This is a genomic window from Dethiosulfatibacter aminovorans DSM 17477, from assembly GCF_900142005.1.
Classification (GTDB): Bacteria; Bacillota; Clostridia; order Tissierellales; family Dethiosulfatibacteraceae; genus Dethiosulfatibacter; species Dethiosulfatibacter aminovorans.
In genome coordinates, this window is sequence record NZ_FQZL01000008.1 from 1 (window position 1) to 57,671 (window position 57,671).

Annotated in this window: 48 protein-coding genes (1 of these 48 running past the window's edge); 44 read left to right on the forward strand and 4 right to left on the reverse strand. The window is 38.3% G+C overall.

What is annotated here, in order from left to right:
• The coding region (locus BUB05_RS06330) for a helix-turn-helix domain-containing protein (RefSeq protein WP_139257948.1) at positions 1-264 on the reverse strand (264 nt) is incomplete at its 3' end.
• Positions 265-1,060: 796 nt separating this feature from the next.
• Here BUB05_RS06330 and BUB05_RS06335 point away from each other — a divergent pair.
• The 31 genes from BUB05_RS06335 (at position 1,061) to BUB05_RS06480 (ending at position 43,705) form a co-directional block, all read left to right on the forward strand.
• On the forward strand, positions 1,061-3,355 hold the full coding sequence (locus tag BUB05_RS06335) for a sulfatase-like hydrolase/transferase (protein ID WP_073048756.1): 2,295 nt from the start codon (positions 1,061-1,063) through the stop codon (positions 3,353-3,355).
• Positions 3,356-3,442: 87 nt separating this feature from the next.
• Positions 3,443-4,708 carry an anaerobic sulfatase maturase gene (locus tag BUB05_RS06340; RefSeq protein ID WP_245819766.1) on the forward strand — a complete coding sequence of 422 codons (1,266 nt, stop codon included), beginning with the start codon at positions 3,443-3,445 and terminating at the stop codon, positions 4,706-4,708.
• Between the two features lie 150 nt (positions 4,709-4,858).
• Complete coding sequence (locus tag BUB05_RS06345) at positions 4,859-6,136, forward strand: MFS transporter (protein ID WP_073048757.1); 1,278 nt, start codon at positions 4,859-4,861, stop codon at positions 6,134-6,136.
• Positions 6,137-6,335: 199 nt separating this feature from the next.
• Positions 6,336-6,800, forward strand: a complete 465-nt coding sequence (locus BUB05_RS06350; RefSeq protein WP_073048758.1) for a PaaI family thioesterase — start codon at positions 6,336-6,338, stop codon at positions 6,798-6,800.
• 16 nt (positions 6,801-6,816) lie between these two features.
• Complete coding sequence (locus BUB05_RS06355) at positions 6,817-8,829, forward strand: 3-hydroxyacyl-CoA dehydrogenase NAD-binding domain-containing protein (RefSeq protein WP_073048759.1); 2,013 nt, start codon at positions 6,817-6,819, stop codon at positions 8,827-8,829.
• Between the two features lie 84 nt (positions 8,830-8,913).
• Positions 8,914-10,350 carry a hydroxymethylglutaryl-CoA synthase family protein gene (locus BUB05_RS06360; protein ID WP_073048760.1) on the forward strand — a complete coding sequence of 479 codons (1,437 nt, stop codon included), beginning with the start codon at positions 8,914-8,916 and terminating at the stop codon, positions 10,348-10,350.
• A gap of 25 nt (positions 10,351-10,375) precedes the next feature.
• The gene (locus tag BUB05_RS06365) at positions 10,376-11,578 is read left to right on the forward strand and encodes an acetyl-CoA acetyltransferase (protein WP_073048761.1); all 1,203 of its coding nucleotides are present in this window, start codon (positions 10,376-10,378) and stop codon (positions 11,576-11,578) included.
• A gap of 19 nt (positions 11,579-11,597) precedes the next feature.
• Positions 11,598-12,806: a CaiB/BaiF CoA transferase family protein gene (locus tag BUB05_RS06370; protein ID WP_073048762.1), complete on the forward strand. Its 1,209-nt coding sequence runs from the start codon at positions 11,598-11,600 to the stop codon at positions 12,804-12,806.
• A gap of 12 nt (positions 12,807-12,818) precedes the next feature.
• Complete coding sequence (locus BUB05_RS06375; protein ID WP_073048763.1) at positions 12,819-14,048, forward strand: CaiB/BaiF CoA transferase family protein; 1,230 nt, start codon at positions 12,819-12,821, stop codon at positions 14,046-14,048.
• 113 nt (positions 14,049-14,161) lie between these two features.
• Positions 14,162-15,421: an MFS transporter gene (locus BUB05_RS06380; protein WP_073048764.1), complete on the forward strand. Its 1,260-nt coding sequence runs from the start codon at positions 14,162-14,164 to the stop codon at positions 15,419-15,421.
• Between the two features lie 65 nt (positions 15,422-15,486).
• Positions 15,487-17,055 carry an AMP-binding protein gene (locus BUB05_RS06385; protein WP_073048765.1) on the forward strand — a complete coding sequence of 523 codons (1,569 nt, stop codon included), beginning with the start codon at positions 15,487-15,489 and terminating at the stop codon, positions 17,053-17,055.
• Positions 17,048-18,409: a phytoene desaturase family protein gene (locus BUB05_RS06390; protein ID WP_073048766.1), complete on the forward strand. Its 1,362-nt coding sequence runs from the start codon at positions 17,048-17,050 to the stop codon at positions 18,407-18,409. The genes BUB05_RS06385 and BUB05_RS06390 overlap by 8 nt, the downstream gene beginning before the upstream one ends.
• A 121-nt stretch (positions 18,410-18,530) precedes the next feature.
• Entirely contained in the window at positions 18,531-19,832 is a 1,302-nt protein-coding gene (locus BUB05_RS06395) for a GntP family permease (protein ID WP_073048767.1), read from the forward strand.
• Positions 19,833-20,829: 997 nt separating this feature from the next.
• Positions 20,830-21,453, forward strand: a complete 624-nt coding sequence (locus tag BUB05_RS06400; protein ID WP_073048768.1) for a TetR/AcrR family transcriptional regulator — start codon at positions 20,830-20,832, stop codon at positions 21,451-21,453.
• Between the two features lie 1,264 nt (positions 21,454-22,717).
• Positions 22,718-22,864 carry a hypothetical protein gene (locus BUB05_RS18655; protein WP_175548522.1) on the forward strand — a complete coding sequence of 49 codons (147 nt, stop codon included), beginning with the start codon at positions 22,718-22,720 and terminating at the stop codon, positions 22,862-22,864.
• A gap of 186 nt (positions 22,865-23,050) precedes the next feature.
• A complete protein-coding gene (locus tag BUB05_RS06405; RefSeq protein WP_073048769.1) occupies positions 23,051-23,677 on the forward strand; it encodes a TetR/AcrR family transcriptional regulator in 627 nt (208 codons plus the stop codon).
• A gap of 427 nt (positions 23,678-24,104) precedes the next feature.
• Entirely contained in the window at positions 24,105-24,860 is a 756-nt protein-coding gene (locus tag BUB05_RS06410; protein WP_073048770.1) for an IclR family transcriptional regulator, read from the forward strand.
• A 54-nt stretch (positions 24,861-24,914) separates the two neighbouring features.
• A complete protein-coding gene (locus BUB05_RS06415) occupies positions 24,915-26,342 on the forward strand; it encodes a YfcC family protein (RefSeq protein WP_073048771.1) in 1,428 nt (475 codons plus the stop codon).
• Positions 26,343-26,350: 8 nt separating this feature from the next.
• Positions 26,351-27,535, forward strand: coding sequence for a M20 family metallopeptidase (locus BUB05_RS06420; RefSeq protein ID WP_245819768.1), 1,185 nt, complete (start codon positions 26,351-26,353; stop codon positions 27,533-27,535).
• A 51-nt stretch (positions 27,536-27,586) separates the two neighbouring features.
• Positions 27,587-28,951: an amidohydrolase family protein gene (locus tag BUB05_RS06425; RefSeq protein ID WP_073048772.1), complete on the forward strand. Its 1,365-nt coding sequence runs from the start codon at positions 27,587-27,589 to the stop codon at positions 28,949-28,951.
• Between the two features lie 13 nt (positions 28,952-28,964).
• Positions 28,965-30,131, forward strand: a complete 1,167-nt coding sequence (locus tag BUB05_RS06430) for a M20 family metallopeptidase (protein ID WP_073048773.1) — start codon at positions 28,965-28,967, stop codon at positions 30,129-30,131.
• A 205-nt stretch (positions 30,132-30,336) separates the two neighbouring features.
• Positions 30,337-31,638, forward strand: coding sequence for a cyclic nucleotide-binding domain-containing protein (locus BUB05_RS06435; protein ID WP_073048774.1), 1,302 nt, complete (start codon positions 30,337-30,339; stop codon positions 31,636-31,638).
• Positions 31,639-31,797: 159 nt separating this feature from the next.
• Positions 31,798-33,222, forward strand: coding sequence for a YfcC family protein (locus BUB05_RS06440; protein ID WP_073048775.1), 1,425 nt, complete (start codon positions 31,798-31,800; stop codon positions 33,220-33,222).
• A 22-nt stretch (positions 33,223-33,244) separates the two neighbouring features.
• Positions 33,245-34,414, forward strand: a complete 1,170-nt coding sequence (locus tag BUB05_RS06445; RefSeq protein ID WP_073048776.1) for a M20 family metallopeptidase — start codon at positions 33,245-33,247, stop codon at positions 34,412-34,414.
• Between the two features lie 1,156 nt (positions 34,415-35,570).
• Entirely contained in the window at positions 35,571-37,145 is a 1,575-nt protein-coding gene (locus tag BUB05_RS06450) for a BCCT family transporter (RefSeq protein WP_073048777.1), read from the forward strand.
• A gap of 104 nt (positions 37,146-37,249) precedes the next feature.
• Positions 37,250-38,209 (forward strand): ornithine cyclodeaminase family protein, encoded by a 960-nt coding sequence (locus BUB05_RS06455; protein WP_073048778.1) that lies wholly within the window; start codon positions 37,250-37,252, stop codon positions 38,207-38,209.
• A 315-nt stretch (positions 38,210-38,524) separates the two neighbouring features.
• The gene (locus BUB05_RS06460; protein ID WP_073048923.1) at positions 38,525-39,202 is read left to right on the forward strand and encodes a GntR family transcriptional regulator; all 678 of its coding nucleotides are present in this window, start codon (positions 38,525-38,527) and stop codon (positions 39,200-39,202) included.
• A gap of 125 nt (positions 39,203-39,327) precedes the next feature.
• Complete coding sequence (locus tag BUB05_RS06465; protein WP_073048924.1) at positions 39,328-40,674, forward strand: YjiH family protein; 1,347 nt, start codon at positions 39,328-39,330, stop codon at positions 40,672-40,674.
• 103 nt (positions 40,675-40,777) lie between these two features.
• Entirely contained in the window at positions 40,778-41,983 is a 1,206-nt protein-coding gene (locus BUB05_RS06470) for an aconitase X catalytic domain-containing protein (RefSeq protein ID WP_073048779.1), read from the forward strand.
• A gap of 1 nt (position 41,984) precedes the next feature.
• Positions 41,985-42,392, forward strand: a complete 408-nt coding sequence (locus BUB05_RS06475; RefSeq protein WP_073048780.1) for an aconitase X swivel domain-containing protein — start codon at positions 41,985-41,987, stop codon at positions 42,390-42,392.
• 17 nt (positions 42,393-42,409) lie between these two features.
• Positions 42,410-43,705 (forward strand): nickel-dependent lactate racemase family protein, encoded by a 1,296-nt coding sequence (locus BUB05_RS06480; protein ID WP_073048781.1) that lies wholly within the window; start codon positions 42,410-42,412, stop codon positions 43,703-43,705.
• Positions 43,706-43,750: 45 nt separating this feature from the next.
• Here the strand turns inward: BUB05_RS06480 and BUB05_RS06485 are convergent, their stop codons facing one another.
• On the reverse strand, positions 43,751-44,428 hold the full coding sequence (locus BUB05_RS06485; protein WP_073048782.1) for an SOS response-associated peptidase: 678 nt from the start codon (positions 44,426-44,428) through the stop codon (positions 43,751-43,753).
• 465 nt (positions 44,429-44,893) lie between these two features.
• Between BUB05_RS06485 and BUB05_RS06490 the strand changes: the two genes are divergently transcribed.
• Positions 44,894-45,358 (forward strand): GyrI-like domain-containing protein, encoded by a 465-nt coding sequence (locus BUB05_RS06490; RefSeq protein ID WP_073048783.1) that lies wholly within the window; start codon positions 44,894-44,896, stop codon positions 45,356-45,358.
• A 122-nt stretch (positions 45,359-45,480) separates the two neighbouring features.
• Here the strand turns inward: BUB05_RS06490 and BUB05_RS06495 are convergent, their stop codons facing one another.
• Positions 45,481-46,824: an HD-GYP domain-containing protein gene (locus BUB05_RS06495; RefSeq protein ID WP_175548523.1), complete on the reverse strand. Its 1,344-nt coding sequence runs from the start codon at positions 46,822-46,824 to the stop codon at positions 45,481-45,483.
• Between the two features lie 386 nt (positions 46,825-47,210).
• Between BUB05_RS06495 and BUB05_RS06500 the strand changes: the two genes are divergently transcribed.
• From BUB05_RS06500 to BUB05_RS06510, 3 genes are all read left to right on the forward strand, one after another.
• Complete coding sequence (locus tag BUB05_RS06500) at positions 47,211-47,402, forward strand: hypothetical protein (RefSeq protein WP_073048785.1); 192 nt, start codon at positions 47,211-47,213, stop codon at positions 47,400-47,402.
• Positions 47,403-47,505: 103 nt separating this feature from the next.
• Positions 47,506-47,838: a PadR family transcriptional regulator gene (locus BUB05_RS06505; RefSeq protein ID WP_073048786.1), complete on the forward strand. Its 333-nt coding sequence runs from the start codon at positions 47,506-47,508 to the stop codon at positions 47,836-47,838.
• A gap of 9 nt (positions 47,839-47,847) precedes the next feature.
• Positions 47,848-48,840 carry a hypothetical protein gene (locus tag BUB05_RS06510; RefSeq protein WP_073048787.1) on the forward strand — a complete coding sequence of 331 codons (993 nt, stop codon included), beginning with the start codon at positions 47,848-47,850 and terminating at the stop codon, positions 48,838-48,840.
• A 103-nt stretch (positions 48,841-48,943) separates the two neighbouring features.
• Here the strand turns inward: BUB05_RS06510 and BUB05_RS06515 are convergent, their stop codons facing one another.
• A complete protein-coding gene (locus BUB05_RS06515; RefSeq protein WP_073048788.1) occupies positions 48,944-49,132 on the reverse strand; it encodes a YegP family protein in 189 nt (62 codons plus the stop codon).
• A gap of 145 nt (positions 49,133-49,277) precedes the next feature.
• Between BUB05_RS06515 and rbr the strand changes: the two genes are divergently transcribed.
• From rbr to lpdA, 9 genes are all read left to right on the forward strand, one after another.
• Positions 49,278-49,853: a rubrerythrin gene (gene rbr / locus BUB05_RS06520; RefSeq protein ID WP_073048789.1), complete on the forward strand. Its 576-nt coding sequence runs from the start codon at positions 49,278-49,280 to the stop codon at positions 49,851-49,853.
• A 42-nt stretch (positions 49,854-49,895) separates the two neighbouring features.
• On the forward strand, positions 49,896-51,821 hold the full coding sequence (locus BUB05_RS06525) for a sigma-54-dependent Fis family transcriptional regulator (RefSeq protein WP_073048790.1): 1,926 nt from the start codon (positions 49,896-49,898) through the stop codon (positions 51,819-51,821).
• A gap of 192 nt (positions 51,822-52,013) precedes the next feature.
• Positions 52,014-52,313 (forward strand): DUF6506 family protein, encoded by a 300-nt coding sequence (locus BUB05_RS06530; RefSeq protein WP_175548524.1) that lies wholly within the window; start codon positions 52,014-52,016, stop codon positions 52,311-52,313.
• Between the two features lie 39 nt (positions 52,314-52,352).
• Complete coding sequence (locus BUB05_RS06535) at positions 52,353-52,691, forward strand: Lin0512 family protein (RefSeq protein ID WP_245819770.1); 339 nt, start codon at positions 52,353-52,355, stop codon at positions 52,689-52,691.
• A 42-nt stretch (positions 52,692-52,733) separates the two neighbouring features.
• Positions 52,734-53,690 (forward strand): thiamine pyrophosphate-dependent dehydrogenase E1 component subunit alpha, encoded by a 957-nt coding sequence (locus BUB05_RS06540; RefSeq protein ID WP_073048925.1) that lies wholly within the window; start codon positions 52,734-52,736, stop codon positions 53,688-53,690.
• Entirely contained in the window at positions 53,687-54,676 is a 990-nt protein-coding gene (locus BUB05_RS06545) for an alpha-ketoacid dehydrogenase subunit beta (protein WP_073048792.1), read from the forward strand. The genes BUB05_RS06540 and BUB05_RS06545 overlap by 4 nt, the downstream gene beginning before the upstream one ends.
• Before the next feature lie 96 nt (positions 54,677-54,772).
• On the forward strand, positions 54,773-55,768 hold the full coding sequence (locus BUB05_RS06550) for an NAD(+)/NADH kinase (protein ID WP_073048793.1): 996 nt from the start codon (positions 54,773-54,775) through the stop codon (positions 55,766-55,768).
• Positions 55,769-55,790: 22 nt separating this feature from the next.
• A complete protein-coding gene (locus BUB05_RS06555) occupies positions 55,791-57,092 on the forward strand; it encodes a dihydrolipoamide acetyltransferase family protein (RefSeq protein WP_073048794.1) in 1,302 nt (433 codons plus the stop codon).
• Positions 57,093-57,101: 9 nt separating this feature from the next.
• Positions 57,102-57,671, forward strand: partial view of a dihydrolipoyl dehydrogenase gene (gene lpdA, locus BUB05_RS06560; RefSeq protein ID WP_073048795.1) — the 5' end (the start) only. The gene runs 837 nt beyond the window's last position; only the first 570 of its 1,407 coding nucleotides appear in the window; it begins with the start codon at positions 57,102-57,104; its stop codon lies beyond the right edge, outside the window.

Below are 57,671 nucleotides of genomic sequence, written 5' to 3' on the forward strand. Positions count from 1 at the left end.
TTTACTAATATTACTTAGTGAACCTAAGCCATTCATATAATCCCTAACAGCTGATTCTTTTAAATCCCTAGTATATTTCTTATGCTTTATTTTTGTATTTAAACCTTCAATACCAAAGGTTTCGTATTTTCTGATCCATTGCTGGACTGATGTTTTTGTAACTCCAGCTATCCTTGCACAATCCTCCTGTGAACAAATACCATTCAAATACATTTCTACTATACGAGTCTTTTCCTCAAAAGATACTTTTCCTTTTCTTCCCATAAAAAATATGCCCTCCTAGTGATAACAGTTTTATTATTTAAACTGTCTATTACTAAGGGAGCATATCAATTTGTCGACGATTCCATTTTTATTTTCAACAAAATTCTAGAGAATCAATCCTTTTAATTCTTCTTTTAGAGGTTCAATATACATTTGAGCTTCCAGTCCCAAAAGTCTATTTGTATTATAGAAATAACCAATCTCGGCATAAATATCTGGTATTGGAACCAATACCCAATTAAAGCTTTTGGATACACGAGGGTTTATTCTACATACGATACTATATGTGTATGCGTTGGTTTGGTTAACTATATTTCGCTTGCATACCTTATTTACAAAAGGGATGAGAAAAAATCAGCAATTTACAAACAGTGTAAGAAAGTAAGAGTTGTAAAATTTTAGCAAAACATGGAGTTTAGTTTATTAGAAAAAAACCTTTCTGCAAATTATTGCGGGAAGGTTTTTTACGTACGGTAAAAAAAGTTCGTTTGAATAGTTACGAATAGTTAATTTTGATGATGCTATTAATAATAGCGTCATGTCAATTTGCAATAGAACCAAAAAACTTGACTATTGACAAAATGATTTCTAGTACATATAATTTAATCGATAGATTAAATAAATGGATTAAATACAATGATTGAATAAATTGATTAAAATTTACCAAAAAATGAAAACATAACGCGTGAAAACGTTTTATGTAATCAAGCATTATTCACAATTCAATTTAATACCATTTATTATCTGAAATATTCGTTACAAAACAAGCAAAACATTTTTATTTTAAGGAGGAAATATGAAAAGGAAGAAAAAATCAGTACATTTTGCGAAAACGGTAGCAATTAGCTCTGTTATTGCATTGTCGACTAGCTTTGTTTCGGGATGTTCCAAGGCACCGACTCAAGAACCGGAAAAACCAGACAATAATGCAAGTAAAGCTAACGCTATTACGTCCGTTAGTACGTCAGAAAAATTATCTAATCCCAATATTGTTTATCTAGTGATTGATGACATGGGATTTTCAGACTTGGGATGCTATGGATCTGAAATCAAAACACCAAATATTGATGAACTGGCTGAGAGTGGAATACGTTATAACAACTTCAACGTATGTCCCGTATCATCGCCTACGCGTGCTTCGCTATTGACCGGACGAAATGCCAATGAAGTAGGGATGGGATTTGTAACAAGTGTAAATTTAGAGGGCAGACCTGCCTTCCAAGGACGTGTAGCTGAAAATGCGGGCACTGTCATGGAGGTGCTAAATGAAAACGGATACGGTACTTATGGTATTGGTAAATATCACATGTGTCCGGAATATGAAATGAGTGCTTGCGGTCCTTATAATAGTTGGCCGTTGGCTGAAGGTTATGAAAGATACTATGGATTCTTAGACGGCGAAACGGATCAGTGGCATCCAATGATTGTTAGCGGCAACGAATTAATAGAATCTGCTTATGACGACGATTACACCCTAAACGATGATTTAATACTTCACGCAAAACAGATGATAGGCGATCAAGTTTCAGTTTATCCAGACAAGCCTTTCTTTTTGAATTTTGCTTTTGGAGCTTCCCATTCGCCGTTGCAAGTGCCTCAAAAATATATAGATATGTATGCCGGTGTTTATGACAAAGGCTGGGATGTGTTGCATCAGGAACGTTTTGAACGCATGAAAGAAATGGGCATTATACCTGGTGATGCTAATCTTGCTCCTGCCGATCCAGCGGTACAAGAGTGGGCTAGCTTAGATGTAGATACACAACAGCTGTTTGCACGCATGATGGAAACGTATGCCGGATTCATTACACAGACGGATGAAAAAGTTGGTGAACTCATTGACTATCTAAAGGCTACCGGTGAATATGATAATACGCTATTTGTACTTATGTCAGACAATGGAGCTACAGGCTCGGGACGTGTAAATGGTTCAGACACTTTTACCAGAATATTGGCGCGTAGACTTGCTACAGTTGAAGAAATGCTGCCGGAGTACGACCTTATAGGTAGCGAAGATTTTGCTGCGGTATATCCTATGGGATGGGGTCGTGTAGGAAACACTCCTTTCAAGGGCTATAAAGCCGGCTTGGATGCAGGAGGAGTTCGTGCGCCGCTTATTATCTCGTGTGCCAGTGCTGACTTTGCTGATAAAGGAACGATTCGTCCGCAGTATGTTGATGTATCAGACATAACTCCAACAATTTATGACTTGCTTGGTATAATGCCTCCTGAAGAGTTGAATGGTATTACTCAGATGCCTATCAGTGGTATAAGCATGGCTAATACTTTATATGATGCTGATGCGCCGGAAACAAGAGATACACAATATTACTTCATGTACAATAACAGCTCGATCTACCATGACGGATGGAAAGCTGTCGCTAAACATACTATGGGGACATCATTCGAAGAAGATGTATGGGCGTTATACAATGTCACTGAGGATTATTCTGAAATCACTGACGTTGCCGCTGAGTACCCAGAGAAACTAGAAGAACTGAAAGAATTATTCTTAGCTGAAGCAGAAAAGCATGGTAACAATATGCCTTTACAAGAAATGCCTTTTGGAGCTCCAAGTCCTTTTTCACCCCAAACATTGAACAATACTTTCAAGTATTATCCTGAAATGGGGCACATAAATGCTAGAACTGCTCCATCAGTTGCTCAAAACCACACTATTACAATTTCAGTGGATAGGGCAAACAGCAACGTGGAAGGTACTCTTGTAGCATTGGGTGATAATCACGGTGGATTTACAATGTATATTAAGGACAATAAACTGGTATACGAATTAAACGAATTTGACCTGTCATACAAGATCACATCAAACATTGACGTTCCTACAGGGGAATCTGTTTTAAAGTATGTATATACTAGTACTGCTCCTTTTGCCGGATTTGGGGAATTATACATCAATGATCAAAAAGTAGGTGAATGTCCTGACATAATAACTGTATCTTTGCTTACTCTTGAAGGTCTAGATGTTGGAAGGGATTTACGACAAAAAGTTAATGAAGAATGTCCTGATTTTGAAGGAACTATTCAATATGTACAATTTGATACCCAACCATTTGTTCCGGCTAAAGAATAGTTTGAGGTTTATCGGCTAAGTATTAAAAAAAGCCGGACTCGTAAAAAAAGTTCGGCTTAAAACAAGTAGTTAGAAAGAAGGGATAATATGATAAAGCAGGAACAAATTGGAAAGGGGTTTCATGTTTTAGCAAAACCGATTGGACCTGTTTGTAACTTGGATTGTAGATACTGCTTCTACACGGAGAAAGAAGTTTTTTTTGACGATAATGAAGATTTTCGCATGAATGACAAGGTTCTGGAAACTTTTATTAGAAAATATATTACATCCCAGGATATTCCTGAAATTCAATTTGTTTGGCAAGGTGGAGAACCAACACTTATGGGGTTGAATTTTTTTCGCAAGGTGGTGGCATTTCAAAGGCGGCATGGTGGTGGTAAAAAAATCATCAATTCGCTTCAAACAAATGGGACATTGCTTGATGATGAATGGTGTAAGTTTTTAAAAGAGAACATGTTTCTAGTTGGTTTAAGCCTAGATGGGCCAGATATATTTCATAATCTTTATCGAATAGACAAGATGGGAAACCCGACTCTGGAAAAGGTTATGGATAGTGTTTCATTATTGAAAAAATATGAAGTACCATTTAATGTACTTGTCTGTGTAACAAAAGAATCTTCTAGGCATCCTTTGAAGATTTACAAATTTTTAAAGCAGAATGAATTGGAATACATACAATTCACGCCTATAGTGGAGAGAATCCCTGATGAAAAGGATAGAGCAAGGGGGTTATCCCATTCATCGCCCCGAACATATGGTGATAGTGTACAAAATACTAATGTTACGAACTATAGTGTTGAAGCCACTGAATATGGAGATTTTCTAATCGGAATTTTTGATGAATGGGTAAAAAATGATGTCGGTTCCATCTATATAATGAATTTCGAATGGGCACTTGAATCATGGCTTGGACTACCTTCGACTATGTGCTTATTCTCAGAGGAATGTGGCAAAGCTGTAACAATTGAACACAGTGGTGATGTTTATACATGTGATCATTATGTCTATCCGGAATATAAATTAGGAAATATTCTTGATAAAAATCTTAAGGAAATGATTTATTCAGACAAACAAAAGGATTTTGGCAAGAATAAGATTGATGCACTGCCAAAGAGCTGTAAAGCTTGTGAAGTTTATTTTGCCTGCAAGGGAGAATGCCCGAAGAATCGGTTTATTAAAACATATAATGGCGAAGACGGGCTTAATTATTTGTGTGAAGGTTATAAAAAATACTTTAGACACATACACCCTTATATGAAAGTAATGGTGGAGTTGATTAAAAACAATCTTTCTCCATCTATGGTGATGGATGCTGCAGAAAGGCCCATTGTCATTTTTAAAGATGATAAGTAGCCTATATCAGGCGGTAAAACCGACAAAGGGACTGTCGGGTTAACAGAGGAAAGCTGACACGTAGAATTATTAAATGCTTTTCAAGAAAATGGGAAACTATGAGTCGGCGAGTTAGATGGAAGAAAAAAATAATGTATATGGAGGAATCAAATGGAATCAAAACTAAATATGGAAACTAAAAAGAAATTTTATTATGGTTGGGTTGTTGTATTTGCGTGTTTTCTAATAAATTTCGTAAATACGGGTTTGCTGGTGTACACATTCAGTCTGTTCGTTCTGCCGGTGTCTACAGCGCTTGCAAAGTCTCCTACACAAATAGTATTAGCGGCATCAATGTTTACAGCTGCATTTGCTGTTATTAGTCCACTAATCGGCAAGCAACTGGAAAAAGGTAGAATTAAGCAACTTCTCATTGCAGGTGCAATTTTAAATGGTGGCGGATTCATGCTGCTTAGCAAAGTCAACTCCCTCTCGATGTTCTACATTTGCTATATTATCGTAGGTGTGGGTGCTGCAATTGTTGGTCCGGCTGTACACAGCACACTTCCTGCATACTGGTTTGAGAAGAAGAGAGGACTGGCAGTTGGTATAGCTAATGTAGGAGCAGGTGCTGGTTCTATCATTGCTCCAATGGTAATAACTGCTACAATGACCAGTTATGACTGGCGTATGGGTTTCTTTGTACTAGGTGCAATTTCGGCGATTATTCTTTGTGCGCTTGTATTTATTATTAAGACTAAACCTTCAGAAATCGGACTATATCCAGATGGGCTTACTAAGGAAGAAATTGATGCACAACCAGCAGCAGAACGACCTGTTCTTGAAGGCCTTACCCGTTCACAAGCTTTTAAAACTTCAGCATTCTGGATGATTTGCATATCTTTCTTGTTTATAGGTGTTGCCCAACTTGGAGTTCTTCAAAACCAAGCAGCATTCTTAATGAGCATTAAGTTTGATATGATAGTTGCAGCCAGAGCCCTTGCATACATTGGGAGTATGTCTATACTTGCTAAATTTATTTTCGGTTACCTGGCTGATAAATTCAACTTCAAAGGTGTTTTTCTATTCGGCAACCTGCTACTCATCATAGGTATAGTTATGCTGTCCAGGGTCACACCAGAATCCAATCTAGTGTATATGTCCGCCTATGCAATACTATTTGGCCTGGGTATCGGTTCGTGGTATCCTATCGCTGGGGTTATTGTTGGAAAGACATTTGGCGTTAAATTTTATGCAGCCATATATGGATTCATATTTTCAATCAGGGCTATAGGCGATATATTTGGCGCACCCAGTATTTCTGCAATTGCCAGTACTCGAGGCTATTCTTTTGGATTCCTTTGTGCTGCGGCATGCGCATGTGTCTCTGTTGTATTGATCATGTTGATTCAAACACCTAAAGAGTACACTAAATTACTAGAAAAATAAGGAACTAACAAATATATTCACTGTCTTCTTGGACGTTTGCTTTACATATGCACAGTTTTTATGGAAATATAATCAACTTTTAAGGGTTTGATAAATATCTATTGACAATGAATACACCTTAACGGTATAATTTAATCAAATGATTAAATGAAACGATTAAATAAATCGATTTAACAACTAATTAAGAAGGGAGTTTTGTATGGAACATTTGAATGTGATAAGAGAAGCAATGAAAAACCCTCCAATTAAATGGATGAAGGATGCTGGATTTAGCGCCAGCATTATTGAAAAAGGGCACGTAAAAGTACACCTGGACGTTAAAGAACTGCATCTGAATCATGTTAACATTGTATATGCGGGGTCTATGTATGCATTTGCGGAGATGGCTGGAGGAGCATTAATTCAATCCGTATACGGATTTGACAAGTGGGTTCCAATCTTAAAAAAGGCAGAAATAAAGTATGTTAAAGCTTCTAAAAGCGACTTGGTCTGTGAATTGAAAATGACTGAGGAGGAAGCGAAAGCCAACCTTGAACCAATCGAAGAAAGAGGAAGAGGAGAATATCCATACACAGTTGAAGTTAAAGATATTGAAGGAAATACAGTGGCAATAGTTGATTTTACATACTACTTGCTACCATTTACAAATAATTTGGAAATATAGCATAAGGAGAAAAGATATGAGTAATAAAATGTTTAGTTATGTATTAGATGGGGAAATTGCAGTTATAACTTTTGACGAAGTTGGAAACAAAATGAACACATGGAGCAATGAAGCTTTCGATAGTTTTACAGAAGTGATAGAAGAGGTGAAAGCTTTAGCTGACAAGAAGGAAATAAAAGGTGCAGTGATTATATCGGGAAAACCGTATACCTTCCTAGCCGGTGCAGATCTTAATGTATTAGTACAAGCAACTGAGAGCAGAGAAACCTGTAAAAACGATATCTCCAGCATGCATGAGATATTCAATGCATTAGCTGATGTATCAGTTCCTACATTGGCAGCAATTAATGGACATTGCCTGGGCGGTGGGCTTGAGTTTGCATTAGCATGTGATGCAAGGATTGCCAAAAAATCAAAAACTACAGTCCTTGGGCTTCCTGAAATAGGTGTTGGAGTATTCCCTGCTGGTGGAGGAACATCAAGATTGTTAAGACTGATAGGAACACCTGCAATAGATTTGGTGCTTAAATCTAAAAACTTGGGAGCCGATGAAGCTTTAAAACTTGGTGTTGTAGATAAATGCGTTGAAGAAGATGCTGACTTGTTGGATGAAGCAAAGACATTCTTAAATGAAATATGTGATAAAAAAGTTGTCCTAAACAGGGTAGAGCATGATTTTAGCAATATTGATGAAGTTGTAGAGGAAGCTAGAAAAGGTGTCATGAAAAAAGCTAGAGGAAGACTTTTGCCAGCACCTAAGGGATATTTGCAAGTTGTTCAAGAAGGTGCGAATCTTCCACTTGAGGAGTCACTTGAACTAGAGAAAAAGCAATATGTTGACGTAGCTACAAGCAATGAAACCAAAGGAAGCATTAATACATTTATGTTGACATCTTTTGGAGCTGACGCCAAGAAATTCATAACAAAAGGCTACGAGCCCAGAACTATAAAAAAAGCAGCAGTTTTGGGATTTGGAACTATGGGACGAGGCATTGTTATTGATGTTATAAACAGGGCTAATATTCCAGTGGTAGTCAAAGACAGGGCAGAAGCATTTGAACCAGGCATGGCATTTGTAGAAAAAATATTAACCGGTATGCACAAGAAGGGTCGTCTAAAAGGGGAAGTTGCTGATTACATGAATTTGATAATTCCAGTAACTGAATACACAGATGATTTTAAAGATGTGGACATAGTAGTGGAAGCGGTATTTGAAGACATTAAGGTTAAGGAACAAGTTTATTCAGAACTATGCGAAGTGATATCAGATGACTGTATACTTGCAAGTAATACTTCTTATCTTTCTGTTGATGAGTTGGCAAATATGGTTAAAAATCCAGAAAGATTTGTAGGAATGCATTTTTTCTCTCCAGTTTGGCTTATGAAACTTATTGAAGTAATCAAGAGTAACCAGACTTCGCAGAATATAGTTGATGACACATTGGGATTTGTTGCTACACTCCGCAAGCGTCCGGTAATATGCAATGACGGACCGGGATTTGTAGTCAATGCAGTTCTTGACCCATTTATGTCCGGTGGAATTACATATCTTGACGAGGGGAATAGAATAGAAACAATCGACACAGCTATGGTTAAATTCGGAAATGCAGTTGGACCGATTCGTCTTATGGATGAAGTTGGCATTGATGTCAGTCATCACATTTTCACATCTAGAAATCTTGGGTTTAAGACAGTTGAAAATATGTACAATGCTGGAAGATATGGATTGAAGAAAAATGGCAAGGGATTCTATAAAGTTGATGGAACACCTGATGAAGAAGTCTATGAACTTGTAGATAAGAAAGAGGAAGTAATCAGAACTGAAGAAGAGATTGCAATGGAAATCCTTACTAATCAGGTTAAAGAAGGAAAGAGAATACTTGACGCCAATATTGTAGATGATGTACGTATGATAGACATGGGTATGATTTTTGGAACTGGATATCCTACGGATAAAGGTGGACCTATGAAGTGGTCGGATATTATAGGATTAAGCGAAAAACTTTATGGTGAGAAATTCTATAAATAAGCTTCAGTGACAATGAAGAAGATGCCAAAACTGCTGAATTCCTGTAATTCAGCAGTATAAAAATAAGAAAGGAAAGGAATTCATATGATAGGAATAACTTCTTATGGTGTATATTTACCAAGATACAGAATGGAAAGAAAAATCATCTTGAAAGAAATGGGATGGTTCAATGGAGGATCTCCAAAAGGAGAAAAAGCAACAGTCAACGCGGATGAAGATGCAATAACAATGGCGGTAGAGGCAACTATTAATACAAAAAAGAGTGGAAAAGCAGAAGGTATATATATGGCTTCTACAAGTTTCCCCTATATGGTTAGACAGAATTCAGTTGTGGTCTCAAAAGCGGTTGGTATGTCCGATGGTTCTAGAACTGCTGATTTCACTTCTTCAACTCAAGCCGGAACCAATGCGCTTCTCAATGCAATAGAGACTGTTAAGGCGGGGAATGCAAATGAAATCATTGCATGTGCCTCTGATGCCAGAAGAGCAAAACCAGGCAGTCCGCAAGAATATACTTGGGGAGACGGAGCAGCAGCATTGTCAGTAGGTACAGAAAATGTCATAGCGGAATATCTGGATAGTTATTCAGTATCTAAAGACTTTATTGACAGCAGAAGAACTGATAAAAAAGAATTTGAGAGCGTTTGGGAAGCCAGGTGGGTAAAGGAAGAAGGTTACAATAAGATCATTCCAAGTGCTGTTAAAGGACTCCTTGAAAAAACAAGCACATCTGTTGAAGATTATGCAAAAGTATGCATAGCGGTACCCAATGCTTCAGCAGGCAGGGGAATTGCAAAAAGACTCGGATTATCACCTGAGCAAGCATGTGATAATTTCATAACTGAAATTGGTGATACAGGAACAGCAATGCCCTTGATGATGCTGGCATCAGCATTGGAAAATGCAAAAGCCGGAGATAAAATAATTTTAGTTAGTTATGGATATGGAGCACAAGCTCTATCATTTGAGGTAAAAGAGGAAGTTGCTAACATCCAAGGCTTTGCATGTGGTGTTGCCTATATGTTGGGAAGGAAAAAACCGCTTACCAGTTATTCAAGATATCTTGCTTACAAGGGATTAATAAATCTTGAGTATGGCATTAGAGGAGAACTTGTTGCAGCAACTGTACCATCTTCACTAAACAGAGAGGGAAGAACGGTTACCACCCTTGAAGGAGTCAAGTGTAAAGTATGCGGAACAGCACAATATCCCAAGCATAAAGTATGTGTAAATCCGGAATGCGGGGCAATAGGGCAAATGGAACCATATACATTCATTGATAAACCGGGAAAAATCGTATCATTTACAGCAGACAATCTGTCATTTTCAATGGACCCGCCACAATTATACGGCCTTGTGGATTTTGAAGGCGGAGGAAGGATGTTCATTGACTTCACGGATTGTTCAGTAGAAAATGTTGAAATCGGAGACCCGGTAGAACTGACATTTAGAAGGAAATACACTGATGAACTTAGAGGACATTATGGATACTTCTGGAAAGCTGTCCCGTTTGAGAATTAAAAAATAAGAAGGAGTGAAATAAATAATGGCAGAAGGTATAAAAAATAAAGTTGCTATAATCGGCATGGGTTGCAGCAAATTTGGAGAATTATGGGATAAGGGTACTGAAGACCTTATCATAGAAGCATACACAGAGGCAATGGAAGATGCAGGTATAGAGAAAAGCGACATCGATGCTGTTTGGTATGGAAGTTGCTATGATGAGATTAACGCAGGTAAGAGCGCTATGAAGCTTGCAACTACTCTGAAGCTTCCTCATATTCCTGTTACTAGAGTAGAGAATTTATGTGCAACTGGTTCAGAAGCACTTAGAGGTGCAGTTTATGCGGTTGCTTCAGGAGCAAGTGATATAGCTCTTGCAATTGGTGCAGAAAAACTAAAAGATACTGGATTTGGAGGCCTTACTCCCGGAGATGGAATGTTTGGAACTGAAAACAGAACATATTTTCCTAATGCTTCAGGACCTGGCGGATTTGCTCAGGTAGCCAATGCTTACTTCTCGAAATATGGATTGTCTTATGAAGAAGGTAAGGAAGCTTTGGCGCATATTTCGTGGAAGAGTCATCAAAATGGATCCAAGAATTCCAAGGCTCATCTTAGAAACAAACCATCAATGGAAGAAATAATAAATGCACCTATGATAGCCCATCCCCTTGGTTTGTATGACTGCTGTGGTGTTAGTGACGGAGCTGCCGCTGCAATAGTAGTAAGAGCAGATATGGCAGAAAAGTTTAGAAAAGACCCTATTTATATCAAATCAATGCAAATAGCGGTATCATCAGGCGAAGAGATTTATGATACAGATTGGGATAGTACTTATGTAATATCTACTACAAAAGCAGCAGAAAGAGCTTATGAGGAAGCGGGCATAACCAATCCAAGGGAAGAACTTAGCATGATAGAAGTACACGACTGTTTTTCAATTACAGAGCTTGTAACTTACGAGGATCTTCAGATTTCACCTAGAGGCGGAGCTGTTAAAGATATACTTGATGGTTTTTACGACATTGATGGTGGAGTTCCATGTCAGACCGATGGTGGTCTAAAATGTTTTGGGCATCCAATTGGAGCATCCGGATTGCGTATGATGTATGAGTGTTACAAGCAGCTACAAGGAAATGAAGGCGAAAGACAGATAAAAAGTCCAAAACTTGCGCTTACACATAACCTGGGTGGTTTCCCTGCCATGTGCGTAGTGTCAGTCAATATAGTGGGAAATGAACTCTAATATATAAAGGAGGATAATTATGGCAAAAGCATTGGAAGGTATCAGAGTAATAGAATATGCTAGTGGTGCAGGCGTACCTTACGCATCAAAATTGCTGGCAGATATGGGTGCAGATGTTATAAAAATTGAACCTCTAGAAGGTGATAAAAGCAGACATATAGCTCCATTTGTAGGGAATGAAGCTAATGTAGAAAAAAGTTGTTTATTCTTATATGCCAACTCAAACAAGAGAAGCATAACGCTGGACCTTGAAACGGTTGAGGGTGTAAATATTTTTAAAGATTTAGTCAAGGGTGCAGATGTGCTTGTTAGACAAGGGCCTCCAGAGTATTTCAACTCAAAAGGTTTAAGCTATGAAGAACTTTCTAAAGATAATGAGGGTTTGATTCTATCATCTAATACACTTCTTGGAGAATCAGGGCCCTATAAAGACTATGCTGCAACTAATTTTACAGTTTCGCATATGACAGGCGGCACAGTGCTTTATCCTCATGGAACAGGTGATGGAGACAGGGCACCGGTAATAATGGGTGCCAACATGGAGGCATTTGATGCCGGTCCAATATCCGCAATTGGAATATTGGCTGCCCTTCACTGGAGATTCAGATCTGGAAAGGGTCAGTATATTGAGAATTGTGCACTTGACGCAGGCATTGCTCCACTTACAACAGAAACGGTAATATTCCCCGTATTTGGTCAAAATTTCGATAGATCAGGCGAAACTCAAAGGTTGCAGTCAAGTCTTAATTTTGAATGTAAAGATGGATATCTAGGACCTTTCTTTGCACAGCAAAACGAGTTTGATAATCTTGCAAGGACTGTTGGAAAAGAAGAGTGGATAGGGCAAGAGTGGTTTACTGATATGGCACAGAGAAGAGCGAGATGTGAAGAAATATCAGATGCCATGAAAGAGTTCAGCAGTAAATACTCTAAGGCTGAAGCAGTAGAAATATTCCAATCAAACAAGGTGCCTATTGGTCCTGTTGATACACCTGCTGAAGTTGTAAATTCCCCTCACTATAATGAGAGAGGATTTTTCATAGACATTGAGCATCCTGTTGCTGGAAAAATGAAGTATCCTGGAAGACCCTTCATAATGTCAAAGACACCACATACTTACAACAACCCGGCACCATTACTAGGTGCTGATACTGATGAAATTCTTAAAAACGTTTTGGGATATGACGAAGAGAAAATAGCGGATTTAAGAAAATCCAATATAATTTAGGGAGGTTTGCAAATGAGAGATCAACTATTGAAAGGTATTAGGGTTCTTGATTTTGGTTCCTTTTTGGCAGGTCCTGTTTCAACAATGTTGTTAGCTACATTGGGTGCTGAAGTTATAAAAGTTGAAAATCCTAAAAAACCTGATGGTTCAAGATTTTTTGTTACAGCTAAAGGAGTTGCACCGCCTGATTATAGAATAGGGTCACAGCTTTATGACACAAGCAATTTCAATAAACTGGATTTATCAATTGACCTGTCAACAGATGAAGGAAGAGCAATTTTGATGGACTTGGTTAAGGAAACTGATATAGTTATGGAGAACATGTCGCCAGGAGCTATGGGCAGATTGGGATTTAGCTATGAAGAATGCAAGAAAGTAAATAAGGAAATAGTCTATTGTTCTTCTTCTGCATGTGGACAATTTGGACCGGAGAGGAATTTCAAAGGATATGCTGCAACATTTGCCGTTAAGAGTGGACTAGGGCATATTACCGGATATGAAGATTCGAAGCCAAGTACCTTCGTTGGATCAATAGATAATAGAAGTGCAACTCATGCAATAGTAGCAATGCTGGCAGCTCTTTGTCACGTGGACATGACGGGAGAAGGTCAGTATATCGACATAGCCTCACAAGAGGCAATATCGGCACAACTTGGCGACGTTTATATTGATTACGCGGCCAATGGGAACAATCAGATAAGGCAAGGCAACAAACGTCCAGGATTTGCTCCCCAGGGAGCATACAAGTGTATAGGAGAAGAGAAATACGTTACCATATCTGTTGAAACAGAAGAGCAGTGGGTGAGTTTATGTAATGTAATAGGCAAACCAGAGCTTGCTGCTGATTCAAGATTTGCAACCTATGAAGCCAGGTATGACAAATATGACGAATTAGATGCTATACTCAATGACTGGGCTAAAGACAAGAAGATGTATGATGCAGTTGAGCTGCTACAAGCTGAAGGAGTTCCTTCAGGGCCAGTGCTTAATTCAGAGGGGGTTTTCAGGGATCCACATCTATCAGCAAGAGAAACTTTTGTAGAAATACCGCATAGAGAGATGGGTACAGATTACGCTATTAGATCTCCTTGGATTTTCAGTGAGACGCCGGCAGGAGCAAGTCGTACAGCTCCATTACTTGGAGAGCATACTACTCAGTTGCTTAAAAACATCCTCAATTATGATGATGAAAAAATAAATGATCTTGCATCTAGAAAAATAATCAGAAGAACATTCGATTAATTAAGAAACACTTTTTTATAAATGTTTACAGGGGGATTTTCATACCCCCTGGTCATATAAAGGCAGGAACATATTTTATCAAGTCTATAAAAATTGTGAAAGGAGAATTCAATTTGGAAAATAAGAAGAAATTTTATTATGGCTGGGTTGTTGTTTTTGCGTGTTTTCTAATAAATTTCGTTAATACGGGTTTGTTGGTTTACACATTCAGCCTGTTCGTTTTACCTGTATCCACAGCTCTTGCAAAGTCGCCTACACAAATAGTATTAGCGGCATCACTGTTTACAGCTGCCTTTGCTATTATAAGTCCGATGATCGGCAAGCAACTGGAAAAAGGTAGAATCAAGCAACTTCTCATTGCGGGTGCAATTCTAAATGGTGGCGGATTTATGTTGCTTAGCAAAGTCAATACTCTCTCGATGTTTTACATCTGTTATACTATCGTAGGTGTTGGTGCTGCCATTGTTGGTCCGGCTGTACACAGTACGCTCCCTGCATACTGGTTTGAGAAAAAGAGAGGTCTGGCAGTTGGTATAGCCAATGTGGGAGCAGGCGCGGGTTCTATTATTGCTCCAATGGTAATCACTGCTACAATGACCAGTTATGACTGGCGGATGGGTTTCTTTGTACTAGGTGCAATTTCGGCTGTTATTCTTTGTGCGCTTGTATTTATCATTAAGACAAAACCTTCAGAAATTGGACTATATCCGGACGGGCTTACCAAGGAAGAATTTGATGCACAACCGGCAGCAGAAAGACCTGTTCTTGAAGGCCTTACTCGTCCACAAGCTTTTAAAACTTCAGCATTCTGGATGATTTGCATATCTTTCCTGTTTATTGGTGTTGCACAACTTGGCGTTCTTCAAAACCAGGCGGCATTCCTGATAGGCATTCAGTTTGACATGAGCGTTGCTGCCAGAGCACTCGCATACATTGGCAGTATGTCTATACTATCTAAGTTCATTTTTGGGTGGCTAGCCGATAAATTTCATTATAAATTGGTCTTCCTATTTGGAAATATTCTGCTCGTTAGTGGTATAATTATGTTGGCTAATGTTACATCGGAATCTAATTTTGTATATATGGCTGTCTATGCAATACTGTTTGGCCTGGGCATCGGTTCATGGTATCCTATTGCGGGTGTTATTGTAGGAAAGACATTCGGCGTTAAATTTTATGCAGCAATATATGGATTCATATTTTCAATCAGGGCTATAGGTGATATATTTGGCGCACCAAGTATTTCTGCAATTGCCGGTACTCGTGGATATTCTTTTGGATTCCTTTGTGCTGCGGCATGTGCATGTGTCTCTGTTGTATTGATTATGTTGATTCAGACCCCTAAAGCCTATACTGATTTAATAAAAAAATAAAAGTCCTGATGTAACAGTATCAGAATATAATAAAAAAACTAGAATCAAAGAAAGGAAGACAGTACATGAATTTAAATCAATATTTAGATAGCACAGTTTTTAGATATCCAAATAAAATAGCTGTTAAATACAATGATAAAAGTTACACCTATACTATTTTCCATCAAAGAGTAGGTATGCTTGCCAATGCAATGAAATCATACGGCTTAAAAAAAGGTGATTCAGTTGGTCTGATTTGTAAAAATTCAAACAACTATTTGGAGACAATTTTTGCCTGTGCAAAACTGGGCATCATAGCTGTGAATTATAATTGGCGAATTGTTCCTAAAAAACTGCTTGTTTTGGTAAAAGAGTCTAACGTAAAGATGCTTTTTATTTCAAGTGGTAATATAGAAGTTTTGTACTGCATTAAAAATCACCCGGAATGTGAAGCTTCCATAGTTTCAATTGGAGAGGAAACTTTGGAAGGCGTCTTGAATTATGAAAATTTGATCAACGGGAAATCACCAATTTGCCCTAGTATTGATTCGGATCCAGATGATACTATCTTCCATTTTTACACCAGCGGAACGACTGGCAAGGCAAAATCTGTTATGTTAACCAATAAAAACATTATTACACATTTTCTCATTAATATTTTTGAAACGAATTGGGATGTGGATGATAGATTTCTATATGCATTGCCACTTTTCCATGCATCGTCTTCAGGTGCTCTCAATTCAATTTTAAGCGGCAGTACCCTTGTGATATTGGATAGGTTTGAAGTGGACGAATATTTGCAAACAATTGAGAAAGAAAAAATCACAAGACTAGGGCTTGTGCCTAACCTGATTGATTGGATTTTAAAAAGTGGAAACTTCAATAAGTATGACCTTAGTTCACTAAAGAGCATTATATATGCCGGCGCACCTATATCCTTAAATACACTCAAGGAGGCTGTCAATAGATTTGATTGTGACTTCTATCAGTTATATGGCATGACAGAAATGTCACCGGTTGTGAGTGTTTTAAAGCCGGATGAACATATTAAGATTGCAAATTCTTCAAATGCCAAGCATGTACCTGTTGGAAAACCGACACTAGGGACAAATGTAAAAATGATAAAACAGGATGGGGAAGCATGCCAAACTAGAGAAGTAGGAGAGCTTATTGTTTCAAGTGACACAATGATGAAGGGATATCATAATGATGAGGCTCAGACAAAAAAAGCCATCATTGAAGGGTGGTATCACACTGGGGACATAGGTTTCATCGATAAGGATGGATACATATACATACTTGACAGGAAAAAAAATATGATTATCACCGGTGGGGAAAACGTATATTCCAGCGAGGTTGAAAATTGTATTAGAGGTATGGGGACGGATATAATTGATGTAGCTGTAGTAGGTTTGCCAGATGATAGGTGGGGCGAAATTGTTGCAGCAATAATTATAAAAGATAAAAACAGTCATATTAGTAGAGAATTGATAATAGACCACTGTATGATGAATATGGCATCTTACAAAAAACCAAAGCTGATTGAATTTTGGGAAGAGATGCCTAGAAACAGGACAGGAAAACTCAATAAAGAAAAAATAAAGAAAATCTGTATTGAAAATCAATTGAGGAAAGAGAGGATTTTAAATGAATAAATTTGACAGTATCATTATAGGATCAGGTGTTGGAGGTTTATCTACTGCACTCCTTCTTGCAAATGAAGGTAAAAAAGTATTGGTTTTAGAGAAAAATGAATTGCTTGGCGGGCGACTGACCTCATATACGAGAGATGGGTTTACAGTTGACCTGGGGGTACATGTTATTTCAAGAAGCAATAAAGGGCCATTGGGTGAAGTTTTTGACAGAGTAGGTTTAGAAACCGGCTTGGAATTCCAAAAACTTAGACCTGTTACATCCTATAACGGAAAAATATTTGTTTTCCCACATGATTTAAAAGATATGATGCCGGAAGAAGAATTTAATGCACTTATGAAATTCATGGTTGATATTAGAGAAATGACTGACGAAGAAGTCTCAAGCTATGACGATATAAGTATTGATGAATTTCTCAAAAAGTATACGGACAACGATATGGCTAGTTCTTGTGTATTCAATATGGCACAGATATATACATGTCTTAGTTCATGGCTTGTCAGTGCCGGTGAATTTATGCGCTGCATGCGTTATGAAGCTGCTGCCAGAGCATCAGGTTATCCAATAGGTGGATGTGGCGCGATTACCAATGCATACGTTAAAGCTATTGAATCAAAGGGTGGAGAAATAAAGAACAACGCAAAAGTAGACAGTATTGTTATAGAAGACAACAGGGCAGTTGGGGTCAAGGTAGGCGATATAATTTACGAAGCTGATACTGTTATTTCCAACGCTGATATCAAAGCAACGGTTTTTAATCTAGTTGGGCAAGACTATTTTGATTCTGACTATATAAAATATGTCAAAGATTTAGAATACTCATGGACAGGTCCTGTTGTAAGAGTTGCTCTTGATGAGAAAATTTCAGATATAAAAATGCTTACACAATTTGGTTCACTTAAACAAAAAGAATATTACGGTAACATGGAGAAGGGCATCATGCCAGATGAACTTAATCTATTTTTAGTTTGCCCATCTAATTTTTCACCAACTGTAGCACCAGAGGGTAAGCAGCTCATAAACTTTGCAACACCAATACCGCTTGGCTTGCCAAAAAACATTGTAGACAATCTACAAGAAGCAATGATAAAAACTGTTGAAAAATACATACCTGATCTCAGAGAACACATCTTGTGGATGGAATATACAACTACGAATGAACTTTGCGCGAGCCTGGGAGAGATGGGTGCCGGTATCGGTATCGGGCAGAGGGTCGGACAGGTAGGCAAAAAACGTCCGTCCAATAAAACCAGTATCGACGGTTTATATCTTGTGGGAGCGGAAGCAGGAGGCAGTGGTGTTGGAATAGAACTTGCCATAAATAGTGCTCTTGAGCTTTTTGACAATTATCTCTAAAGATAGGATGTCTAACTGAAACTTCATACTAAAATAAGTTGATATAAGCATATATTGTGTGAAGTTTCAGCAATTCACTTTCGTTTTCTGTTAGAATATTAATTTAAGGAAGGGGAAAAATATGTCAGTACTTTACCTTTTAACGGGTATAGCTCTTCTTATAGTTCTATGCTATCAAGGAGTTAAACCTTTTACAGCTGTATTAATAGTTTCAATAGTTGTTTTGCTGCTTAATGGTATGAATGTATATGCAGGTTTATCTCAAATTTTTGTAGGAGGTTTTATAAAATTTTTATCCGCGTATTTCTTCATATTGATATTAGGCTCTTTATATGGACGGCTCATGAGCAAAAGTAATTTTGCAAAATCTTTTGCCTTCTGGATGATCAAGGTGTTTGGTGAAAAAAATGTACTGTTTGTAATTATTGCAACATCAGTTGTGTTTTCAATAGTAGGTATAAATGCATTTATTATATTCTATGTAGTTTATCCAATTGGTCTTGTATTTTGCCAGGAACAAAACATTTCTAAAGAAGTGCTGGTCTCGGCCATATGGTGTTTTGCTTTTACTATGGGGCTTCCTGGGGCATTGTCCATAAACAATATAATCTGCAGTGGATATTTGGGGACAAATATTCTGACTGCCGGATGGCTGATAGGTGTTATAGGCAGCTTGGTGACCTTTGCCCTATGTATCTTGTATACCACAAGGCTGAATAAAAAATATAAGGAAAATGGTGTAGAGTTTGTAATGGGTCCGATGGATCATCTGTATCTTAGTAAACTTGAAGAAGATGAAGTTCTTCCTGGTGTCGGCAAATCAGTAATTCCACTTATTTCAGTAGCTGCACTAAGTATTGGTATATCGCAGTTTTATGACAGCGTTTTTGGTGTTATAATGGGTATGTCAATATCATGTGTTATTATCATAATGCTTGATTGGAAACATATTAAAAAAAGTATTTTTCATACGATAAATGAGGGTCTGTGGGAGGGCTTTACTCCGCTAATTACTATTAGTGCACTAGTAGGTTTTGGTGCCATCATGCAATCTACTGTAGGATTCCAAGAAATTATTGAGTACGCCTTGAGTCTTAAAATAAACAATTATCTAAAGGTATTTGTATCGACTAATATACTGGTGGGTATAACAGGCTCGCTTTCTGGAGGTCTTACTATATTCATGGAAGCATTGGCTCAACCGCTTATGGATCTTGGTGTATCGCCTGAATTGTTCCATAGAATTGCCGCAATGAGCTGTATAGGTATGGACTCACTGCCACATAGCGCCGGTATAATAGGGCAGCTTGCAATTGTTCAACTGTCCTTGAAACAAGCATATAAACATGCATTTTTTCTTACTGTTATAAGTACACTAATAGGTGCTTTGGTTGCAACCAGTTTAGCAATATTGCTATATTGAAATAGAAAGCAAAAAATGGTTTATAATATGCTTGAAATATGATGATTTACGTGAAATGCTTGGATTTCTCAAATAAAATAGCCATATCAACTTTGAGAATTCAATGATTTAGCTTTTGTTTTTCACATGAATCCGAAAGTTTTTTCTATTGTTTCAGAAGCAAGCTGGCAGATGCAATCTACTTTTTAGTATACTAGAAGTCTGCTGGCTAATGGCTGGAAAATTCTGTATTATCTCCATCCTAATCTAAGAAGTCTGAAGCCTTTTAAACTGACAACGATTCGATCTTTAGAATTTGGGTACTTAAACAGAGTATCATCAATGATTAGAACATTTTTACTAGAAGCATTTGTAAGAGGTATTATTGACCTGTTTGATATCTTTGTATCATGAGTGGATGGTAACCAGTTGATTTTCTTGGATTTGTGAATATATATAACGGTATTGGATGCTTTTTTAAAGGTTTCATCATGATTTTTTGTCAGAAAATTCATATGCATGAATCTGTTGGCAGAAGCTAAACTAAAAAATATGTATAAATACTATGGGCATACTGAATCGTTTGGTTTTATGTGAATTACTGATTTTAATATCTTAGCAATATAGTATTATGTAGAAAATCTAGCAATGGAGTCGTTTATCCTTTTATCAATAGGGTAGTCTTGTGTTAAATTCTTCATATTTATAAGACTCCGGTTGTTATGAGTTCTAGGGCTAATTACGAGGATTGATGGGTGAATTTATCCAAATCCATATACTGATAGAGTAGGACAAAGAAAGAAGTATTGTTGGAAATGTATAGATTTTATTGTTCAAAGGTTTAAAAAAGTGTACTCTTATGAAGTTTTTAATTAAAAAATTTTCTTTGCTTATTGTTTTTTTATTGCCTATATCATTAAATGGATAGAATTTATATGTTATAAAAAAGATAATCCTCTAAAACAATGGGGTAGACATTTGAAAGTGTCAAAAATTTAACAAGATAGGGAGAAAAGTAATGTTACCAGAAGACAAAGAGAAAAAAACAATTAATGTGAAAGATAATATACTTGAAAAAGCGATAGAAGTATTTTCCAAACACGGTTATGAAGGCACGAGTACAAGAATGATTTCAGAGGCAGCTAAAGTCAATATTTCAGCATTACATTATTATTGGGGTGATAAGTGGAATTTGTATCAAGCTTCTCTGATTAGAGTTAATAAGAGAATACACAAAATGCATTTAAAAATTGGAGAAAAAATTAGATTTTGCAGTATTGAAGAAAAAATAGACATAGCAGTTAAAGACATGACAGATTTTTTCCTTGACAATCCCGAAGGTTCTTCTTTGATTTTAGAGGTTTTGCATGTTAATCAAAATAGTAAAAACGAAATAGATGATGAAGTTAAAAAGAGTATATATAAAAACCTTTCAGAAGTTTTTAATATTTTATATTCTGAAACGGAGCCCTCGAAAGAACGAATGTTTGAAGCATTTGCTATCACTTATTTGTTTTATAATCTAATAAAGGGTAAAGCTTATTTTCAGCAGGTTTTGTCAATTACTGATGAAGAGTATAAAAATTATATTAATAATGTTATTAAGAAAAGATTTGCATGCATTTTAAATGAAGGAAATTGAATATAGACATTTAAAATATGAAAATCAATAAAAAGTGGTATTCAAGATAGATGCTGAGATTTTGAATAAGTAACTGGTATTAAGGAAAGTTCAGCAGATTATAAAAGTATATTTAATTACGATATCAAAATTCTCTTCCAGATACTAATAACTAAATAATAGGGATGCTAATTGATGAATAGTACGATTGTAGAGGCTCCAATTTATGAGATTGCATTAAGTTATTTGGTTATGTTTTTTAAACTCCTTCCGCAACGATATTGCTCTAATCAAGCAAAATTGTAATCCAATAACAAGGTGTTATGAAAACGCCTCAATCCTAGTTTGTGCAAGCAATTTAGCATTAATCTTTACATTGTATAAAAATTCAATTGATTATGGCAAGAAAATTATAGCTTTGTACTAAAAACTCATATTAAGTATTATGCCCAGATTATTCATGTACACTAATAACCCAAATTCATATTTAATAAGTATCAGAAGTGTTTTTTACAAAAATATTTTTATTTAATATTTGAAAGTACTGCATTGTCGTGGTTTTAGTGATTTTATGAATAAAGCAGTTAAAGAAATTATTATAGAATAGCAATTGAAAAACTCCATGTATACAAGATAAATTAGACAATCAACTTTCCTATAAAATAACATTATAAATTCTACTGCTATTTCTTTGAATATCTTATCACAAGCTATTATAGTTTTACTATGTCTGGGTTTAAATATAGAAAGGAGGCAATTTATATTTATTCGAGTCTATCAAATACAATCTGAATTTATCTGATAGACTCACATTTTCCACTGAGTCAGATAATTTTTCTTTGTATGATTAGTGGCTAATCTGGGTCCTAGTGCCGAAATGATTTATAATAAGAAAAAATTTTTATAGAATGGATCATAAACAATATAATCTGCAGTGGATATTTGGGAACAAATACTCTCATTGATGGATGGTTGATGGGTGTTATAGGTGGCCTGGTAATTTTTACTCTCTGTGCCTTGTATACTACAAGGCTAAATAAAAAATATAGGAAAATGGCGTAGAATTTGTAACGGGTCCAATGGATCATTTGTATCTTAGCAAACTTGATGAAGATGAAGTTCTTCCTGGTGTCGGTAAATTAGTAATCCAACTAATTTCAGTAGTGGCACTAAATATTGGTATATAGCAGTTTTATGACAGCGTTTTTGGTGTTATAATGGGTATGTAAATATCATGTGTTATTATTATAATGCAGGCTCACTTTCTGGAGGTCTTACAATATTTATGGAAGCATTATCTCAACCGCTTATGGATCTTGGTGTATCGCCTGAATTGTTCCATAGGATTGCTGCAATGAGCTGTGTAGATATGGACTCACTGCCACATAGTGCGGGTATAATTGGACAGCTGGCAATTGAAACAAGCATATAAACATGCGATTTTTCTTACAGTCATTAGTACCCTGATAGGTGCTCTAATTGCGACAATTTTAGCTGTGTTGATTTATTGAAATAAAATTAAAATAGTTTGACAATATACCCATAATGATGATAATTTAATATCATTATAATTTTACTTTACTTGGACAGAGTATAGAAAGGAATGGAGAGAAAGTTTATGATGCCAGAAAACAATAAGAAAAAACCAACTAGTAATGTGAAAGATAATATACTTGAAGAAGCACTCAAAATATTTTCCAAATTTGGCTATCAAGGCACTAGTACAAGAATGATTGCAACGGCAGCCGAAGTTAATATTTCAGCGTTACATTACTATTGGGGTGATAAGTTGAGTTTATATCAAGCCTCTCTTATTAAAGCTAACAAGAGAATACACGAAATGCATAAAAAAGTCGGAGAGAAAATCAAATCTTACAGTCTTGAAGAAAAAATAGACATATCTGTTAAGCTTATGACAGATTTCTTTCTGGAAAATCCCGAATATTGTTCGTTGATTTTAAATGCTTTGCTTATCGACCAAACTAGTGAAAGTGAAATTAATGATGAAGTCAATGAGAGTGTATACAAGAATCTTTCAGAAGTGGTTAATATTTTACATTTTGAAATACAAACTTCAAAAGAACAGATGCTCGAATTACTAGCTACTACTTATTTGTTTTATAACTTAGTAACCGGGAAAACTTATTTCCAACGTGTTCTATCATTAAATGATGCAGAGTACAAAGACTATATAAATGATATTACTAAGAAAAGATTTATGAGTATTTTTGGAAAAGAAGATTAAATTTGAGATGATTTAATAGCTTTAATATAAAAAACTGAAACTTCGCACTTGAATAAGTAAATATGAGTATTTTAATGTCCGAAATTCTAGCAAGTAATTACAGAAGTATTATTGAAATGATGAAGGGTCGGTCTCTAGGTTGTTGTTAGACGATCCTTTTTTTATTGTTATTGTAGATATGGTTAAGTCAAATATTTAGCATTATCGTGAAGGTTGCCAGAATATTTGTGGTTGTAAAACTTAATACTTAGTTCGTAGTTGAAAACCCTTGAAGCGTATTTAAACGAGTCAGGGGTTATTATTTTGCCGTTTTCTTTAGCTTCGCCAACTGGAAAACGCTAACATTGACAATGATGCAGATATATGGTATAATTTGGATATGTTCATAATATGAACAAAAGTTCACAATGTGAACAGGGAGGGTTTTATGGAAAAGAAATTAACATCATTCGGAAAGATGATTGAAATAATGAAAGCTTTTGGAGAAGAACCGTTTTCGTATTCAGCAATGGAATTGAGCGAAAAATTAGGTTTGAACAGGACGACAGTACATAGAATAATAGCCGAACTTGAGGCTGAAATGCTGGTTGTACAAAATCTAACAGACAAAAAATATTCAATAGGTCCGGCAATGTATCATATTGGGTCTCGATACATGTATAGAAATAGTAATTTTCTTGAAATAAGAACTATAATTGATAAAATTGCCATGGAAACAAAACAAAACATAGGATATACGGTGATTGACAACGGAAAGATTATCAACCTCTATGAATCGGAGATTACGATGCCTATGAGAATAACATACAGGCACGGTTCATATTTTCCGATAAATTGCGGAGCGTACGGTAAAACCATAACTGCATATCATGAACCGATGGAAGAGCTTGAAAAGGTAGTAAGGGAGGCGGATTTGGAAAAAAGAACTCCAAACACTATTGTGGATCCGGATAAGTTGCTGGAAGAATATGAAAAGATCAGAAAAAATGGATTTGCAATAAGTGACGAGGAAAACATGATAGGGGCATTTGGAATAGGAGCTCCGATTTTCAATTCAAGCGGAAAGATACACGGTTGTGTCGGTCTTGCTGCTGTCAAAACATCAATAAATGAAGAGGATATAAGCAGGCTTATTGAAATCATAAAAAAAGGTGCTAAAGATATTAGTAAATTTGTTGTATGAGGAGGGTTGAGAAGGCATCTTTAAATAAATATATTATGTGAATAGGAGGATTTTATGTCTCAAAAAGAAACAAATGTTTCGAGTGAAAAGAAGAAATTGTTTAAAATGCCGCACACCTATGTAATTCTTTGTATGGTGATTCTGGTAATGGCTGTCCTTACTTATGTTATTCCTGCAGGGGAATTCATCAGGGTTGAAGATCCCAATACGGGAAGGACAGTGGTCGATCCGGCATCATTTCATACAGTAGAGCAAAACCCAGCACATTTTTTTGATTTGTTTAAAGCAGTTCCAAATGGCATGAAAGCAGCATCGAGCATTATATTCTTCATTTTTATTGTTGGAGGAGCTTTTCAGATCATTACTGCAACAGGAGCTATTGAAGCGAGTATCAGCAGGGTGGCACTTTCCTTGAAGGGCAATGACAAGCTCATGATACCGCTGTTCCTCATAATTTTTTCGATTTTTGGTGGAACCATAGGTATGGCCGAGGAGGCTATTGTATTTGTGCCGATTGGCATTGCCTTGGCAAGAGCACTTGGATATGATGCAATAGTAGGAACTGCAATGGTTTCACTTGGTGCGGCATGCGGATTTACATCAGGATTTATGAATCCTTTTACTGTAGGGGTGGCGCAAGGAATAGCGGAACTGCCTCCGTTTTCAGGAATAGAATACAGATTGGTGATACTGGTTACAATGATTGTCATAACAAGTCTTTATTTGATAAGATATGGTTCAAAAGTGAAGTCGGATCCTTCCAAGAGCATAGTTAGAGAGCTTGAAATTGAAGAAAAGGATAAGGTGATAGATCTTTCGAATATACCGGCAATGGAAAGTCAGCATTATCTGGTTCTTTTGAACATGATTGTAGGTTTCGGATTCATAGTTTACGGTGTTTTCAACTGGGGATGGTACATAACTGAAATTGGAGCAACATTCCTTGCTATGGGAGTAATTGGAGGTATGTTGGGCAAACTTGGTCCTTCTAAAGTGTCTCAGGAATTTGTGGCAGGAGCAAGAGGAATAGTATTTGGAGCATTGGTCGTAGGTATCGCAAGAGGAATACTTGTCATCATGCAAGACGGTTTTATAATTGACTCTATGATAAACGGACTGGCAAATGCAATTCAGAACCTGCCTAATGCAATAGCTGTATTAGGAATGTATATTGTTCAAGTCATAATAAACTTCTTTATCCCGTCAGGCAGCGGACAGGCTGCAGCAACAATGCCTATCATGGTTCCTCTTTCGGATGTATTGACAATCAACAGGCAAGTGGCCGTTACAGCATATCAATTTGGCGACGGATTTACGAATTCAATTATACCGACATCTGCGGCGCTAATGGGAGTTCTATCTGTTGCTAGAATATCATATGAAAAATGGGTTAAGTTCCTTTGGCCTTTAATGCTGATCTGGCTGGGAACAGGTGCGGTGTTCCTGATTGTTGCAAATGCAATGAACTATGGTCCCTTCTAGGAAAAATCATGAATATCAGTGATTTCTACAGCAAGAAGGAAGTTGTCGAACTGACGCAAAATCTAGTTAGAATACCAAGCCACAAAGATGTGAAGAACAGGGAAAAGGATGTTGCAAAATACATTTACAGGTTTTGCAAAGAGAACGGACTTGAAGCAGAATTGGCAAGTGTGGAAGGTGAAAGAAAAAACGTATACGTTTATGTCAGAGGGAGCGGGTCTGGTCGAACATTAATGTTCAACGGGCATACAGACACCGTCCCCCCTTACAAGATGATTATAGATCCTTTCAAGGCAGAAATCAAGGATGGTTTCATTTGGGGCAGAGGATCCAATGATATGAAAGGAGCTATTGCATGCATGGTTATGTCTGCAATAGCCATTAAGAGAAGCGGTATTAAACTACCAGGCGACATTATTATTGCAGCAGTTGCAGGAGAAGAAGAGAAAAGCGATGGAACGGAAGTTCTTGTGAAATCGGGCATCAAGGCAGATGGAGCCATAGTTGGAGAGCCTTCCAATTTTGAGTATGCCATAGGGCACAGAGGTCTGGAATGGCTGGAATTCATTTTCAGAGGAAAAGGGGCTCACGGTGGTGTTCCTGACGAAGGTGTCAATGCGATATCGAAGGCTTCCAAATTCATACAGAAGGTGGAGGAACAGCTCTATCCGGAACTGAAAAAAAGATACAACGAGTATATGGGTCCTTCGGTCATGAATATTGGCAGAATAGAAGGTGGTACCCAACCGTCAACAGTTGCTGATTACTGTTCATTAAAGGTTGACAGACGATATGTTTTGGGAGAGACAGTGGATTCCGTAATAAATGAATATCAGCAGATAATTGATGAAATAAAGAATACGGATGATGGGCTTGATGTTGACATAGTTCGAATGGAATCAAATCTCATGAATGAATTTGACCATATGTACCATTATACGGATCCTGATGAAGAAATTGTCAAGGTTGTCAAGAATGCATTGGGAAGTCATATTGGAAAGGTACCAAACATAACCAGGAAAAGAGGTTGGACCGATGCTGCAACATTGTCGTACTATGGAAACATCCCTACTGTCATCACCGGGCCTGGAGATTTGAGTTACTCTCATACCAAGGATGAGCGGATTCCTATAAATGACCTGGTGGATTACGTAAAAATATATGCAGATATTGCGCTAGGATTTTGCAGATGATTATGCCAGGCAGATTTTTCTGCCTGGTAAATTTTAGAAAGGGAGGACGCTTTGGAGACTATAAAAATTGTTAATGGATGTATTCCGGATTTCAGTAAGAAAGAGTTTGTGAACAAGGATATCTATATAGAAGATGGCAAGATAGTTGATGTCGGAACTGTATGTAAGGAAGCAGATGTAGTCATAGATGCTGAGGATAGAATTGTATCACCTGGATTCATAGATATTCACATGCATGAAGAAACTTTGGACAAGAAGAAAAAGGATCCATATTATTCTGCAAATTGTGAATTATTGATGGGAGTTACAACATGTGTTGCCGGAAATTGCGGAAACAACAGACAAAGCTTGTCGGAATTTATTGGATATGTTGAAGAAAACGGCTCGCCTGTTAATTACATGTCGTTCATAGGGCACAATTTTCTAAGGAAGCTGGTTGGAGTTGATGACAGGTACAGGGCATCCAGCAGCATTGAGATAGATAGGATGAAACGAGTAATCAACTGTGAGATGACAAAAGGAATAGTCGGCATTTCATATGGTATAGAGTATTCTCCCGGCATCAGCAGTGAAGAGATTATCGGCATTACAGAAGGACTGGAGTCAGGAGATTATTTGCTGTCTGCACATTTCAGAGAAGACGGTGAAAAAAGTGTCGAGTCGATTAAGGAGCTTATACAGGTCAATAAGGAGACCGGTCTTCCTATGCAGGTTTCCCATATAGGAAGCTGCTCTGCATATGGATTCATGGGTGAGTCGCTGGAGATGATTGACAGTGCCAGAAAAGAGGGATGTGATATCACTGCCGATTGTTACCCTTATGATGCTTTCGCTACATATCTCGGTTCGGCAGTATTTGATGAGGGCTGTTTTGAAAGATGGCATAAGGGATACGAAGACATACTGCTTACAGAAGAACCATACTTGAATACCAGATGCAATAAGGAGCTTTTTGAGAAGGTGCGAAAGGAATATCCCAATATGATTGTTGCTGCTTTTGTGATGAGGGAAGATGAAGTGATTGAGGCTTTCAAGGCCCCATATGTTTACGTAGGCAGTGATTCCTTGTTCAGAGGAGGCATGGGACATCCTAGAGGTGCAGGAAGCTTTCCGAGGGTCATATCAAGATATGTGAGAGACAGGAAGGAGCTGGATATCATTGATGCATTGTGGAAGATGACCGCCGGCCCTGCTGGGCGCTTGAAGCTTAACACGAAAGGTAATATAGAAGTTGGAATGGATGCCGATATTACAATATTTGACTTGAATACAATGGAAGATATGGCTGATTTTGAAAAACCGACACTTTCTCCAAAAGGAATCGATTATGTGATTTTGGACGGTAAGGTGGTTGTAGAAAACAACAGGATATTATATGGCCGAGAGGGAAAATTTATTAGATACAGAGCAGATTAGGAGGCCTGGAAAAGTGGAAACAAGAATATTGAAAAGTATCAACAATTTGGAAAAGGAATTCATTGAATTAAGCGATAAAATACTGGAAAAACCGGAACTGGGAAATGAAGAATTTTATGCATGCAAACTGCACACGGATTTGCTGAAAAAACATGGATTCGAAGTGGAAGAGAGCTTTATGGAACAGGAGACGGGGTTCAAAGCTACTTATGATTCAAAAAAGAAAGGTCCTGCAGTTGCATTTTTATCTGAATATGATGCCTTGCCTGGAATCGGCCATGGATGTGGACACAATATGCTGGGAACAGTAAGCACTGGCTCCGGAATTGTTCTTAAGCAGATAATCGATGACATAGGAGGCAAGGTTGTGGTGTTTGGCACTCCAGCCGAAGAGACGAGTGGCGCAAAGGTTATCTATGCTGACAAGGGTGCCTTTGATGATATTGATATTGCTTTAGTGGCTCACCCGAACAGTGAATACAATGAAAGTGGAACATCTCTTGCTATGGAAGCGATTCAGTTTGAGTTCATAGGAAAGACATCCCATGCAGCGTCTGCACCGGAGAAAGGCATTAATGCCCTTGATGCTACAATAAACACCTTTAACAACATCAATGCATTGAGACAGCAAACAAAGTCTGATGCAAGAATCCACGGCATCATTAAGGAAGGCGGCAAGGCAGCCAATGTCATACCTGATAAATGCATTGCCCAGTTTTACGTAAGGGCGGCTTCAAAGCTTTACCTGGAGGAACTCGTTGAAAAAGTGAAGAATTGTGCAAGAGGAGCTTCTGCGGCAGCGGGAACAAAACTTGAGATTTCAAATTTTGAGTTCAGCTATGATAATCTTGTCACTAATAGAACGCTTTCGGATCTTTTTACCGAAAATTTAAGAAAAGCTGGAGTGGACAAGATCTCTAAAGCGAGAAAAGCGTACGGCTCGCTGGATGCAGGAAATGTAAGCCACAAGTGCCCTACCATACATCCCTACTTTGACATAACAAACAATAGGGAGATTGCTGCACATACCGTAGAGTTCAGGGATAGTACAAAAACGGATTATGCATACGACAACATGAAAAAGACGATTAATGCCCTTGTTTCAACTGCAGTTGACGTAATCAATGATGAAGAACTGCAGCACAGAATCAGGGAAGAGTTTGAAAGAACAGAAAAATAGTAAAGAAGGAACCATCTCATTACTGGATTGTTTGCAGGTATATGAGGTGGTTTTGTTTTTTGCTGAAGTTGCAAGATATAAAAATTAGAGTATTCCAGATGGTATTCACTAAAAAATTGAGTAATATATTTGTTCAATAATTGCACAACAAATATGATATAATCTTTACACTGGATGAAATAACTAGAGTAGCACGGAGGGACATATGAAGACGAGGATTTGTGCAATTGGAGTACTTGATTCTATAGAACTGATTAAAAAAATATCCGTTGAATTCAGTGATACCGCTGATTTTTCTTTCTATACATATGATAATGTAGATGACATAATGGAATACATGAAGGAAAACAGTCAAAATGTTGATGTCGCAATGTTTACTGGGCAGTATCCATATCAATATTTTAAAAAGAATTCATTGCTGGACATACCGTTCTTTGCAATATCCAAAACGAATGAAACCTTGATTGAAACATTCTGGAAAATGAAATGTGAAGGCATTGATATTAACAGAGTTAGTATTGACAGATCACCAAGGAAGGAAATAATTGAAATACTAGACACATTAGAAATCCCAGTGAAAAACATAAAGCTTATTGGAGATTCATCGGAAGTACCACTTGATAAAATTTATGAATTTCATAAACAGCTTTATAACAATGGAGAAACGGAAGCGATAATATCTTCAAATTACAAATTATATAGAAGATTTAAAGAGGATGGATACAAGGCTTATAGAATCCTGCCATCCAGGTTTCTAATAAGAGAAAGCATAAAAAAGGCCATTTCAATAGCCAGGACAGAAAAAATCAAAAGTTCACAGGTAGCTGTTCAAATAATAAGAATAAGAGATGTAGATACAGATACGAAAACGAGATATAAACAGCTAAAGCTTGCAAATAAATTCGACGATATGCTGATAGATTATACTCAGGAAAACCAAGGTTCTTTCTTCAAATTTGGGCGTAATGACTATATGATTTTTACGACAAGAGGATATGCTGGTATCAGTGATATGGAAGGGAAATTTGGATTCCTGGCAGAAAATGCAGAGAAAATGGATATTTCTTTTTCCATGGGTATAGGTTATGGAGAGACTGTCACAAAGTCTGAAAGCAATTCAAAAACTGCATTGATGCATGCCTTGGAGGAAGAAAAGAACAGTTGTTACATTGTTGATGATGATTCGACTATGACTGGACCAATATTTGGGAAAAACAGCTATAGTTTAAGTTATGAACTTGTTAGTTCTGATGAAAGAATTGTAGAGATGTCCAAAAAAACAGGAGTGAGCGAAAAGTATCTTTCCAAGCTTAGAGCGATATCCAGACAGAGAGGAAGCAATATTTTTGATACAGAAGAACTTTCTGAATATCTTAATGTAACCCAGAGAAGCGCATCGAGGATAATCAATAAACTTGAAGCTGGCAAAATGGCTGAAACTGTTGGAAAGAAAAGCGATAAGACGAAGGGGAGGCCCAAGAAACTTTACAAAATAGAATTTGAATAATACAAAAAACTGTGCAATTTAATTAGAAAGATTGCACGGTTTTTTTAATAATAAACGATATATATTAATAAAACATTTGATTTCATGGAAAGACCATGCTATGATGAATATAAAGACATGTCTTAATTAGGTCCGAAATAAAATCGAATGGAGGTTTTTATGAGTCAAACGAATAAAGAAATAAAGGGGAAAAAATTGAAGAAATTTTCTTTTCCACATACCTACGTAATAATAATCTGCATAATATTGCTTGCCACGTTTCTAACTTATGTTATACCTGCAGGGCAGTATGAGAGAGTAAAGGATGAAGCTGTTGGAAAGACAATAGTAATTGCTGATCAGTTCCAATATATCGACAATACACCTGTCAGTTTTCTGGATGTACCCAGCAAGATTGTGGATTCCTTCAATAGTTCCAGCAGCATAATATTTATAATACTGATAGTTGGCGGAGCTTTCCAGGTAATTATATCAACAGGAGTTTTTCAAGTATTCACGACGAAGCTAACAAAGAAGTTTGCCGGTAATGAAAACATTATAATTCCTGCATTTACCACGATATTTGCACTGGCATGTACAACAATGGGAGTTAATACATTTATTGGATTTGCACCAATTGCAATTATTCTTGCCAGGAGTATGGGATTTGATGCCATTGTAGGAGTATCAATGGTAATGCTTGGTGGAGCCATAGGATTCAGTACCGGAACACTCAACCCATATTCTACAGGTGTCGCTCAGACAATTGCAGAATTGCCGTTGTTTTCAGGGATTGGATTCAGATTTGCCAGTCTGGTGATTTATTTAATCATAACAAATATCTACATTATCAGATACGCTAGAAAGGTCAGGAATAATCCGGAATCTAGTATTGTATACAATCTTGAGCAAAAGGAAAAGTCTGAAGATGCTAATATGGAGGAGTTTCCAGATGTTGAATCTAGACATTATGTGGTGCTTGCTGTAGTTGTGGCGTGTTTTGGACTAATAATGTATGGTGGAGCCAAATGGGGTTGGAAAACCAATGATAATTCAGCCATGTTCATATGGATGGCAGTATTGGGTGGATTTGCAGGAGGCATGGGTCCTAGCAGGATAGCTACTGAATTTGTAAAAGGAGCCAAGAAACTTGTATTTGGTGCTATGATAATCGGTATAGCAAGATCTGCTTCAATAATATTGACTGATGGCAATATCCTTGATACCGTAGTTAAATCTTTGGCAGGAGCACTTATGAACATGCCAGCAGCGTTAAGGGCGGTAGGAATGTTCTTGTCTCAAATAATTGTAAACTGTTTCATTGTATCTGGTAGCGGACAGGCTGCAGTAACAATGCCGATAATGATTCCTGTAGCGGATCTTGTTGGAGTTACAAGACAGACTGCGGTACTTGCGTTCAACTTCGGAGATGGATTTTCAAACTATGTATTGCCTACCTCTTCTGCATTGATGGGAATGCTTGCGATTTCAAACATTCCTTATGACAGGTGGATGAAATATATGGGTAAACTGTTTGGATTATGGGTTGCAACAGGAGTTGTAATTCTACTTGCAGCATACGTGGTAGGATATGGACCTTTCTAATATAACTTAAATGGAGAAGGATATGAAACTGAAAATTGGAGATTATATAGACATTAACAGAAAAGAAATAACAGATATGGCTGATTATATTTTTGACAATCCTGAAACGGGAGGAAATGAATATAAAGCTTCAGAAATGTTGACTGATTATTTGGGAAGAAACGGATTCATAATCAATAAAGGCATAGCCGGACTGGAGACGGCATTCAAAGCGGTTCATGAAAATGGAATAGGCGGACCTTCTATTGGTTTGTTGTGTGAATATGATGCACTGGAAGGAATTGGGCATGCTTGTGGACACCATATGCAGGGTCCGGCCATAGTTTATGCTGCATCTGCAATAAAGGAAATGATGAAAGAATCAAATTATCGACTAGTTATATATGGGACTCCTGCCGAAGAGACATTTGGAGGGAAGTTGAATATGCTTAAGTATGGATGTTTTCAGGATATTGATGTAGCATTGATGATGCATGCTGGTCCTACTACTACTACAGATATTCGTTCACTTGCCATGGACAGGTTTTTAGTTGAATTTAAGGGGATAAGTTCACATGCAGCACTTAAGGCTGAGGATGGAAGGAGTGCCCTTGACGGTATATTAATGCTTGCAAACGGTATCGAGTATTTGAGGGAACATGTAAGAGATGATGTACGAATACATTACTCAATAATCAATGGTGGAGGACCTCCAAATGTAGTTCCTAAATATGCTTCAGCGGAATTTGTTTTGAGATCCTATAATAGAGAATACCTCGATACAGTAGTTGAAAGGTTTAAGAAAATAGTTAAAGGTGCTGCTTTGATGACGGAAACCGAGTGTGAATTGACAATTAAGAAAACACTGGATAATAAGGTGCCTGTCATTGGTCTTAATGATTTGCTTATTGATAATGCGAAAGAATTCGATGCTCCATGCATAAGGCCACCTAGAGAAAAAACTGGATCAACAGATTTTGGCAATGTGATGCATGTTATGCCTGGATCGTGCATTAGAGTGGCTTTTGTGCCGGAAGGGACATCTTCTCATTCGGAGGAATATATCAAGGCCGGAAAAACTGAAAAGGCTCATGATGCAACTGTTTTGGCTTCGAAAATTCTTGCTGGATCAGTTACTGACATGATAATCAAGCCTGAATTGCTGGCTGAATTCAAGAGAGAATTTGAGATCAATAAAGGGCAAAAGAGCTAAAGGAATAAGAAGACATCCTATATTCCAATGTATATATGATGTTTTTTCTTAATACCATCATATATTAATTGTATTTCCAATGACACAATTGATGAATGTCTTAGCTGTAGGATTATTAAGTATTTGTTTATTGTAAACTATAGATGTTTTTCTAACTATGGGAGTTTTATACTAGCTTCAATTGAGTTGACAGTGAATATATTTTCAGGATATGGGTCAGAAAATATTGAATCCCACCATTTCTATCAAATATATTTGTAATAAATTCAACAAGAAAAACGTAATTGGCATGTCTATAAAAGTGCTTGATATTTATAGATAGAGTTTTCAGTATAGAATGAAAAAAACATGGGATAAGCCAGTAAAAGGTAAATTAAAGGGCATATGCGTGTTAATGCAATGACTAAATGCGTGTAAGATAAATATTTTTTTAACGAAATAATTATAGTATGGGAGTTATCAATGTTATGTAACAGGCTATAGTTAGTTATTTAACATATTTCATAAGGCAAATATGGGCATATATTGTTAATGAAATAACATACAAAATGAGATTAATAAAAAAAAACAAAAAATGCAATAAAACAATGCACCTTAGGCTTGAACGGTGCATTGTTTTATTGCATTTTTTGTTTTGTCAAGTGTTCAAACAGAGTTTGAAAAAATTTTCGAATATTATCATGCTGAATTTTGGCTATATTGCATTAACTTCAATAAATAGTCTCAAATAATTATTAAATTAAAGTATTGGTATAAATATTGCATCAGTAATATTCAAAAGATAAATACTTGTTTCAATACATGGAAATAAGGGTTAAGCCAATATTTATCCCGGTTATTTTTATTGACAGTAAAAGAGTCGGTAAAAATACTAAACCTGAAATGAGTGTTTGGTCATGATAATTACTTAAACTTTACAAATTAAATAGGCATAGGTACATTGAAAATTCAATATTTGATAATGATTAAATACCATCAAAAGTATAGCATGAGATTCCGGTGGCAATGGTTATTTATGGTGATAGAATTATATCAAAGCCAAGGGTTCATGCTTTTGTTTTGTCAAATATTATTGGATTTTTAAAGTTCATATGTACTTATTTAAGTGCGAAGTTTCAGTTAATTATAAAAATATATTATGTTAGGAGTAGGTTATATGAGTAAACAAGTTAAAAAAAGTGAATGGAAAACACAATTGAACTGGACTATCTTCTGGATTTCCAGTGGATTTCTTTTAGCGTTTATCACCGCCTGTTTGATAAACAAGGATCTAACCTATAGTGCTGTAGGCATCGGATTCAATTTCGTCGGCAAATATTTCGGCGGATTGGTTCAAACAATGATGGTTGTATTTTGGATCATGGCCATTGTCATTGCATTCTCGAAATGGGGTAATATACGAATAGGGGGTAAGGATGCCAAGAGAGAAGTTAAAAGCATTAGTTTTTATGCAATCATTATTACGACAATGCTGGCTGCTGGTGGTGTATTCTTTGCGGCAGCGGAACCTTTATCACATTATTTATCGATTCCTAAGCATTTCTTGGGAATTCAGTCTGGTACAAAAGAAGCTGTAAGTTATGCATTGGCACAGAGCTATGTGCATTGGGGCTTCTTGGTATGGGGTGCAACTGCATTCTGTATTCCTTTGATGGTTTATGTCAAGGAAATTAAGAATTTGCCAATGCGTCCAAGCTCAATGCTATATCCTGTTTTGGGGCAAGACAGTGTCAATGGATTGGCTGGAAAGCTACTGGATGGTATATCACTTATTGGAGTTGCGGCAGGTACCATAGGACCGATCGGCTTTCTCGGATTACAGTTGGCATTTGCGCTCAATAATCTTTGGGGCGTAGCAAACACTGTTCCTATACAAATGACCATTATCGCTGTGGCTACTTTAATCTTTATTGTTTCTGTTTCTACCGGACTAATGAAAGGTATGGACTTTCTAGCAAGATCAACGATTTATCTTAGTGGTGTAATGGTTGTGGCTATGTTAGTGTTTGGAGATGGCTTGTTTGTAATAGATTCTTTCGTAGACAGTTATGGTGTTTTCACCAAGGAATTCTTCCATATGGCTTTGTCTCGAAGTGATGTCGCATGGTCGGGTGGATGGACTATTTTTTATGAGCTATGGTTCCTTGGCTTTGGACCTTCTATGGCTGTGCTTACCATAAATCTCTCTAAAGGGCGAACCTTAAGAGAAGTGCTTATTAGCATAGCGCTCATTTGTCCGATTATTTCAAATTTCTGGTTCTCCATTTTTGGGAGTACTACTATCGGACTTGAATTAAATACTCCAGGCATCATCTCAAATGCATACAGTCAATTTGGAATGCCTTCGGTACTGATTACAGTACTACAACAGTTGCCGCTGTCAGCTATATGGTTGCCATTGGCTCTCATTCTTGTGGTTCTTTACCTAGTTACTACCGGTGCCGGTGTAGCTTATAGTATGTCCGTTCAGGTTAGCGGCATGGATGTTCCATATCTCTGGGTTAGAATACTTTACAGTGTGTTACTTGGAACTGTAGCGATTCTATTGGTGTGGATAGGCGGAAACAGTGCCATGAGTACTTTGCAAAGCTTCATAGTGATAGCCGGAATTCCTCTACTATTCTATTATATTATATTGATGCCTGGCTTAATTAAGTCTTTAAATGGTCTTTATAGAAGCAGAAAGCATAGGATAGATATTGTGGAGAGCTTAGAGGAGGAAGAAGCATAAACTGTATACGTATATTTGCTGTAGCAAAAGCTATGGAAATGCCTGAAGAACGCAACATCAGAATTGAAAATATAATGCATAATAAAATATTAGGAGGAAGAGTGATGTTACAGATTACAGAAAAACAAGTTCAAGATTCAATTACAATGGATATGGCTTTGCCAGTACTTAGGAATGCATATAAAGATTGTATGAAGGGTGAAATTTATGCTGGTGATAGAATTTTCATGCCTTTGCGCGGGCAAGAAAATGTTGGACAATGGTTAGTTGCAAATTGTACAAATAAACCATATTTTGGTTCCAAATTTTCTTCAGTTTTCCCAGAAAATGTAAAAAAAGGTTTGCCGAGTGTCATTTCGAAGGTTAGTTTATACTCTGCAGTAACAGGTGAAATTCAAGGTTTAATTGATGCGAATTTTTTAACTGCAATTAAAACTGGAGGAAGTGCGGCTATAGCTACTGATTTAATGGCAAAAAAAGATGCAAATAAATTGGGAATTATTGGTTCTGGACTTCAGGCATTTTCTCAGGTTCTAGCTATTCAAGAAGTGAGAAATATAACAGAATTATATGTTTATGATATAATACCTGAAAGAGTAGATAGCTTTATTAAGCAAATTGAGGCGATCAAGAATAATCCTTATAAAATCATTGCGGCAATGACTGCAGAAGAATGTGTTACCCAATCTGATATTGTATGCACTTGTACTACTTCACTCACTCCTGTATTTAAGGGGAGTTCCGTTAAGCCCGGTACTCATATCAATGCAATTGGATCATTTACTCCTTTTATGCAAGAAATTGATGAAGAGACCGTACTTAAATCTGATAAGGTAATTACGGAACACTTGGAAGGTTTATGGGATGCAGCAGGAGATGTACTTATTCCTTATGAGAAGGATTTAATAACAAAAGACAAAGTCAATGGAACAGTTGGAGATGTTTTGACAGGCATGATTTCAGGACGCGAAAATGATCAAGAGATAACTCTTTATGAAAGTGTAGGTTCATGTGTCTTGGATATTGCTCTTTCAATTGCAATTTACGAAAAATTCAAGAAATAGTAATCTAAACTTCGTGGTAATCAAGCATAGGGCATAAAATTTGTCAGATTAAAACATTAAACTCCCAGCGTGTTTCCGATGATGAAAACACGCTGGGAGTTTTTATATTATTTGCCCAGCATGGGCACAATCTTAAGGGTGAAAGTCAATGAGAGTAACCAAAATCGGGACGAAGAAATGACGGGTTGTTCTGTGTATGATATGTAGATTATATAATTTAAAGTAACAGTTGACAAAGTTATTTACGAGCAGTATAATACCTGTATACAGCTTAGGATTTGTTGTAGTAGAATAATTGAGAAGGGAATGTTTACTATGGATTTGACTGACGTAGGAAACAAAAGAAAAAGAGTCAACAGGGCGCAAATAGCATATGAAGCAATTAAGAACAGTATACTCAATCAGGTAATAAAGCCCGGGGACTGTCTAAGTGAAACCAGCATAGCAGAGAAGCTTAACATGAGCAGGACGCCTGTAAGGGAAGCACTTAAAATGCTTGCCAATGAGGATCTCATAGAAATCAGGAACGGAGTGGGTGCATATGTCAAGACTCTGTCTTTCAAGGATATACTGGATATATTTGAAGTGAGGAAGAACCTTGAAACTTTGGCTGTTGAAACATCAATCAACAATATAACCATTCAAGAACTGGAAAGACTTGAAGAGCAATTAAAGGAATTGCAGGAAGAATATTGTAAAGGTGAAGCAATCGACTTTGAAAACTTCAACAAAATAGACATTGAAATTCACAGACTCTTTATTAGCAAATGCGACAATAAATATGTAAAAAGCATCATGGAAGAAATTCAACTTAGAATCGCAGCTTATCAATTCATATCCCTTTCGGAACTGGGCAACATGGAAGAGAGCATAAATCAGCATCTGAAGCTTATTGAGCTTGCAAAATCAGGCGATGTAGATGAATTGAAGAAAGAGCTGGCTAGGCACATAGAGTGGTCTCTGAACAGCATAATAAAAAGAAAAAATATTTAATATTTTTTTACCACAACCTGCATACAGGTGGTTTATAGATTAAGGGAGGTGATTTTATTTAAAGGATAAACAGCAACTTGAAGAGCAGAAACAAATACCATATAATTACAAAAGAGGAGTTTGAAATGGAATTAAAAAACAGTAGAAGTTCTTACAATTCAGCAACAATCATTAAAGCAATATTATTGAGTGCAATAGGCGTAATCTTCTTTTTCGTACCGGTCATAGACAATACCATTCCCATGGTTTATTTGTCCGGTCTACTTATTGGAATACTCAAACCTTTTGAATACCAGATTGCTACGTATTATTCGGTGTTGTTGTTTGCAACCAGCATGGTATACAAGGTTATGGGTGATAATGCACCGGCATTGATCAAAAAGCATCACGAGAAGGACAACCCCGTTACCGTTGGACTTTATTTTCTGGCAGCACTTTTTGGACTAATGGTCACTTATAATTTTGGACCGTCACAAATACTGGATGGAGATGTAGGTGGTCTGTCTGTACATGTTGCATTTACAACTATATTCAGGCTTATAGTAGCAGGTGCATTTGTAATCTTCCTGACGGAATTCGGATTCATCGACTTCCTTGGTACACTGCTTGAGCCCATAATGAGAAGAGCATATAAGATACCCGGGTATTCGGCGATAGACGCCCTTGCATCATTTGTATCCGTACCTGCAGTTGGTGTTTATATAACAAATTCTCTTTACAAAGACGGAAAATATACGGCAAAAGAGGCTTGTTCAATTACGACAAATTTCAGCGTCTGCAGTATTGCCTTTTTTGCATTGATGGTGTCTGTTGGTGAGGTTGATGAACTGTTTCCACATGTTCTCATTACATCGCTCATAGTTACTTTCCTTATAGCCATAATCACAATAAGGATACCACCTCTTTCAAAGAAGAAGAATGAATTCTTTGATGGTAGGGTACAGACTGAAGAACAAAGATCATCAAGCAGATATTCCTGGGGAATTTTCAAAAAAGCTACTGATGCAGGAATCAGCAAGGCTGAAAACACTGATTTGGGCATGTTCAAGTCAAATCTCATAGATTCGGTAATGTTCTCGCAGAAAATCTGTTCATATGTAATATCAGTTGCAGTGCTGGCATTATTGCTTGCGGAATATACTCCAATATTCGATTACATGGGAATGCCTTTCGTCCCTTTGCTTAACCTGGTTCAACTTCCAAATGTAGATATCATAGCGCCTGCAGCAGTGATAGGAATATCGGAAATCTTGCTGCCTGTATTGATAATCACAGGAAAGGGCGTAGCTACAATAAGCATGTTCTTCATCATAGTTCTCAGCTCTGTACAGATTATATTCTTCACAGAGAGTGCAAATGCAATGCTTGAATCCGACATGCCCTTGAGTCTTATTGATCTGGTTGCAATTTTCTTTGTCAGAACAATAATAGCGATACCATTGGTAGCTATTGCAGCACATATACTTTTTTAACAGAATCAGAAAAGCAAAATTTTAGACAATCAATATGATTTGAATTTTTTTAACCATGATGTATGCAGGTGGTTTAAAGCAATGACAATAAAAGGAGAAAACGATGGAATTAACAAAAGATCAACAAGATATGCTTGATGGGAAATACGGCAAGGGTACTCAGTATGCAATGAAGATACAAGTTGCAATTGGTGAGTCCTTCAAGGCTAAACGCATGGTTCCTATTACCAGGGCTCATGTAGCATTGAGCAATCAAGAGGCAGACTTATGGTTTGCCGAAAAGTTACTGAGTGAAGGGGCAGTGTGCAGGGTTGCACCGACTGTAAATCCAGGATTCTGCTTGTCTTATTTCAAGGAAAAGAATCTGGTGAATGATGAAGATGCAAGTCTTATGCAAAGAACTCACAATGCATATAAGGGATTGGGAGCAATATTAAGCTACAACTGTACTCCCTACATTGATACCAATGTTCCAAATTACGGAGAAATTATTGCTTATTCTGAGTCCAGTGCAACGCCCTATGCAAATGCAGTCTGGGGTGCAAGAAGCAACAGAGAAGGTGCCAACAGTGCATTGTGTGCAGCAATAACGGGTTATGTTCCTGAGTATGGTTTGCTGTTTGATGAGAACAGGAAAGGAACCATTCTGGTTGAAGTTCAAGCCGATATGAATAATTCCCATGACTATCACCTGCTTGGTATGATGGGCAAGAAAATCGGGAAAGGAATTCCTGTCTTTACTGGACTTCCAAAACATATCAGTAAAGAAGACTTGAGAAACCTGGGAGCTGAGCTTAATACCTCTGGAGCCTATGACATGTATCATATTGTTGGGTTCACACCTGAAGCGGAAACCCTTGAGCAGGCATTTGGAGGTAAAGAGCCTAAGAGAAAGGTTGTTATAACAAATGAAGATTTACAGAATATTCTGGAAGAGATTTCCGAAGAAGGAAACAGAAAGATAGAATTCGCAATGTTTGGATGTCCTCATTTTACCTTGGAAGAGACAAAATATATTGCTGAAAAAATCAAGGGCAAGAAACTGAAGAAAGACCTGTTTATCCTGACTTCAAGCCATGTGAAGCAAATGGCAGACAGAATGGGTATTACCGATATAATTGAAGAGGCAGGTGGAGCAATAGTACCTGATACATGTCCGGATCAGCCTTGCTGGCACCATCTCAGTGGAAAGGTTGGTATAACAGAATCGCCTAAATGTGCCTATTATCCACAAAAAAGAGGAATAAATTTTGTGATAAGGGATTTGGATACGTGTATTGAAGCAGCATTAACTGGAGAGGTAAAATAGTATGGAAAAGAAAACATTTAACTGTCATAAAATATCAGAAGGAGTAGCTGAATGTGAAGCTGTAGTATCAAAAGATGATATTATGTTCTATTTGGTTGATCCACCTACTGGAAATGTATTGGAGAAGGCACATGACCTGGAAGGCAGATCGATAGCAAGTAAGGGTCTTATATTTCCAAGCGGTAAGGGAAGTTCAGTTGTTCAGGCTGATGGACTTTATCAGCTTAATCAAAAAGGAAATGCACCAAAGGCAATGATAATAAAATATCCGGAGACGGTTCTTGTATCAAGTGCAATAATCATGGAAATCCCGATGGTGGATGATGTTGATGAGGATTTTTATGAAATTGTAAACGATGGTGATATAATAAGAGTTGATGCAGATAAGGGTTTGATTACCATACTTTAAATGAAGGATTTGAAAATATGAGCACTAAAATCTATGTTCCTTATGGAAAAACAATACAGGAAGCATCGATTCCGGAAGGATCATTATTGTTCAACGGCAAGATGGGCCAGTTCCCGGGAATTGAAAATTTGGAAGAAGCCATCCTGGAGGGTCTGAACAATCCTATTGGATGCTTGCCGCTTAAAGATCAAATACAGGAAGACGACAGGATACTTATACTAATAGAGGACAATACCCGGACAACTCCGGTGGATAGGATTTTGCCCGTACTTGTTGACTATTTGGTTGAAAACGGCATAAAAGAAGATAATATGGAAATATTGACAGCTCCCGGAACCCACAGAATAATGACGGAAGAGGAAATTATTGAAAAGGTTGGAAAATCAATCTATGGAAGAATCAAGATAAGTCAGCATGACTACAATGACCAGGATTCCATGATAGACCTGGGGACTGTCGAAGCAGGATCTCTAAGAATACCTGTACATATAAACAGAAAAGTACGAGAAGTAGACTATATAATCGGGCTCGGGAATATCATACCTCATTCCGATGCTGGCTTTTCAGGCGGTGGAAAGATTGTCCAGCCTGGGATATGCGGATCTGCCACTACTTCAGCAACGCATATTGCAGGAGCCTTGATGGAGGAGATTCCACTGGGAAGGAATGAAGGCAATGGATGCAGGGCAGGAATAGAAGAAGTTGCCAGGATTGCCGGCTTGAAATTCATTGTGAATGTAGTCAAGAATATAGAGGAAGAAGTGGTAGGCATATTTGCAGGTGATTTTGTCAAAGCTCACAGGGAAGGTTCTAAGTTGTCAAAGAAGGTCTTTGGAGTTGAAATTCCTGAAGAGGCTGAGGTTGTAGTGGTGAGCTCAAATCCATGCGACATAGATTACTGGCAGGGAGAAAAAGGATTGGTTTCAGCATATTTCAGTGTCAAAAAGGACGGATACATAGTGTTTTTGGCTCCATGCTACGAGGGCATGGAGCACAATCATCCCAAACTGAGGGAATGGTCCAATATGACATATGACGATGCAAAGAAATGTGTAAAGGGAATATCTTTCCATGACAGGGAGGCAGACCTTGTTGCAGCAGATATTGCAATGGCAAACTCAAGAGTCAGGGAAAAGGCCAACATAATCATAGTGACCGACGGATTGACCGATGAAGAAATCAAGGTGTTGGGCTACGATAGGGCAGCAGATTTACAGTCTGCTATAGACTATGTACTAAAAGAAAATCCAAATGCAAGTATTGGCTTGTTGCCAAGAGGTGGAGATTGCCTTCCTTATAAACTGAATTCCTGATTCAAATATTTTATACCCTGCTTCTTTGAAGTGGGGTTTATATTTTCAAAAACTAATCTGTTCGTTGACAACAGGTTCAATGCATTTTTTGGAATTGTTGCTCCATTTGTTTACGTATGACGATACTTCGTGGATGTGGAGAAGGCTGGAGTCCATGGGGTTTAGAAGATCTTGATCCTTGTAGTTTTCAGAAAGCCAGATTTTTTCCTGGCTGGCATTAAGAATCACAGGCATCCTGTTGTGGATTTTACTCATGGAGCCATTGGATTCCATAGTCAGTATTGAACATGCCTTTTTCATAATTCCATTGTCGTTGTAGTAATCCCACAGACCTGCATAGGAGAATAACCCTGCTTCATTCAGTGTTATATAGTAAGGTGTCTTTCCACCGTTCCTTTTCCATTCATAAAAGCCGTTTGTAAGAATAAGGCATCTTCTGTTGCTGTACGAATCTCTGAAAGTGGATTTTTCTTCTACTGTTTCACTTCGAGCATTGATGAGAAGCCTGGACTTGTTTTTTGACCAGGAGGGTTCAATCCCCCATCTGAAAGATCCGGCTGCGACCTCATTGTTTTCTTTGTAAAGCGCAATGATTTTTTGTCCCGGAGCGATATTGTAGCTTGGCTCGTAATAGTCTATATTGGGTTGTCTGATATTCCATCTTTCCTCCAGAATCTTGATAAGGTCCTCAAGGTCATATGACAATAGGTATCTGCCGCACATGATTTCACATCCTTTTTATTTATAACTTAAGAAGGTTAAAAATGCATAATCCCTTCTGAATATCCGCCTTGGGCACGTGAAATGTGACATGGATAACGCAACGTAGCCGCTTTCTGGCCTTATATGCGTATTAAGAATAACCCTCTAAGGTAATTTTACTATAAAAACAAGCAAAACAACAATGAAGGGTAAAACTTTATTAAAAAAGTTCAAATTTTTTAGCAAAAATAGGTTAAGTATTTAACATAATAAAAATAGACAACAATTTAACTATCAAGTATTTTGAATACATAAATGAATCGCGTTAAATAATTAACATTATTGCCATGACAACTATGTTAATTATTTAACCAATCGTTGAAATTCCAACAAAGAAAACGTTTGCAAAAACTTGCAAAGTAAATTGAAATGGGCTATTATAATAAATAATTAAGAACAAAATATATTATTCGAGGGGAGACCAGTATGAATTACCAATGCAAAATAATTGATGAAAAAGTGGGTCACAATGTCCTTACAATCAGAAGGAACACTACAGTTGAACAAATGCCAAAGGTATTGAGTGAATGCTACAGCAGAATCAAGGGCTATTTGAATGGAATGGGTGAAATACCTGCAGGTGCACCATTTGTTGCATTCCACAACGATGATATGGACAATATGGAAATTGAAGTTGGATTGACAGTGAGAAAGGGAATAGCGGGAAATAAGAAGGATATTGTTTCCAGAGAGATTCCGGGAGGAAAGAAGGTGTCCTGTGTACATGTGGGGCCTTATGGAGAGATGAAGCCAAACCACGATACCATCAAAAGATGGATGGAGGAGAACAACTACAAGCCTATGGGTGTATCATACGAGTTTTATGTTGATGATCCATTGGAAATAGCTGGAGGAAAACTTCAAACAAAGGTTGTTTTTCCGCTTGCCTAGGTCAAAGGCTATGATAAAACAAGCACTATCAATAGTGTAGAATAAATTTATATGCAAACAAAAAGAAACGAGTGCCATGGCATTCGTTTCTTTTTGTTTATATGAATTGATTTTTTCAAGTTTTAGTTCATGATATTTGGCAGCTTTCTTTCCATGGTGTTTTTTCTTCTCTCCATGATATTGTTTGATTTTGAAATGATGTTGAAGGCATATTCGACTTCCTTGAATATCTTCATAAGGTCAGGGTCGAAATGGGATCCTGTATCCTTTATCATTATTTCCATTGCTTCAGAATGGGTGAATATTTCCTTGTACGGTCTCTTTGTAGTTAGAGCATCGTAAACGTCGGCTATGGCAAGTATTCTTGCCGACAATGGTATGTCGTGACCTGCAAGGCCATCCGGATAGCCGGACCCGTCGAATTTCTCATGATGGTGTCTGGTTATTTCAAGTCCCATGTTGACAAATACATTGTTGGGATATTTCTTTTTCAAAGTGACCAGTGTGTCACTGCCTATGATTGTATGCATTTTGATTCTGGCAAATTCCTCTTTGGTAAGGGGTCCCGGTTTCAAGAGAATTCTATCTTCGATTCCAACCTTTCCTATGTCGTGGAGGGCACTTGCCATTTCAATGGTGTCTACAAACTTGTTCTTTTGTATGTCCAGTTTGGAATAAACTGTCCAGTCTATCTTTTCCGCCAAGAGCCGGCAGTATTTTCCCACTCGTTCTATGTGAACTCCTGTTTCCCTGTCTCTTGATTCAGCCAGTTTTGCCAGTGCATATATGGTTGCCGACTGCTGGTCTGTTATCTCCTTTACCTGCAGTGAGACTCTTTCTTCAAGATTATGATTGTCGCTTTCGATTCTTATACTTTGAAGGTAATTCTTTCTGGAATAGTATTCGAGGAAATATCCTCCCATCATGCCTATTATGTTGGAACCCATCATGAAGATGAATACTATGAATGTTTCAAGGTCTATACTGGCCCCGTGGGACACGGATATGAAAAGGTAAAAGAACAGGATGGTCCAGCCTATGGCTGTTGAATACTTGTACCTGAGATTGAGTACAAAATATGCCGAATATGTAATTAGGAATATGGCGCCATAGTATCCAAGGTTTCCTCTTGATTCCAGGAGCATTATTGAAAAGCCGCTTCCTGCAATTATAAGTGCGATTGATATAATAAAATGGTTATAGCTCTTAAACCATTTTGTAAAAGACATGGCAAAGGCTGCGAGGAATATGGGCAACACCATAAACAGCTTGACTCTAATTATCAAACCGTTTGGATCATTGAAAAGTTTTGCATCATAAAATGAAAAAATGCCAAACAATACAACCATGAGACCCAGAACTATTCTTACCTGTTTCAGGTTTTCATTGTATTTAAAATCACAGTATTCCTTTTCCAGTATCGTATCAAATTTCAAATTGATGTTCATGGAGTTTGAAGAGTTCAAGATATCACCTCTCTCAAATGAGAATTCATAATACTTATACCAAAAATATGATGAATTATTCATGTTATTTTATCATACTGCTTTATAGTTGTGTATATAAAAGTCTCCAACAGCTTTCTAAACATATTTTTTTCATAGTGATATAGTGAATATGGTTATGTTGTTGTGATATAATTAAACAACCAGGACGCTGAAGCCTTCTAATTGAAAAAGATCCTGGGAAGCCGAGTAAATCAGGAAATTGGTGAACATATATGAAAAAGATAGCAATTATGAGTGAATTAGATGAATTTCTGGAGAAGAACGAAGCAGTTCTTCTTGTAATATCATCAGGTGCTTGAAGCGTCTGTGACTCTGTAGTTGACAGAATAGACAGGGAAATGGACATGGATAGTCTGGAAACGGCATTGGTGAAGGTTGAAGACCTCCCACAGGTTAAAGGACGGTTTCTGGCTTTTTCTGCACCGTTGGTCGTGCTTCTTATGAATGGAAGGGAAGTTTCAAGACAGGCAAGATTTATTGACTTTGACCTTTTAGAAAAAGATGTTGTATACATGCTCGATGCCTTGGAAAGTTGATTGAGACTGGAGCATTTGAAAGGGGATGGTTGTACACGGACAATATACTGCGCTTGACAATATTGTGCGATATACAGTATAATATAGGTAAGGAAGTGATAATATGACCGAAGATAAAATAATGGAGTCGCTGATCCAGGAACTAAGGAGGGGCATGCTTGTTCTGAGTGTAATGAGTCAGCTTAAGGATTACGAATATGGTTATACCCTTGCAGTCAAGCTTAAGGAGAAGGGACTTGCCATTGAGCAGAACACCCTCTATCCCCTTTTGAGAAGACTGGAAGGGAAGGGTGTCCTGGAAAGCACCTGGAAGTTGGAGGATTCACGACAGAGAAGATACTACAGGCTCAATGAAAGAGGAGCAGTCATACTGAAAAGGCTTACGGACGAATGGATGAAGATGGTTGAAACAACCAACGGTTTATTGGATTTATAGGAGGTAGTCATGGATTTAATAGAAAGGTACATATATGCCGTAGGACAGAAGATCTGGAGCAAGAACAGAAAGGATATAGAAGAGGAACTCAGGTCCATACTTTACGACAATCTTGAGGAAATATCGGATTCGGGAGAAGCTGATGAGGAAAAAGTGAAGGAAATGCTGAAAAACTATGGATCGCCGTCACAGGTGGCTTCAAGATATGGAACCAGTGACAAGTATATTATTGGTCCAAGGGTTTATGATGCATATGTTTTTGTACTAAAGATTGTGCTGATAGTATTGTTCATTTTGACAACAGCAGGAGTGATTATATCAATAGTAACCCAAAGTAGTGATGTTCATCTTGGAATAAGGATACTTGAACTTATTCCAAGATATATAACGGCTTTTGCAACAGGACTTGGTTTTGTAACTATAGTATTTTTCCTTATTGATCGTTTCGACAAGGGAGAAGAATCTGAATTGGCAAAGGAATGGAATCCTGACAAGCTTCCAAAGCTTGTGAAGGATAACGACAAGGTAAGAAGAACGGGACAGATTGTAAGTATAATGTTTGTGGTCCTGGCAATAATCCTGTTCAATGCATATCCTGAGAGAGTAGCAGTATTCTACAGCGACGGCAGCGGATGGATGTCATATCCTTCACTTTCGAAGAAGGCTCTTGAAGCATACCTGCCGTTTTGGAATGTTTTCTGGGGAATTTCACTGATCAACAGTGCAATCCTTGTCAGGACTGGAAAATGGAACACTGTTACTAGAACAGTGAAGTGGGCTAATTCATTGTTTGTAATTGGAATTTTGATTTATATGATAGCGGGACCGGGAATATTCAATACTGACAGCGTGGCCGCAGTAAGCGACGCTACAGGTCAGGAACTCAAGGAAGTATTCAAGGTTTTGTCGACAATAATGAGATTTGTCTACGGAATAGTTGCACTTGTAGTGGCAGGAGACATAGGATATTCAGTTTACAAATACATCAAGGACAGGCATTAAAAAGAAAACAAATCAATATTAAAAGTGGCTGGATCATTCTTTAAGTCACAAAAGAAAGTTTTTAAACTATAAAAAAGTCCGTTTGAGCGGACTTTTTTGAGTTCTATCTAACTTCTTCCAATTCTACAATTTTAGCATCAGCAGCATTTTTTCTAACTGATTCTATTCCATGAAGGCAACTCTCCTTTGTCTTGTATCCCTGACCTGATGCAATAACCTGTCCGTTTGATGCTTTGAGTCTGAATCTGAATTCGCCTGCCTTGTCCCTGTACACTTCGAATTTTCCCGACATATGGTGTTCCTCCTTTGATTTGTATTCACTTATATTATATCAACTTTAGGTGTGATTTCCAATGGTGATTCCCGTGGAATTCTATTTATTGACATTGCCATCGGTATTTGATAACCTTTTCGTAAGAAAACATTGGAGGTAGTTTATGGGATGCAAAGGAACAAAAACTGAACAAAACTTATTGAAGGCATTTGCAGGTGAATCACAGGCAAGAATGAGATACACTTTCTTCGCTGAAAAAGCAAAGGAAGAAGGGTTTGAACAGATAGCGGCTTTGTTTTTGGAAACCGCAGAAAATGAAAAGGAGCATGCACAAAGGTTTTTCAATTTCCTTGATAGAGGTGAAGGATTGGAAATCACTGCTGCATATCCTGCAGGTCTTGTAGGAACGACTGCAGAGAACCTCAAGGCTGCAGCTGCCGGTGAAAATGAGGAATGGTCGGAACTCTACCCTGAATTTGCCAAGGTGGCAGAAGATGAAGGTTTCAAGGATGTGGCAACGGCATTCAGGCTCATATCAAAGGTTGAAGTTGAGCATGAAAAAAGATACCTTAAGCTTCTCGAGAATGTAGAGAAGGACCAGGTATTTAAAAAGGAAGGAAAGTCCAGATGGAAGTGCAGAGCCTGCGGTTACGTACATGAAGGGACTTCATCCCTTAAGAAGTGCCCCGTATGCCTTAAGTCGGAAGCATATTTCGAACTGAAGGAAGGCAACTATTAAATATTCATAAATGCATAACCAAATATTGGAGGGATGCATAATATGAAGCAGGAATTGGAGAAACTGAAGAAAAACTGGAAATCACACATCCTCTTTAACAATCCTGTTGATGAGACAAGGGGGTTTGTAAGCGAGGCGTGGGACAGGTGCATTTTCATGAATGTAGACTACAATGACGGCTACGGTCACAGAATTTCAGATGGAGAGTTGAAGAAACTTCTTGAGAAAAAGAAAAATCTGATAGACATTGCAAGACCCGTCATGGAAAACATATTTGAGATAATAAAGCAGACGAGCTTCAGTCTGGTCCTTACGGATGAAAATGGAGTGATAATACACCTTGTTGAAAATGAAAACATACATCTAAAGCACAATTCGATGAATTTCGTCACTGGGACAAGATGGGACGAGAAGAGTGTAGGAGCCAATGCCATAGGTACGGCCCTTGCCAGGAAGAAGGATACCTATATGAAGGGGGCCGAACATTTTTGCATTTCCCACCATGCCTGGACCTGCAGTGCCGCCCTCATACGAGACGGCAGTGGGGAGGTCATAGGATGTCTTGATATTTCAGGAAGTGTCGAGGATGACCATATCCACACCTTTGGAGTAGTGACTACAGCAGCCAGGATCATAGAGAAGCAGCTTGACCTGATGGGTTCATGCGAGCTTATGGATATTGCCTTCAATGCCGTATTGGAAGGACTCTTTGTATTGAGCAGGGATTATGAGCCTACCCATATGAACGACCGGATTGTAAATATGTTTGAAATGGACAGGGAGGAGTTTCAAGACCTTGATTTTAGAAAGATATTCAAGGACCTTGACCTGGAAAACACGGTGTTTTTTGAAGGAAGCAATATTCGTATTGGAGACTATTCCATAAATCTTGGAAAACGCAAGATTGACTGTCTTATCAATGTGTCGCCAATCAAGGTTTCCGGGCGAATTACCGGTGCCGTAATACTGGTGAAGGAGGCGGAACAGGTAAGAAAGGTCATATCCAGCATCATGGGTTTCAGACCAAATTATACTTTCGATGATATAATCACTGATGATCCTAAAGTAAAGAAGCTGATTGAATTTGCAAAAAAAATATCCAGGACAAACCGTACGGTTTTAATTCAGGGAGAAAGCGGTACAGGCAAGGAGATATTTGCACATTCAATCCATTCTGCCAGTTCCAGGAGCAATGGACCTTTCATAGTGGTTAACTGCGCCGCCCTGCCAAAGGAACTTGTGGAAAGCGAGCTTTTCGGATATGAGAAGGGAGCATTTACAGGAGCATCTTCGGAAGGGAAACCGGGCAAGTTCGAACTTGCAGACAAGGGAACCATTTTTCTGGATGAAATAGGAGAGCTTCCTGTGGAAATACAGTCCAAACTTCTTAGGATACTGGAAAACCAGAAAGTCTCCAGGATAGGAGGCAGATATGAACGAAATCTTGATGTAAGGATAATAGCTGCCACCAACAGAAATCTCAGGGAAGAAGTTGAAATGAGAAGCTTCAGGGAGGATCTGTTTTTCCGCCTAAACGTAATCAACATAACCCTGATACCATTGAGGGATAGAAAGGGTGACATATTGCTGTTTGCAGACCATTTTCTCAAGGAACTCAACGGTGAGAATTCAGGAGTCAGCAAGTATTTTTCTGAAGAATTCAAGGATTTGCTGGCAAACGGCAAGTGGAGAGGAAATGTCAGGGAGCTGAAGCATTTTATTCAGCGCGAGTATTATTTAAGCGACGGAGAAAAGATTGAGAGATTCTATTCTTTCAAGGATTCGGCAAATGTCAAGGAAGCATTTCATAATGAAAACATGAAGCATGTAGAGAAAATGTGTATTATTGAAGCGTTGAAGGCTACGAAAGGTAATGTTTTGGATGCTGCAGAAAGACTGAAAATAGGCAAATCTACAGTATATAGAAAAGTCAAGACATACAATATCAATGTGAAAAGCTTTAAGTGAAAATGAATATATAAACAAAATTCCCAATCCGGGAATCCTATAATGGGAATTCCCGGATTGGGAATTTTTTATTGCCATTATACAAGTTGTAAATCAGCTATATTGCCGATTTTATGGATCTATGCACGTGGCACGACAATTGCATATTCAATGGTTATATGGAAACATAAAAATATTGAAAGGAGGGAGATCATGTTAAAGGCGGCATTCATTTTTGTTGCTCCAAAAGCTGATCCGGCTGTTCATAGATCGGAAATTGAAACTGAAACATTACATTTGATCACTGTTGGAGTAGAGTCTTATAATGAGGCAGCAAAGGCAGTAGAAAAATTATTGGAGGAGGGTGTAACAGCATTTGAACTCTGCGGAGGATTCGGACATGTCGGTACTGCTATAGTAACTGAAGCTGTTGGAGACCGGGGAACTGTTGGTGTTGTAAGATTTGATATTCATCCCGGACTCGACAACAGGAGTGGCGATGAATTGTTTTAAAGAGGTGATCCTATCAAAAGATTTATTATTGAATTCGGAATGGGAATAGACATTCACGGACAGTCCGTTACCAAGGCTGCACAAAAGGCTGTGAAGGATGCTGTGTCCAAAAGCTGTCTATGTGGACTTGAGGAGATTTTAGGCTATTCATTTAAAGAAATGAATGAAAAGGTGGTTCTTAAGATCACCGTGGCGGTCACCCGTCCCGAGGATGTAGACACTAAAGAGCTTGAACAGTTATTACCGGTAGGAGAAAAGGAATTCACTGTGGTGAAGGGCGGTTTGACAATCAGCGGGCTGAATATTTCGGAATTCGGAGACATGGACGATTCCATAGAAGCGTCAATCGTCTGTATCGAGGTTTGTATCAAAGAATAAGGAGGAGTAGTTTTGAAGCTGAATAATGAGAAAATTTTGAGTATGTATGAAAACATGTTGAGAATCAGAAAATTCGAAGAAAAAGCAATGGGACTTTTTGCAGAAGGACTAATTCCAGGTTTTGTCCATCTGTATATAGGAGAAGAAGCTGTGGCAACAGGAGCATGTGCAAATCTTAATGACGATGACTTTATTACAAGTACTCACAGAGGTCACGGGCATATAGTATCAAAAGGTGGAGACCTTAAACTTATGATGGCGGAGCTTTTTGGCAAGGAATCAGGCTATTGTAAGGGAAAGGGCGGATCAATGCACATAGCTGATGCTACAAGGGGAATACTTGGAGCCAACGGAATAGTAGGTGCAGGCCACAACATTGCAACAGGTGCAGGTCTAAGCTGCAAGTACAGGGGAACAGAACAGGTTTGCATATGTTTCTTCGGAGATGGATCAACAAACCAGAGCACCTTCCACGAAGCACTGAACCTGTCAAGTATCTGGAAGCTTCCTGTGATATTCATATGTGAAAACAACGGCTATGCAATTTCCTTAAGCCAGGAAAGACATCAGGCTATCAAGGACATTTCCGACAGAGCTGTTGCATATAACATGCCGGGAGTCACTGTAGACGGCAATGATGTATTCGCCGTTTACGAAGCAGTCGGTGAAGCTGTGAAGCGTGCAAGGAAGAATCAGGGACCTACACTCATAGAGTGCAAGACTTATCGACAAAGGGGACATTTCGAAGGTGATCCCGCAGTATACAGGACAGACGAAGAGGTTCAGGAATGGATGGAAAAGGATCCCGTCAAAAGGATGGAAGCATTTATCCTTGAAAACAGCATTCTGAATCAGAAAGAAATTGACGAAATGCATAAAAAAGTCGAGGCGGTCATAGACGAGGCTGTTGATTTTGCACGGAACTCCAAGGATCCTGCTGTGGAGTCTGCAGTAGAAGATGTCTATTCCGATATAGTCGAGGAGGTAAGGGTAAGATGAAAGTGATGACATATGCTGAAGGAATCCGAGAAGGAATTAGAATTAGAATGAAGGAAGATCCGAATGTTCTTGTTTTCGGTGAGGACGTGGGACAGTTCGGAGGATGTTTTGGTGTCACAGCTGAACTGTATGAAGAGTTCAGCGGAAAGCGAATAAGAGATACCCCAATATCAGAAGGAGCAATCATAGGTACGGCAGTCGGTGCAGCGGCTACAGGACTGAAGCCCATTGCTGAGCTTATGTTCATCGATTTCATTACAGTTGGAATGGACCAGCTAGTCAACCAGGCAGCGAAGATGAGATACATGTTCGGTGGAAAGATTTCATTGCCAATGGTTGTAAGGCTTCCTGGAGGAGCAGGAATCAGGGCGGCAGCACAGCATTCACAGTCTCTTGAAGCATGGGTTGCACATGTTCCGGGCCTCAAGGTCGTATATCCAAGCAATGCTGCAGACGCTGCAGGAATGATGCTTACTGCCATAGATGACGACAATCCTGTTATCTTCCTGGAGCACAAGGCCATTTACACTGTGGAAGGAGAAGTTCCTGATGTCATCGAGCCTATTCCTTTCGGCAAGGCCAGGATAGCAAAGGAAGGTTCTGACGTAACAATCATAACTTATGGAAAACAGGTTTATGACGCCCTGGCAGCGGCCGAGGCCCTGGCAGCAGATGGGATAAATGCGGAAGTCATGGACCTGAGATCCCTTTATCCACTGGACAAGGATGCAATTCTTGAGTCTGTGAAGAAGACAAACAAGGTTGTGCTGGTATCCGAGGAAGCCAAGAGGGGAAGCTTTATAGGAGAAGTGGCTGCTACAATAGCAGAGGACTTTTTCTATGAGCTGGATGCTCCAATAGTTCGTGTAGGAGCACTCAATACTCCCGTTCCTTTCTCTCCAGGACTTGAAGACTATGTTGTTCCAAATGACAAGGATATAGTACAGGCTGTGAAGAAGCTTTTTCTAAAGTTTCAAGAAATATAAGCATGTATAAAATACTTCCCTTGACAGTTTAAGCTGCAGGGAATTGATATGGGTCGGGAAGTGACATGTACTTCCCGGTCCGGAAAGGAGACGGCCATGTCTACTATAGGAATTATTGCCAATCCTGCATCAGGCAAGGATATTAGAAGACTGGTATCACATGCCACAGTTATAGACAACAATGAAAAAGTCAATATCATTGAAAGAATAATACTTGGATCACAAAAATTTGGAGTGGACAAGATTTATATAATGCCGGATTCTTTTGTTATGGGCTACAAGGTCAAGGAAAAACTAATGCTTACAGATGAACTTCAAGTGGATATAGAAATCCTTGACATGAAAATCAAGGCGTCTCCCAAAGACACGGAAAAAGCGGCGGAAATCCTTGAAGAACTGGGAGTAGGCTGTGTGGTTGTCATAGGAGGAGATGGAACTAACAGGCTTGCAGCAAAACATCTAAAGACCGTTCCCCTCATTGGAGTTTCAACCGGGACAAATAATGCATATCCTGAAATGCTTGAAGGTACGGTTGTAGGAATGGCTGCTGCTGCCGTTGCATCGGGGAGGTTCAGTTTCGAACAGTCCTGCTATAGGGACAAGATTATTGAAATTTACAGGAATGATGAATTCGAAGATATTGCATTGATTGATGCAGTGATTTCTGATGAAATATATGTGGGTGCAAAGGCAATATGGGACATGAAGCACATAAAGCATATTGTTGTATCCAAGTGCCATCCTGCTTCCATAGGTTTCTCAACCCTTGTTGGAGCAATACGAAGAATCGACGACCTGGATGATTTCGGAGGAAGCTTGAGGATAAATGGTGGAGGCAGGAAGTTTTATGCACCTGTGGCGGCAGGGACAATAGTTGAAGTGTCCACGGACGAGTTGGAGATTGTTGAAGTGGATAAGCCTTTCCGGTGGAAAGCGGACTTCAAGGGCATAATTGCAGTTGACGGCGAAAGGGAGGTGCGCTTTCATCAGGGTGATGTGATTACATTCAGGATAACCAGAAAGGGTCCCATTCATGTGAATGTGAAAAAAGCACTGGAGGTGGCACAGTCAGGAGGTTTTTTTCTAGCTTAATAAAATTGATAGGGAGGAGCTTATGGCGCAATTCATAGTTATGCCCAAGTTGGGTCTTACAATGACCGAGGGTAAAATTTGCAAGTGGTACAAGAAAGAAGGAGACCAGGTTGAAAAAGGGGACCTGCTCTTTAGTGTTGAAACGGACAAGCTTACAAATGATGCTGAAGCGACGAGGGGAGGAATATTGAGGAAAATCCTTCTTGAGGAAGGAAGCATCGGCGTGCTGAAACCTGTAGCTATCATTGGAACTGCAGATGAAGATATTGAAGAAATGCTTTCACAGGCAGGCGCTGTGGTAAAGGAAGAAAAGGCGGATACCCAGGTTGAGATTGAAGAAAAGGTTTCAGAAGAAAAGCAGGCAGGCGCCAAAAGAGTGAAGGCATCACCAAAGGCAAGAAGACTGGCAAAGGATCTTGGTGTTGATTTGGCCCTCATTGAGGGGACAGGACCCGGAGGGACTGTTTCCGAGAAGGATGTAAAAGATTTCAGTGAAAGCGGCCAGGTGAAGGTTAAATCATCTCCTGCGGCAGTGAAGACTGCAGAAAATCTTGGAGTGGATATCAATAGTATTCAACAGGAAGGCAGGGTCATGAAGGGCGATGTCATTGAATACTGGAATTTCGAGAAGCTTCAGGAAATGGCTGCGCCTGAGGAAAAAAGGCAGGAAATGAGTGCCATGAGAAGGGTCATATCTGAAAGGATGTCGGAAAGCCAGAAGACGGCTGCATTTGTAAACTACAATCTCAGTATCGATGTAAGAGAACTCAAGAGATTTAAGGACAAGCTTAAACCTGTAGTGAAGGTATCCTATACCGATCTTATAGTGAAGATAGTATCCAGGGTTCTTCTCGAATTCCCTCTGGTGAATTCATCCATTGACGATAATGAAATAATAACCCGCAACTATGTGAATATGGGAGTTGCGGTGGCCCTTGATGAAGGGCTCATTGTACCCGTAGTCAAGTACGCAAATGTGAAAGGTCTTGCAGCAATATCAAGGGAAATAAAAGAGCTTGCAGGAAAGGCAAGGACAAACTCCTTGAAGCCTGATGAAATGAGCGGAGGAACCTTCACTGTTACAAATCTTGGAATGTTCAACATGGAATCATTCACTCCCATAATCAATCAGCCTGAATCGGCAATACTGGGAATTAATTCAATCAGGGATGTTGCTACCAATGTGGATGGAGAACTTGTATTCATACCTATGATGACGCTGAGTCTTACAGCTGACCACAGGGTTGTAGATGGTGCAGTGGGAGCAAGGTTCCTAAACAGGGTCAAGGAATACATGGAAAATCCGAGCATTCTGGTACTTTAGGAGGTAATTATGAAACTGGTAATATTGGGAGGAGGTCCTGGTGGATATGTAGCCGCAATAAAGGCGGCACAGGCAGGCTTGGATGTGACCATAGTGGAGAAGGAGTACTTTGGTGGGACATGCCTCAACGTAGGATGCATACCTACGAAGGTTCTACTGAATACTGTGGATATTTACCACATGCTTCTTAAGGATGGGGATGAATTCGGCATAAAATGCGAAAATCTATCAGTGGATTGGAATGCTCTCCAGGCCAGGAAATCCAAGGTTGTGAAAACACTGGTGAGAGGAGTACAGTCATTGTTGTGTGCAAACAAGGTTGAAATATTGTGTGGGAAAGGTACCTTCATTACAAGGAACAGCATGGAGGTGGAAGATTCAGAAGGGAAAAAAGATGTGATCACCTTTGATAAGGCAATAATCGCTACCGGATCAGTACCTGTAATCCTTCCTATTCCAGGAATAGAAGGAGAAAACATTTTGACGAGCAGCGAGATGCTTTCTCTTGAATCACTTCCTGAAAGTATATGTATAGTAGGTGGTGGAGTAATAGGCTCTGAATTTGCCAGCATATATGCA

What these genes read in the sequence shown, in the direction of transcription:
- BUB05_RS06485 (WP_073048782.1), bottom strand. Translation starts at nt 44,428, where the DNA reads ATGTGCGGCAGATACCTATTGTCATATGACCTTGAGGACCTTATCAAG.
- BUB05_RS06385 (WP_073048765.1), top strand. Translation starts at nt 15,487, where the DNA reads ATGAATTTAAATCAATATTTAGATAGCACAGTTTTTAGATATCCAAAT.
- BUB05_RS06415 (WP_073048771.1), top strand. Translation starts at nt 24,915, where the DNA reads ATGTCTCAAAAAGAAACAAATGTTTCGAGTGAAAAGAAGAAATTGTTT.
- BUB05_RS06375 (WP_073048763.1), top strand. Translation starts at nt 12,819, where the DNA reads ATGAGAGATCAACTATTGAAAGGTATTAGGGTTCTTGATTTTGGTTCC.
- rbr (WP_073048789.1), top strand. Translation starts at nt 49,278, where the DNA reads ATGGGATGCAAAGGAACAAAAACTGAACAAAACTTATTGAAGGCATTT.
- BUB05_RS06350 (WP_073048758.1), top strand. Translation starts at nt 6,336, where the DNA reads ATGGAACATTTGAATGTGATAAGAGAAGCAATGAAAAACCCTCCAATT.
- BUB05_RS06530 (WP_175548524.1), top strand. Translation starts at nt 52,014, where the DNA reads ATGTTAAAGGCGGCATTCATTTTTGTTGCTCCAAAAGCTGATCCGGCT.
- BUB05_RS06500 (WP_073048785.1), top strand. Translation starts at nt 47,211, where the DNA reads ATGGATAGTCTGGAAACGGCATTGGTGAAGGTTGAAGACCTCCCACAG.
- BUB05_RS06460 (WP_073048923.1), top strand. Translation starts at nt 38,525, where the DNA reads ATGGATTTGACTGACGTAGGAAACAAAAGAAAAAGAGTCAACAGGGCG.
- BUB05_RS06370 (WP_073048762.1), top strand. Translation starts at nt 11,598, where the DNA reads ATGGCAAAAGCATTGGAAGGTATCAGAGTAATAGAATATGCTAGTGGT.
- BUB05_RS06420 (WP_245819768.1), top strand. Translation starts at nt 26,351, where the DNA reads ATGAATATCAGTGATTTCTACAGCAAGAAGGAAGTTGTCGAACTGACG.
- BUB05_RS06455 (WP_073048778.1), top strand. Translation starts at nt 37,250, where the DNA reads ATGTTACAGATTACAGAAAAACAAGTTCAAGATTCAATTACAATGGAT.
- BUB05_RS06405 (WP_073048769.1), top strand. Translation starts at nt 23,051, where the DNA reads ATGATGCCAGAAAACAATAAGAAAAAACCAACTAGTAATGTGAAAGAT.
- BUB05_RS06510 (WP_073048787.1), top strand. Translation starts at nt 47,848, where the DNA reads ATGGATTTAATAGAAAGGTACATATATGCCGTAGGACAGAAGATCTGG.
- BUB05_RS06435 (WP_073048774.1), top strand. Translation starts at nt 30,337, where the DNA reads ATGAAGACGAGGATTTGTGCAATTGGAGTACTTGATTCTATAGAACTG.
- BUB05_RS06545 (WP_073048792.1), top strand. Translation starts at nt 53,687, where the DNA reads ATGAAAGTGATGACATATGCTGAAGGAATCCGAGAAGGAATTAGAATT.
- BUB05_RS06445 (WP_073048776.1), top strand. Translation starts at nt 33,245, where the DNA reads ATGAAACTGAAAATTGGAGATTATATAGACATTAACAGAAAAGAAATA.
- BUB05_RS06360 (WP_073048760.1), top strand. Translation starts at nt 8,914, where the DNA reads ATGATAGGAATAACTTCTTATGGTGTATATTTACCAAGATACAGAATG.
- BUB05_RS06410 (WP_073048770.1), top strand. Translation starts at nt 24,105, where the DNA reads ATGGAAAAGAAATTAACATCATTCGGAAAGATGATTGAAATAATGAAA.
- BUB05_RS06440 (WP_073048775.1), top strand. Translation starts at nt 31,798, where the DNA reads ATGAGTCAAACGAATAAAGAAATAAAGGGGAAAAAATTGAAGAAATTT.
- BUB05_RS06340 (WP_245819766.1), top strand. Translation starts at nt 3,443, where the DNA reads ATGATAAAGCAGGAACAAATTGGAAAGGGGTTTCATGTTTTAGCAAAA.
- BUB05_RS06345 (WP_073048757.1), top strand. Translation starts at nt 4,859, where the DNA reads ATGGAATCAAAACTAAATATGGAAACTAAAAAGAAATTTTATTATGGT.
- BUB05_RS06355 (WP_073048759.1), top strand. Translation starts at nt 6,817, where the DNA reads ATGAGTAATAAAATGTTTAGTTATGTATTAGATGGGGAAATTGCAGTT.
- BUB05_RS06525 (WP_073048790.1), top strand. Translation starts at nt 49,896, where the DNA reads ATGAAGCAGGAATTGGAGAAACTGAAGAAAAACTGGAAATCACACATC.
- BUB05_RS06555 (WP_073048794.1), top strand. Translation starts at nt 55,791, where the DNA reads ATGGCGCAATTCATAGTTATGCCCAAGTTGGGTCTTACAATGACCGAG.
- BUB05_RS06535 (WP_245819770.1), top strand. Translation starts at nt 52,353, where the DNA reads ATGGGAATAGACATTCACGGACAGTCCGTTACCAAGGCTGCACAAAAG.
- BUB05_RS06475 (WP_073048780.1), top strand. Translation starts at nt 41,985, where the DNA reads ATGGAAAAGAAAACATTTAACTGTCATAAAATATCAGAAGGAGTAGCT.
- BUB05_RS06400 (WP_073048768.1), top strand. Translation starts at nt 20,830, where the DNA reads ATGTTACCAGAAGACAAAGAGAAAAAAACAATTAATGTGAAAGATAAT.
- BUB05_RS18655 (WP_175548522.1), top strand. Translation starts at nt 22,718, where the DNA reads ATGGAAGCATTATCTCAACCGCTTATGGATCTTGGTGTATCGCCTGAA.
- BUB05_RS06505 (WP_073048786.1), top strand. Translation starts at nt 47,506, where the DNA reads ATGACCGAAGATAAAATAATGGAGTCGCTGATCCAGGAACTAAGGAGG.
- BUB05_RS06480 (WP_073048781.1), top strand. Translation starts at nt 42,410, where the DNA reads ATGAGCACTAAAATCTATGTTCCTTATGGAAAAACAATACAGGAAGCA.
- BUB05_RS06470 (WP_073048779.1), top strand. Translation starts at nt 40,778, where the DNA reads ATGGAATTAACAAAAGATCAACAAGATATGCTTGATGGGAAATACGGC.
- BUB05_RS06335 (WP_073048756.1), top strand. Translation starts at nt 1,061, where the DNA reads ATGAAAAGGAAGAAAAAATCAGTACATTTTGCGAAAACGGTAGCAATT.
- BUB05_RS06540 (WP_073048925.1), top strand. Translation starts at nt 52,734, where the DNA reads ATGTATGAAAACATGTTGAGAATCAGAAAATTCGAAGAAAAAGCAATG.
- BUB05_RS06365 (WP_073048761.1), top strand. Translation starts at nt 10,376, where the DNA reads ATGGCAGAAGGTATAAAAAATAAAGTTGCTATAATCGGCATGGGTTGC.
- BUB05_RS06490 (WP_073048783.1), top strand. Translation starts at nt 44,894, where the DNA reads ATGAATTACCAATGCAAAATAATTGATGAAAAAGTGGGTCACAATGTC.
- BUB05_RS06465 (WP_073048924.1), top strand. Translation starts at nt 39,328, where the DNA reads ATGGAATTAAAAAACAGTAGAAGTTCTTACAATTCAGCAACAATCATT.
- BUB05_RS06450 (WP_073048777.1), top strand. Translation starts at nt 35,571, where the DNA reads ATGAGTAAACAAGTTAAAAAAAGTGAATGGAAAACACAATTGAACTGG.
- BUB05_RS06515 (WP_073048788.1), bottom strand. Translation starts at nt 49,132, where the DNA reads ATGTCGGGAAAATTCGAAGTGTACAGGGACAAGGCAGGCGAATTCAGA.
- BUB05_RS06390 (WP_073048766.1), top strand. Translation starts at nt 17,048, where the DNA reads ATGAATAAATTTGACAGTATCATTATAGGATCAGGTGTTGGAGGTTTA.
- BUB05_RS06395 (WP_073048767.1), top strand. Translation starts at nt 18,531, where the DNA reads ATGTCAGTACTTTACCTTTTAACGGGTATAGCTCTTCTTATAGTTCTA.
- BUB05_RS06550 (WP_073048793.1), top strand. Translation starts at nt 54,773, where the DNA reads ATGTCTACTATAGGAATTATTGCCAATCCTGCATCAGGCAAGGATATT.